Origin of the sequence: Sphingobacterium sp. UBA5996 (assembly GCF_002429765.1) — a bacterium.
GTDB lineage: Bacteria > Bacteroidota > Bacteroidia > Sphingobacteriales > Sphingobacteriaceae > Sphingobacterium.
This window is the reverse complement of record NZ_DJAS01000017.1, coordinates 1-57,671: the sequence shown is the minus strand read 5'-3', so window position 1 is coordinate 57,671 and position 57,671 is coordinate 1. Positions and strand designations below refer to the sequence as shown.

48 protein-coding genes and 3 tRNA genes (1 of these 51 running past the window's edge) are annotated in these 57,671 nt (G+C 41.5%); 22 read left to right on the top strand and 29 right to left on the bottom strand.

Annotation, left to right across the window (positions count from 1 at the left end):
• Together B3E00_RS13215 and B3E00_RS13210 are read left to right on the top strand one after the other, a co-directional pair.
• On the top strand, window positions 1–252 hold the 3' portion of the coding sequence (locus B3E00_RS13215) for a hypothetical protein (RefSeq protein WP_209577874.1). It extends 222 nt beyond the left edge of the window; only the last 252 of its 474 coding nucleotides appear in the window; its start codon lies beyond the left edge, outside the window; its stop codon occupies window positions 250–252.
• Window positions 253–262: 10 nt separating this feature from the next.
• Complete coding sequence (locus B3E00_RS13210; RefSeq protein ID WP_209577873.1) at window positions 263–1,285, top strand: WD40/YVTN/BNR-like repeat-containing protein; 1,023 nt, start codon at window positions 263–265, stop codon at window positions 1,283–1,285.
• Window positions 1,286–1,362: 77 nt separating this feature from the next.
• Here B3E00_RS13210 and B3E00_RS13205 read toward each other — a convergent pair whose 3' ends face one another.
• Both B3E00_RS13205 and glmM read right to left on the bottom strand, forming a co-directional pair.
• Complete coding sequence (locus tag B3E00_RS13205; protein ID WP_293938792.1) at window positions 1,363–3,438, bottom strand: Na+/H+ antiporter; 2,076 nt, start codon at window positions 3,436–3,438, stop codon at window positions 1,363–1,365.
• 88 nt (window positions 3,439–3,526) lie between these two features.
• The gene (gene glmM, locus B3E00_RS13200; RefSeq protein ID WP_209577871.1) at window positions 3,527–4,909 is read right to left on the bottom strand and encodes a phosphoglucosamine mutase; all 1,383 of its coding nucleotides are present in this window, start codon (window positions 4,907–4,909) and stop codon (window positions 3,527–3,529) included.
• A gap of 200 nt (window positions 4,910–5,109) precedes the next feature.
• Between glmM and B3E00_RS13195 the strand changes: the two genes are divergently transcribed.
• A complete protein-coding gene (locus tag B3E00_RS13195) occupies window positions 5,110–5,691 on the top strand; it encodes a phosphatase PAP2 family protein (RefSeq protein ID WP_209577870.1) in 582 nt (193 codons plus the stop codon).
• Window positions 5,691–6,500 carry a ZIP family metal transporter gene (locus B3E00_RS13190; protein WP_209577869.1) on the top strand — a complete coding sequence of 270 codons (810 nt, stop codon included), beginning with the start codon at window positions 5,691–5,693 and terminating at the stop codon, window positions 6,498–6,500. The genes B3E00_RS13195 and B3E00_RS13190 overlap by 1 nt, the downstream gene beginning before the upstream one ends.
• Window positions 6,501–6,505: 5 nt before the next feature.
• Here the strand turns inward: B3E00_RS13190 and B3E00_RS13185 are convergent, their stop codons facing one another.
• Window positions 6,506–6,955, bottom strand: coding sequence for a MarR family winged helix-turn-helix transcriptional regulator (locus B3E00_RS13185; RefSeq protein WP_209577868.1), 450 nt, complete (start codon window positions 6,953–6,955; stop codon window positions 6,506–6,508).
• A gap of 129 nt (window positions 6,956–7,084) precedes the next feature.
• Here B3E00_RS13185 and B3E00_RS13180 point away from each other — a divergent pair, with 129 nt between their 5' ends.
• The 4 genes from B3E00_RS13180 to B3E00_RS13165 all read left to right on the top strand — a co-directional run bounded on the left by B3E00_RS13180 (window position 7,085) and on the right by B3E00_RS13165 (window position 11,352).
• A complete protein-coding gene (locus B3E00_RS13180; RefSeq protein ID WP_209577867.1) occupies window positions 7,085–7,324 on the top strand; it encodes a FeoA family protein in 240 nt (79 codons plus the stop codon).
• Window positions 7,324–9,426, top strand: coding sequence for a ferrous iron transport protein B (gene feoB / locus B3E00_RS13175; RefSeq protein ID WP_293938790.1), 2,103 nt, complete (start codon window positions 7,324–7,326; stop codon window positions 9,424–9,426). The genes B3E00_RS13180 and feoB overlap by 1 nt, the downstream gene beginning before the upstream one ends.
• Window positions 9,427–9,433: 7 nt before the next feature.
• Entirely contained in the window at window positions 9,434–9,595 is a 162-nt protein-coding gene (locus B3E00_RS13170; RefSeq protein ID WP_209577865.1) for a FeoB-associated Cys-rich membrane protein, read from the top strand.
• A 338-nt stretch (window positions 9,596–9,933) separates the two neighbouring features.
• On the top strand, window positions 9,934–11,352 hold the full coding sequence (locus B3E00_RS13165; RefSeq protein WP_293938788.1) for an amino acid permease: 1,419 nt from the start codon (window positions 9,934–9,936) through the stop codon (window positions 11,350–11,352).
• 129 nt (window positions 11,353–11,481) lie between these two features.
• On the opposite strand, the gene B3E00_RS13160 is transcribed toward B3E00_RS13165, so the two are convergent.
• Both B3E00_RS13160 and mnmA read right to left on the bottom strand, forming a co-directional pair.
• A complete protein-coding gene (locus B3E00_RS13160) occupies window positions 11,482–12,546 on the bottom strand; it encodes a PA0069 family radical SAM protein (protein ID WP_293938786.1) in 1,065 nt (354 codons plus the stop codon).
• Between the two features lie 225 nt (window positions 12,547–12,771).
• On the bottom strand, window positions 12,772–13,863 hold the full coding sequence (mnmA, locus tag B3E00_RS13155) for a tRNA 2-thiouridine(34) synthase MnmA (protein ID WP_209577862.1): 1,092 nt from the start codon (window positions 13,861–13,863) through the stop codon (window positions 12,772–12,774).
• 187 nt (window positions 13,864–14,050) lie between these two features.
• On the opposite strand from mnmA, the gene B3E00_RS13150 reads away from it, so the two are divergent.
• A tRNA-Phe gene (locus tag B3E00_RS13150) sits at window positions 14,051–14,123 on the top strand.
• 42 nt (window positions 14,124–14,165) lie between these two features.
• Window positions 14,166–14,238, top strand: a tRNA-Phe gene (locus B3E00_RS13145).
• Window positions 14,239–14,365: 127 nt separating this feature from the next.
• Here the strand turns inward: B3E00_RS13145 and B3E00_RS13140 are convergent.
• The 7 genes from B3E00_RS13140 to fucP all read right to left on the bottom strand — a co-directional run bounded on the left by B3E00_RS13140 (window position 14,366) and on the right by fucP (window position 21,334).
• A complete protein-coding gene (locus B3E00_RS13140; RefSeq protein WP_209577861.1) occupies window positions 14,366–15,157 on the bottom strand; it encodes an SDR family oxidoreductase in 792 nt (263 codons plus the stop codon).
• 174 nt (window positions 15,158–15,331) lie between these two features.
• Entirely contained in the window at window positions 15,332–16,159 is an 828-nt protein-coding gene (locus B3E00_RS13135; protein WP_209577860.1) for an amidohydrolase family protein, read from the bottom strand.
• A 24-nt stretch (window positions 16,160–16,183) separates the two neighbouring features.
• On the bottom strand, window positions 16,184–17,041 hold the full coding sequence (locus tag B3E00_RS13130; protein ID WP_209577859.1) for a fumarylacetoacetate hydrolase family protein: 858 nt from the start codon (window positions 17,039–17,041) through the stop codon (window positions 16,184–16,186).
• 40 nt (window positions 17,042–17,081) lie between these two features.
• The gene (locus tag B3E00_RS13125) at window positions 17,082–17,846 is read right to left on the bottom strand and encodes an SDR family NAD(P)-dependent oxidoreductase (RefSeq protein WP_209577858.1); all 765 of its coding nucleotides are present in this window, start codon (window positions 17,844–17,846) and stop codon (window positions 17,082–17,084) included.
• 218 nt (window positions 17,847–18,064) lie between these two features.
• Window positions 18,065–19,726: a UxaA family hydrolase gene (locus tag B3E00_RS13120; RefSeq protein ID WP_293938783.1), complete on the bottom strand. Its 1,662-nt coding sequence runs from the start codon at window positions 19,724–19,726 to the stop codon at window positions 18,065–18,067.
• On the bottom strand, window positions 19,726–20,058 hold the full coding sequence (locus tag B3E00_RS13115) for an L-rhamnose mutarotase (protein ID WP_209577856.1): 333 nt from the start codon (window positions 20,056–20,058) through the stop codon (window positions 19,726–19,728). The genes B3E00_RS13120 and B3E00_RS13115 overlap by 1 nt, the downstream gene beginning before the upstream one ends.
• 10 nt (window positions 20,059–20,068) lie before the next feature.
• Window positions 20,069–21,334 carry an L-fucose:H+ symporter permease gene (gene fucP / locus B3E00_RS13110; RefSeq protein WP_209577855.1) on the bottom strand — a complete coding sequence of 422 codons (1,266 nt, stop codon included), beginning with the start codon at window positions 21,332–21,334 and terminating at the stop codon, window positions 20,069–20,071.
• 143 nt (window positions 21,335–21,477) lie between these two features.
• On the opposite strand from fucP, the gene B3E00_RS13105 reads away from it, so the two are divergent.
• Window positions 21,478–22,341, top strand: a complete 864-nt coding sequence (locus B3E00_RS13105; RefSeq protein WP_293938782.1) for an AraC family transcriptional regulator — start codon at window positions 21,478–21,480, stop codon at window positions 22,339–22,341.
• Here the strand turns inward: B3E00_RS13105 and B3E00_RS13100 are convergent.
• From B3E00_RS13100 to B3E00_RS13065, 8 genes are all read right to left on the bottom strand, one after another.
• On the bottom strand, window positions 22,330–23,301 hold the full coding sequence (locus tag B3E00_RS13100) for an NAD(P)H-quinone oxidoreductase (RefSeq protein WP_349681464.1): 972 nt from the start codon (window positions 23,299–23,301) through the stop codon (window positions 22,330–22,332). The genes B3E00_RS13105 and B3E00_RS13100 overlap by 12 nt on opposite strands.
• Window positions 23,298–25,970, bottom strand: coding sequence for a TonB-dependent receptor (locus tag B3E00_RS13095; protein ID WP_293938780.1), 2,673 nt, complete (start codon window positions 25,968–25,970; stop codon window positions 23,298–23,300). The genes B3E00_RS13100 and B3E00_RS13095 overlap by 4 nt, the downstream gene beginning before the upstream one ends.
• 224 nt (window positions 25,971–26,194) lie before the next feature.
• The gene (locus B3E00_RS13090; protein ID WP_209577852.1) at window positions 26,195–26,722 is read right to left on the bottom strand and encodes a ferritin; all 528 of its coding nucleotides are present in this window, start codon (window positions 26,720–26,722) and stop codon (window positions 26,195–26,197) included.
• Between the two features lie 325 nt (window positions 26,723–27,047).
• A complete protein-coding gene (locus tag B3E00_RS13085; protein WP_209577851.1) occupies window positions 27,048–27,422 on the bottom strand; it encodes a DUF6686 family protein in 375 nt (124 codons plus the stop codon).
• Window positions 27,423–27,598: 176 nt separating this feature from the next.
• Window positions 27,599–27,958 (bottom strand): ribosome hibernation-promoting factor, HPF/YfiA family, encoded by a 360-nt coding sequence (gene hpf, locus B3E00_RS13080; protein WP_209577850.1) that lies wholly within the window; start codon window positions 27,956–27,958, stop codon window positions 27,599–27,601.
• A gap of 14 nt (window positions 27,959–27,972) precedes the next feature.
• Window positions 27,973–28,854 (bottom strand): tyrosine-type recombinase/integrase, encoded by an 882-nt coding sequence (locus B3E00_RS13075; RefSeq protein WP_293938778.1) that lies wholly within the window; start codon window positions 28,852–28,854, stop codon window positions 27,973–27,975.
• 100 nt (window positions 28,855–28,954) lie between these two features.
• Window positions 28,955–29,149 (bottom strand): 30S ribosomal protein S21, encoded by a 195-nt coding sequence (gene rpsU, locus B3E00_RS13070; protein ID WP_209577848.1) that lies wholly within the window; start codon window positions 29,147–29,149, stop codon window positions 28,955–28,957.
• A 90-nt stretch (window positions 29,150–29,239) separates the two neighbouring features.
• Window positions 29,240–29,872 carry an HAD family hydrolase gene (locus B3E00_RS13065; protein WP_293882961.1) on the bottom strand — a complete coding sequence of 211 codons (633 nt, stop codon included), beginning with the start codon at window positions 29,870–29,872 and terminating at the stop codon, window positions 29,240–29,242.
• Window positions 29,873–29,961: 89 nt separating this feature from the next.
• Here B3E00_RS13065 and B3E00_RS13060 point away from each other — a divergent pair.
• Window positions 29,962–30,035: transfer RNA gene (locus tag B3E00_RS13060), tRNA-Ile, on the top strand.
• A gap of 79 nt (window positions 30,036–30,114) precedes the next feature.
• Here B3E00_RS13060 and B3E00_RS13055 read toward each other — a convergent pair.
• Together B3E00_RS13055 and B3E00_RS13050 are read right to left on the bottom strand one after the other, a co-directional pair.
• A complete protein-coding gene (locus tag B3E00_RS13055) occupies window positions 30,115–31,143 on the bottom strand; it encodes a pectinesterase family protein (protein WP_293938777.1) in 1,029 nt (342 codons plus the stop codon).
• Window positions 31,144–31,246: 103 nt separating this feature from the next.
• A complete protein-coding gene (locus tag B3E00_RS13050) occupies window positions 31,247–32,893 on the bottom strand; it encodes a glycoside hydrolase 43 family protein (protein ID WP_293938775.1) in 1,647 nt (548 codons plus the stop codon).
• A 441-nt stretch (window positions 32,894–33,334) separates the two neighbouring features.
• Between B3E00_RS13050 and B3E00_RS13045 the strand changes: the two genes are divergently transcribed.
• Genes B3E00_RS13045 through B3E00_RS13020 form a run of 6 tightly spaced genes read left to right on the top strand, consistent with a single transcriptional unit; the run spans window position 33,335 to window position 41,396 of the window.
• The gene (locus B3E00_RS13045) at window positions 33,335–33,859 is read left to right on the top strand and encodes an RNA polymerase sigma factor (RefSeq protein ID WP_209577845.1); all 525 of its coding nucleotides are present in this window, start codon (window positions 33,335–33,337) and stop codon (window positions 33,857–33,859) included.
• Between the two features lie 43 nt (window positions 33,860–33,902).
• Complete coding sequence (locus B3E00_RS13040; protein ID WP_293938773.1) at window positions 33,903–34,919, top strand: FecR family protein; 1,017 nt, start codon at window positions 33,903–33,905, stop codon at window positions 34,917–34,919.
• Entirely contained in the window at window positions 34,906–38,154 is a 3,249-nt protein-coding gene (locus B3E00_RS13035; protein ID WP_293938771.1) for a SusC/RagA family TonB-linked outer membrane protein, read from the top strand. The genes B3E00_RS13040 and B3E00_RS13035 overlap by 14 nt, the downstream gene beginning before the upstream one ends.
• A gap of 19 nt (window positions 38,155–38,173) precedes the next feature.
• Complete coding sequence (locus B3E00_RS13030; RefSeq protein ID WP_293888514.1) at window positions 38,174–39,553, top strand: RagB/SusD family nutrient uptake outer membrane protein; 1,380 nt, start codon at window positions 38,174–38,176, stop codon at window positions 39,551–39,553.
• A 42-nt stretch (window positions 39,554–39,595) separates the two neighbouring features.
• Window positions 39,596–40,249 carry a hypothetical protein gene (locus tag B3E00_RS13025; protein ID WP_293888512.1) on the top strand — a complete coding sequence of 218 codons (654 nt, stop codon included), beginning with the start codon at window positions 39,596–39,598 and terminating at the stop codon, window positions 40,247–40,249.
• A 7-nt stretch (window positions 40,250–40,256) separates the two neighbouring features.
• Window positions 40,257–41,396: a cytochrome-c peroxidase gene (locus B3E00_RS13020; RefSeq protein WP_293888510.1), complete on the top strand. Its 1,140-nt coding sequence runs from the start codon at window positions 40,257–40,259 to the stop codon at window positions 41,394–41,396.
• Window positions 41,397–41,453: 57 nt separating this feature from the next.
• Here B3E00_RS13020 and B3E00_RS13015 read toward each other — a convergent pair whose 3' ends face one another.
• The 5 genes from B3E00_RS13015 to B3E00_RS12995 form a co-directional block, all read right to left on the bottom strand.
• Window positions 41,454–45,098 (bottom strand): M1 family aminopeptidase, encoded by a 3,645-nt coding sequence (locus B3E00_RS13015; protein WP_293938769.1) that lies wholly within the window; start codon window positions 45,096–45,098, stop codon window positions 41,454–41,456.
• Window positions 45,091–45,975, bottom strand: a complete 885-nt coding sequence (locus B3E00_RS13010) for an ABC transporter ATP-binding protein (protein WP_293882988.1) — start codon at window positions 45,973–45,975, stop codon at window positions 45,091–45,093. The genes B3E00_RS13015 and B3E00_RS13010 overlap by 8 nt, the downstream gene beginning before the upstream one ends.
• A 171-nt stretch (window positions 45,976–46,146) precedes the next feature.
• Window positions 46,147–47,901 (bottom strand): DUF885 domain-containing protein, encoded by a 1,755-nt coding sequence (locus B3E00_RS13005; RefSeq protein ID WP_293882991.1) that lies wholly within the window; start codon window positions 47,899–47,901, stop codon window positions 46,147–46,149.
• A 40-nt stretch (window positions 47,902–47,941) separates the two neighbouring features.
• Window positions 47,942–48,463 (bottom strand): STM3941 family protein, encoded by a 522-nt coding sequence (locus tag B3E00_RS13000; protein WP_293938768.1) that lies wholly within the window; start codon window positions 48,461–48,463, stop codon window positions 47,942–47,944.
• 3 nt (window positions 48,464–48,466) lie between these two features.
• Complete coding sequence (locus tag B3E00_RS12995; RefSeq protein WP_209577835.1) at window positions 48,467–49,000, bottom strand: hypothetical protein; 534 nt, start codon at window positions 48,998–49,000, stop codon at window positions 48,467–48,469.
• 198 nt (window positions 49,001–49,198) lie between these two features.
• On the opposite strand from B3E00_RS12995, the gene B3E00_RS12990 reads away from it, so the two are divergent.
• A complete protein-coding gene (locus B3E00_RS12990; RefSeq protein ID WP_293888503.1) occupies window positions 49,199–50,017 on the top strand; it encodes a hypothetical protein in 819 nt (272 codons plus the stop codon).
• A gap of 140 nt (window positions 50,018–50,157) precedes the next feature.
• Window positions 50,158–51,246, top strand: coding sequence for a DUF6688 domain-containing protein (locus B3E00_RS12985; protein WP_293883001.1), 1,089 nt, complete (start codon window positions 50,158–50,160; stop codon window positions 51,244–51,246).
• A gap of 68 nt (window positions 51,247–51,314) precedes the next feature.
• On the opposite strand, the gene B3E00_RS12980 is transcribed toward B3E00_RS12985, so the two are convergent.
• Window positions 51,315–52,034 (bottom strand): outer membrane beta-barrel protein, encoded by a 720-nt coding sequence (locus B3E00_RS12980; RefSeq protein ID WP_293883003.1) that lies wholly within the window; start codon window positions 52,032–52,034, stop codon window positions 51,315–51,317.
• Between the two features lie 234 nt (window positions 52,035–52,268).
• Here B3E00_RS12980 and B3E00_RS12975 point away from each other — a divergent pair, with 234 nt between their 5' ends.
• Both B3E00_RS12975 and B3E00_RS12970 read left to right on the top strand, forming a co-directional pair.
• Window positions 52,269–52,583: a hypothetical protein gene (locus B3E00_RS12975; RefSeq protein WP_209577832.1), complete on the top strand. Its 315-nt coding sequence runs from the start codon at window positions 52,269–52,271 to the stop codon at window positions 52,581–52,583.
• A 125-nt stretch (window positions 52,584–52,708) separates the two neighbouring features.
• Entirely contained in the window at window positions 52,709–53,587 is an 879-nt protein-coding gene (locus tag B3E00_RS12970; RefSeq protein WP_293883006.1) for a pirin family protein, read from the top strand.
• Window positions 53,588–53,658: 71 nt separating this feature from the next.
• Here B3E00_RS12970 and B3E00_RS12965 read toward each other — a convergent pair whose 3' ends face one another.
• Window positions 53,659–57,525, bottom strand: coding sequence for a TIM-barrel domain-containing protein (locus B3E00_RS12965; RefSeq protein WP_293888501.1), 3,867 nt, complete (start codon window positions 57,523–57,525; stop codon window positions 53,659–53,661).
• Window positions 57,526–57,671 lie beyond the last annotated feature (146 nt).

Genomic DNA, 57,671 nt, shown 5'->3' with positions numbered 1-57,671 from the left:
CAGTTATCAACCTATTTCGGTTTGGCCCTTGCCGGCATTATCTTTACGACGATCCTGCTCCACACGAGCAAGTTTTTTGCCGGGTATGGTGGCGCACTGGGCACATCAGCCTGCATTGCTTTATTGGTCGTTTTAAGTATTCCTTATTTCAAATCACGCCGAAAAATGACCGTTGGCTTTCTGCAGCTCCGTAAAACAATCTTAAAAAAACAAAGGAAAGTATCGAAAAGACGAGTAGATTTGTTTAAATAAATATTTAAGCATGAAACCTTTATTTCTGGTCTTTATTATTCAAGCCTTCTGGCTAAAACCGCTAATTGCTCAACAGGCAAACCTTAGTTTGGTCAATCAGGAGCGCAACAGTAGCTACAGAGGGCTTAGTGTGGTCGATGATGAGACCGTATGGGTGAGCGGTAGCAATGGAACCGTTGGACTCAGCACCGATGCTGGAAAAAACTGGCAGTGGGTCAACCCAATTGGCTATGAAAAAACAGATTTTAGGGATATTGAAGCGTTTGATGAAAATGAAGCCATCGTTATTTCTGCGGGTTCACCAGCCATCATCTTACGTACCCGCGACGGCGGGCGAAGCTGGAAGGAGGTTTTCAGTGACAAGCGACCAGAAATATTTTATGACGGTATTGCATTTACATCAGCAGGTGTGGGTATTGCTTTCGGCGATGCCATTCAAGGTAAAATGCCGCTATTAAAAAGTGTCGATTTCGGAGAGTCATGGAAAGATATCACAGCAAATATGCCCTTTTCAATAACTGGTGGAGAAGCTGGTTTTGCTGCTAGCGGGACATCCATATACTGCAACAACACAGGAACATACTGGATTGCCACTGGGGGAACAGTTTCCAATATCTATCGCAGCGAAGACCAGGGAAATACATGGGTACGTTACAGCTGCCCTATCCTGCAGGGAAAAAATAGCACCGGCCCCTTTTCTATTGCTTTCTATTCATCAACGACTGGAATTGTCGTTGGCGGAGATTACAAAGACGACACAAACAAGGAGAAAAACAGCTTTCTGACCAAAGATGGTGGTAAAACTTGGTTTGCACCACACACAGCGCCCGCTGGATTTAAATCCGCTGTTGTTTACCGCTCCAAAAAACAACTCATCAGCACGGGTACTTCGGGCACAGACTTGTCGAATGACGGTGGTAAAAACTGGATAGCGATCGGAAAGGAAAGCTTCAATGCGGTTCAAAAAGCCAAAAAAGGCAGCGCCATATATCTGGCCGGAGATAAAGGAAAAATAGCGAAGTTAACATTGTAAGTTAACTTCGCTATTGCTCGCCACATCATGATCTTGCCCTTATCGGGCATAAGCCCGTGATATGGTATTAATACCGATTATTTACGCGACAAACGCGATTCTTCCAGATCTAGCGAATACTCCATTTCTCTAATGACATCGCTATCGTAAGCCTTACTTTCTTTGATCTTATACAATCCATCTCGACGTAAGGCCAGAAGTTCCAACATTATTTTATTATACAGTCCTCTCACTGCCGAAAGCTGTGCACGTGTATCTTCTTCTTTTGCACGCTCGGAAGCATTTACACTTCGGATGATTTGCTCTTTCACCCGGGCGATGGTCTCATACTCCAACATTTCCTGTGCATAGTGCTTATCCAAATAGGCAATAGATTCTTTACCAAGGCGTAAGCGGATCTCATCAATCTGCTCTTCCATGGAAACTTGCTCGTCGACATCTTCCATCTTTATCAGCTTAATTAAAAAGGGTAATGTTAGCCCCTGAAAGACAAGCGTCACCAAAATAACGACAAACGTAATAAACAAAATCAGATTACGGTGTGGGAAAGCTGTGCCATCATATAAAGTCAACGGAATCGCTAATGCTGATGCCAACGAAACCACCCCTCTCATTCCTGCCCAGCCAATAACCAAGGGCAGTTTCCATCCCGGGCTTTTTTCCTTTACCCGAATCCGCTTAAATAATATTCTAGGAACAAAAGCCGAAAGATAGACTGCAATCAATCGCAAAATAATGACGATCACGGCGATCGCCAGCGCATAATTAATGGCCTCCGCCATCGAATATTCGCCCAATCCATTAATGATAACGGGTAACTCAAGCCCAATCAAAATAAAGACGAATCCATTTAAGAGAAAACCTACCGTTGCCCATACTTCTTTCGTTTGAATACGGGTATGATAGTTGAGATAATCCCCTGCCCGAAAGGAGAGAAACAATCCACCACTTACCACAGCCAAAACGCCCGACCATTCAAAATGTTCTGCGACAATATACATTAAGTAGGGTGCGATGAGCGTAATAGGTGTTGATATGCTGGATGATTTCGCCACATACCTTAAGAAGACATAGAGGATGTGGCCGATCACCAGGCCAACCACAACGCCCATCACCGATAATACAAGAAATTGCGTCGCCGCATTGGTCATTACAAACTGGCCAGTAAGAATTGCAATCGATGCAAATCGAAACACAGTAAGTGAGGCAGCATCATTGACCAGGCTTTCTCCTTCCAATATCGCTATTCCTCGTTTCGGAATACTGATACCTTTCAATACTGAACTCGCCGCAACAGCATCGGGAGGCGAAATGATCCCGCCTAGCAAAAAGCCAAGTGCTAGGGTAAATCCGGGAATAATACTCACTGAAAAGTAGGCAATGGCCAAGGATGTGAAGAAAACCAGACCGAAGCCCATGATTAAAATAGACCTGCGCCACTTTAAAAAATTACCCCAATTGGTGTACCAGGCGGCTTCAAAAAGTAAAGGGGGCAAAAAGACCATAAACACAATATCAGGGTCCACACTAATGACTGGGACACCAGGAATCAAGGAAATCACGAGTCCACCAATCACTAATAAGATTGGATAAGAGACCTTTAAGCGTTGACTCAGCACAAACAACATGGCCATAAAGAAAAAGAGCAGCATCACCAATAAGAGATTGCTATGAATTTTATGGCCAGCCTTTCCGCCTATTCCAGCTTTCACATCCGAATAGGGCGCCAAAACTGACATACTGTATTGACGGATCTTCCACGCATTGTCCATCTTGCTCAGTACCCCTACACCGCGAAAAGACTTGGTATTAATCTTAAAAGATTCGTCAAACCAAGCAATGGTACTATCTGCATTGAAGCTGATATGCCTAGTGTCATACGTGTATGTCCATGCATTCTTGGGATTGAAATATTGATTGGCGAACTTTTCAGCATGTGCTTTATCCCATCTTTCATTCTGATCAGTCCCCATAATGATTCCATCGGAAGCAATCACATTCAAAAATGGGCCATACTTCACCTCACCTGAAGACTTGTGCCATTGCGCTAACACCCTATTGATTTCTTCTACAGTTTGCTGGGCGCTTGTTGGTAAGGCGAATAACACTACATTAAGAAAACAACATACACTTAAAATGATTTTTCTAATCATAAATTCTAAAACATCTTTCTATCTAGGCCTATTTTGTATTCGTCAACTTAGTCCTAAAACAAAAAGCTGCATCTGCAGCTTTTTGTTTTTATTTTATTATTTCTTCAATTTCACTGATAATCTTCTGCGCGATCTGCTCAGCAGCTTCGGGCGTCGGGCCCTCAGAATAGATGCGGATGATCGGTTCGGTATTCGATTTGCGTAAGTGCACCCATTCATTTTCGAAGTCTATTTTCAGTCCATCAATGGTGGAATGATCTTCATTTTTATATTTCTCCTGCATTTTCGCCAATAGATTGTCAATATCTAATTCGGGCGTCAGGGTAATCTTATTTTTGGACATAAAGTACTGCGGTAAAGAAGCTCGGTATTCTGATGCCTTTTTACCAAGTTTTGCCAAGTGCGTCAAGAAGATCGCTACACCGACCAGCGCATCACGTCCATAGTGAGATGCCGGATAAATTACGCCACCATTTCCCTCTCCGCCGATGACCGCATCGACTTCTTTCATCTTTGTAACCACATTGACTTCACCCACGGCCGCTGCATAATATTCACCTCCATGTGCTTTAGTGACATCACGCAGTGCACGTGTAGAAGATAAATTAGAAACGGTATTTCCTTTTTTATGCTGCAACAGGTAGTCTGCTACGGCCACTAGTGTATATTCTTCACCGAATAATTCGCCGTCTTCCATCATAAAGACCAATCGATCGACGTCCGGATCCACAGCAATCCCCAAATCAGCCTCGTTCTCGACCACTGCTGCAGACAAATCTGTGAGATGTTCTTTCAACGGTTCGGGGTTATGCGGAAATTGGCCGTTGGGTTCACAATGGATCTTATAAATGGTCTGTACCCCCAGCGCATCCAACAACGCAGGGATAAAGGTACCGCCATTGCTATTGACTGCATCTAAAGCGACTTTAAAATTAGCGGCTTTAATGGCTTCTTTATCGACATATTCCAAAGCCAAAACAGCGTCTACATGTTTCTGCATGTAGGAATAGTCTTTATGGAGCTGTCCTAATTCCCCCACTTCGGAAAAATCGAAGTCCAAAGACTCGCCAAGAGCCAATACTTCCTGTCCTTCGGCATCTGAAATGAATTCACCCTTCGCATTCAATAACTTTAGCGCATTCCATTGGCCAGGATTATGTGAAGCAGTCAAAATAATACCGCCAGCTGCCTTTTCCATCGGTACAGCAATTTCTACTGTTGGAGTCGTGGATAGACCCAGATCAACCACATCAACACCGATGCTCTGCAAGGTACCTATCACCAGATTACTGACCATCTCACCAGAAACACGCGCATCTCTACCGATGACAATTTTTTTGATACCGCTCTGCTTGACAATGATTTTGCCATAAGCTGCTGTAAACTTAACGATATCTATGGGGGTAAGTGCTTCTCCAGCACGCCCGCCTATCGTACCTCGTATCCCTGATATTGATTTAATTAAAGTCATTTCTTTTGAATTGATTAACGCGTAAATTTAGCACAATGGCAATAAAATATCGAATTAAAATTATAAATAATAAATATTTAACGTATATTTGTTGCAACAAAGTTGTTTTTAACAGAAACAGTTCTTTGCAATGAAATTATTTTTACTTTTGAAAAACGAGTTTTTAAAGTTTGGGAGTTTCATTGTCATCAGCAACATTTATGATTCAACAGTTAATACACATCGATCAAGAGATTTTTCTAGCCATCAATCAAGGCTTGAGTAACCCGGTGTTTGATTGGTTATTGCCTATATTGCGCAATCCATATACCTGGGCACCTTTGTATTTGTTTCTGGTTATATTTTTCATTAAAACCTACGGTAAAACAGGTATACTCATTGTTGCCGTGACCCTGGCCACCTTTGGAATTTCCGATGGTCTGTCTTCTCATTTGATCAAAAAAACTGTCAAACGTATTCGACCTTGCAACGATGTGGAGTTTAAGGAAAATATTAACATCCGGGTGCGCTGTGGCTCTGGCTTTAGCTTTACTTCTTCGCATGCTGCCAATCATTTTTCCCTAGCGTTCTTCTGGATTGTTCTTTTTCGGAGAAGGTGGAAACATGTGCTTTGGCTTTGTATTGCCTGGGCGACGTTAATTTCAGTCGCTCAAATTTATGTTGGCGTTCATTACCCTTTTGATATTCTCTGTGGTGCCGTTTTAGGTATCTTGGTTGGTTTGGCAACAGGTTATTTATTCAAACGATTTGTACCAAGCTTTTTTAAAACTGAACAAGTATAATGAATTCAATTTTATTGATTTTAATTTTATTCGTACCTGCATTTGCAAGTGGAATTGCCGTATTTTTTGTACAAAAGAAAGGGACTAATTTTCTTAAACTGATCCTTTCTTTCAGTGGAGCCTATTTATTCTCCATTACTGTACTTCACCTCATGCCCCATGTTTATCAGTCGACCAATACCTCACCCGAAGTATTGGGTATCTATGTCTTAGCTGGATTTCTTTTTCAGCTTTTTCTTGAACAGTTTTCCCAGGGGATCGAACATGGCCATATCCATGCGGACAATGACCACGACCATCATAACCATCGTTTTCCAATCGGTATTATGTTCAGTCTATGCCTTCATGCATTCCTCGAAGGTATGCCCTTGGCTGCGACGCACCAAACAGAGCTTGCACTGGGGATATCCATTCACCATATTCCAGCAGCATTTGCATTGGGAAGTATTTTACTCAGTACGCATGTAAAGAAAAATACCATCCTGATTACGCTCGCTTTATTTGCGGCAATGACCCCTTTTGGGTTTTTACTGAGTAAAGCTATCAGTGCAGGAGAAGTGGGCAATATCCAACAATATTTCGATAAAATCATGGCAGTAGTTATTGGTATTTTCTTACACATATCCACGACTATACTTTTTGAATCGGGCTCTATTGACCATCACAAATTCAATAAAAAGAAAATGATAGCTGTGATAGCAGGAGTTGCCATAGCACTGGGAAGCTTCTTATTTGTTGGAGATCACGACCATGGGCATGATCAGCATCATCAAACGCATGATCATGAACATCATGATCATGCGCATTAATTTTTTTAGCCACGAAGTTTATCTAGCAAGGCATTTAATGCAATAGCTTCTTCCTCGCTGATTCGGTTGGGCAAAATATCCATCATCAACATATCCTCATCAAGTCTTTTTAGAATTTCCAGGCCCTTGTTTGTGATAAAAAGATCCACAGCCCTTTTATCCGCTCCCGACTGACAGCGCGAAACCAGTTCTTTAGAAACCATACGGTCTATCATACGCGAGATATCTGGTGTAAAACTCAGCATTCTTGACCTAATGAGACTATTGGTTGCAGGCCTAGGATATCGTCCTCTTAATATACGCAGGACATTAAATTGTTTCAAAGTGATTCCTTCTTTAGCAGCTCGCTGTTCGAGCGCGTTGCTTATACAGTTATAGGTGTAGAGAATATTCACCGTACAACGATGCCATTCATTGCTGAATTTATTTACTTTGATTTCGTCCTCAATCTTCATTCTGGTTGATAATTAATCGTTTTATAGCATAAAGATAGCTGTTTTTTAGTAAATACATAACTATGACATTAGAATCATTCTAAATGGCGGAAATTCTGTATATTTGAGAAATTCAAAAAAAACAGGCAGATGCGTAATAGAACTAGCTTAGATAAGCTAAAAAAAGGGGAAAAGGCGGTAATTATTGATTTTGAATCACACGATATTCCAGCTAAATTTTTCGAATTGGGCTTTATACCCGGTACTGAGGTCGAGGTAAAACATATTGCTCCGCTAGATGGGCCAATATGCCTAAATATCCGTGCGAATAACGCCCTTATTGCTATCCGCAAATCAGAAGCTAAAGTCATCCTTATTGATCAGAAATAATGAATAACCCGATTATTGCACTTTTGGGGAATCCAAATGTGGGTAAAACATCTCTATTTAACCGGATTACAAAATTAAATCAGAAAGTAGGAAATTATCCTGGAATTACGGTCGAGAAACGTGAGGGGCAAGTAAAAGCCAACAGTAAAACGTATCGTATCATTGATTTACCCGGAACCTATACTTTGTTTCCAAGTTCGATGGACGAAGAGGTTGTTTTCAACACTTTAGTCAATAAAGATAGTAGTTTCAGACCAAACCTTGTCGTTGTCGTTGCCGAACCCACCAATCTAAAACGGTCGATCATCCTTTATCAGCAAGCTCGCGAGCTTGGCCTACCGGCTATCTTTGTCATCAATATGATCGACGAAGCCAGGGAAAAAGGTATTACCATAGATGTTCAAAAACTTGAGCATTTGTTAAATACCAAGGTCTACCAAACCAATGCACGTACAGGGCAAGGTGTAGATCAGTTAATCAAAAACTTTGATGCTATTCCACCAATGTATATCAGTACGTTTAGCCTACCAAAGGAAGCGGATGCTGCATTGGAAGAAACGAAACGTCTCTTCCCGTTAGAGACTGAATACCATACCTGGCAATATTTAGCTAAGGGCGAAGTATCGTTTTTGTCGAAGGAAAAGAATCAGGCTATTCAGCAAATCCGCGAGAAATATCAATTAAGGGCTGATAAACTACAGAAAGAGGAGGCCATATTACGCAGCAAATCATTAGATAATAGCCTTGGAGAAATCTATGTAAAAGATGAGGCTTCAAATAAGAATAAAACAAATGCGATTGATAGCATTCTGCTTCACCCGATTTTTGGTTATGTGATCTTTTTTGGAATCTTATTTCTTATTTTCCAAGCAATTTACACGTGGTCTGGACCTGCGATGGATTTTATAGACGGTCTTTTTGGCGATCTTGCGGCCTATACACAGTCGGCACTTCCTGCGGGACCATTGACAGACTTGTTGAGTAACGGTATTATTAAGGGAATCGGCGGGATCGTCATCTTCATTCCGCAGATCGTCATCTTGTATGTCTTTATTTCGATTATGGAAGAAACGGGCTATATGAGCCGTGTCGTTTTTCTGATGGACCGCTGGCTTCGTCCCTTCGGGTTGAGTGGAAAATCAGTCATTCCATTGATTTCCGGAGTTGCCTGCGCTGTTCCTGCAGTGATGTCTGCACGTAACATCGAAAATAGCAAAGAGAGATTAGTGACTATTCTAGTGACACCTTTTATGACCTGTTCTGCACGTCTGCCTATTTATATTGTGCTGATCGGACTGGTGATACCAGATACGCGATTAGGTGGATTTCAAATTCAAGGGATTGTATTGTTTGTCATGTATCTCCTCGGGATATTTGCAGTCCTGCTATCTGCTATTATCCTTACCAAAGTGATTAAATCGAAGCACAAATCATTTCTCATCTTTGAACTTCCCACTTATAAGACTCCGGATTGGAAAAACGTTGCCTTAAATGTATGGGAAAAAGCGTCCAGTTTTGTCTTTGGTGCTGGTAAAATCATTTTGGCGATTTCCATTATACTATGGGCATTGGGCAGCTTTGGACCGAATGACAAATTTAGCCGGGCAGAAGAATATGTAACAAAGAATAACCCGAATTTACCCGAAGCAGATTTAGAACATGAAGTTTCATCTTATCGACTGGAGCACTCTTTCCTGGGCTATCTTGGCATGGCTATTGAACCTGTAGTTGAACCATTGGGGTACGATTGGAAGATGGGCATCGGTCTAATTTCTTCTTTTGCTGCACGTGAAGTATTTGTTGGCACAATGGCTACGGTATATAGTCTCGGAGATGAAGTGGATATCGAAGATGAAGCGTCTAAAACAACGGTATTAGGCAAAATGAAAAGTGAAATTAACCGAAATACCGGTTTACCCGCTTACAATTTGGCGTCAGGTGTATCCTTACTATTGTTTTACGCATTCGCTATGCAATGTATGAGTACGATCGCGGCGGTAAAAAGGGAAACAGGATCTTGGAAATGGACTTTAATACAACTTGGTTTTATGACGGGCGTAGCCTACCTCAGTGCATTAATCGCTTATCAACTTTTAAAATAAAAGAGCTATGGATAATGTAACCGTACAATATATCATCGTGGGAATTCTCGTTTTGGCGGCTATATGGTATGTCGTTAAAAATGTCCGAAAATCATTAAAGGGCAAGTCGAGCTGTTCCAAAGGTTGCGGATGTGACTGCAGTGCTGAAAAAGCTTCAAAAGCAAATTAATTTGTCCTTTTAAGTAGCATTTGCAAATAAGATTTCGTTATTAGTTAGAGTGGCCAAAAATCACACTAGCTACTATAAAGTAAAGCGCCGTTTTTTTTAAGAAAATTACGGCGCTTGCTGTTTCTTAGCAATAATGTGCACAAATACCTAAGTGTTTTATTAACTTTATGCGCTTAGGACAAAATATGGGCTGAGGAGCCAAGTTATTCAAACGCAATTTCGCTCGACAGTATTCATTTTGGACAACCTGATTCTGGCTGAACGCTACCGCTATGGTTGGAGGCTTTCCGAACCAAGAACCAGATCAAAACAGATTAGTTACCGTATTAACCATTCATATGGAGAAACAGAACAATAAGGAAGAGTTAAAGAGAGGTCTTCAAAATAGACACATTCAATTGATTGCCCTCGGCGGTGCAATCGGAACTGGCTTATTTTTAGGCATTGGAAAAGCAGCTACATTGGCCGGACCCGCCGTTATCCTTGGTTATGCATTTGCTGGGATTATTGCTTTTTTTATAATGCGACAATTGGGCGAGATGGTGGTCGAGGAACCTGTTTCAGGAAGCTTTAGCTACTTCGCCAATAAATACTGGGGCTCTTTTGCCGGTTATGCTTCGGGCTGGAACTATTGGGTCCTTTATATTTTGGTAAGCATGGCCGAACTGACCGCAATAGGTGTTTATGTACAGTTTTGGTGGCCCGAAATACCGTTATGGGCATCAAGCCTATTTTTCTTCTTTGCGATCAACGCCCTGAATCTGGCTTCCGTAAAAATATATGGGGAGACGGAATTTTGGTTTTCCATTATTAAAGTAGTCGCCATTATTGCAATGATTGTTTTTGGTGTTTACCTGCTTCTAAGCGGTACGGGAGGTGAGCAGGCAAGCTTCAGCAACCTGACTTCACATGGCGGTTTCTTCCCCAAAGGCTGGTTTAGCGAAACAACGGACGGCAATTTTGAAGGACTCCTTTCTGCCATGGCCTTGATTATGTTTTCTTTTGGCGGACTGGAATTGGTTGGTATCACCGCCGCTGAAGCCGAAAATCCGGAAAAAAATATCCCGAAAGCAACCAACCAAGTGATCTATCGGATTCTGATCTTTTATGTCGGCGCTTTGATCATTCTTTTCTCTTTGACGCCATGGACAAACATCACCGCCGATACAAGTCCCTTTGTACTGGTGTTTGACAAACTCAATGGATTCGAATTTGCCCTCTTTGGAAAGACTTTTTATTTCACTAAAATTATCGCAAATGCGTTAAATCTTATTGTCCTTACAGCAGCATTGTCTGTCTATAACAGTAGTGTGTATAGCAACAGTAGAATGTTGTATGGATTGGCAGAACAGGGTAATGCTCCTCGTTTTCTATCAAAACTCAACAAAAACCATGCTCCTATCAATGCGATTTTGGTTTCGGCATTGTTTGCAGCGGTCTGTGTATTTGTCAACTATGTCGCACCAAAAAATGCCTTGGAGATTTTGATGTCACTGGTGGTGTCTTCACTGATTATCAACTGGGTCATGATTTCGATTACACATTTGTACTTTAGAAAAAATAAACTCGACGCGCATTTACGAACCAAATTCCCATCTTTTCTATATCCATTGAGTAATTACATCTGTTTAATCTTTTTAATTGCAGTGCTCGGCATTATGTGGCTAACGGGGATGAAACTACCGGTAGAACTGATTCCTGCTTGGCTTATATTACTTTATGTGAGTTATGTATTAATCAAAAGAAAGAGATCTTAGTTCACTGAACTTCGATCTTATCAATAAAAAAAGCCTGATTCATTGCATGAATCAGGCTTTTTTTTGCTAAAATTTAATGTAGATATTCCTTCTCGAGAATAGCAAATTCATAATTGCCGCTCCAACCATCTAAAACAATCCCAGCTGCGCGCCTGCATCTGGTAAGCGAAAAAGATCCCTTCTTAAGGATGGAAGCGTCCCATTATTCATATATTTCTTGACGGAAAGCTTGAATAAATGCTGTAAGCTTTCGGCCATATGGCCATCCCCTTTTATCCTCCGTCCAAAATCGGTATCATTAATTTTTCCACCATGACAGGCTTCAATCCAATGTAATACCTTTTCAGCTCGGTCAGGATAGTTCTGATAGAGCCAGTCCTTAAAGATACCGCCGATCTGTCCATTGAGCCTCACGATGGTATAAGAGGCTGTTATTGCCCCCGCATCTGCTCCCGCACGAATCAAATCTGAAATCTCATCACTATTGATCCCCGGAACGATGGGCGCCATCATTAGCATGACGGGTACACCTATCCCTGTCAATCCCTCGATCAGTTTCAACCGGGCCGATGCCGTAGCCGTACGTGGTTCCATTTTCTGGCGTACCTCCTCCCGCAACGAATTGATGGTCACGGCAACGGAAACCAGATTTAGTGCCGCAAGTTCGCGCAAGAGATCAAAATCCCGTCGCATCAGTACATTTTTACTGATGATAGAAACAGGATGCTGGTATTTAACCATCAATTCTAAGATCGATCGAGTGATGCCCAATTTTCGTTCGATAGGTTGATAACAATCTGTATTCCCAGAAAGCATAATCAAATCAGGCTGATAGCTCGCTTTCCTGAATTCCTGTTCGAGCAGCTGCGCCGCATTATGCTTTACCAAGATCTTCCGTTCAAAATCCAGTCCTGCACTGAACCCCCAATACTCGTGTGAATTGCGCGCGTAGCAATAAATACAGCCATGCTCACAGCCCTGATAAGGATTAATAGACCTTTCGAAACGCAGGTCAGGACTATTGGATTTGGATATAATCGATTTCGGATGTGTCGAAATAAACTGCGTTTTTGCAGTACCCAAAAATTCCTCATCCAGCCCCTCGACATGCTCCTGCACATATTGGTTCACAAAAAACTTGTTATTGGGATTAATCTGTGCCCCTCTACCCTTGAAATATTCCGACGAATTCATAGGTTAAAATTACTAATTATTTTAGTAAAAACAAAACAGGTAATAATTATATTAACTTTTAACCTTAAGGTGTAAAGCTAAAAATTGCTATTAAATAGGTCGATCAAACTCGTCTACTCTATAGTAAATTTAAATGGATAGTATATAGAATGAATAAAAAATCCCTATACTGTATCTACAGCATAGGGATTAAAACTCTTCTTCTGAATCTCGTACGGATGCCTGTTATTTCATTAAGAAACCACCACCGAGTAGATCATTCCCTTCATAGAAAACGGCAGATTGCCCTGGAGCAATACCTTTTACATTATGCACAAAGTCGATACGGACTTTATCATCTTCTTGCGAAATGGTCGACAAAGCACCTGAATCTTTATAACGCACTTTTGAGATAGCTTCCATCGGTTGATCCAGTCCTGCATATTTGACAAAGTTTACATTACGAACGTAAGCGTGTGACTTTTCAAGTTCATGTTCTTCACCCAAGACCACCGTATTACTTTCCGGAAGGATCTCAATCACAAACATGGGTTTACCCAAAGCAATACCTAAGCCTTTACGTTGACCGATGGTGAAATAAGGGTAACCAATATGTTTGCCGACTACAGTACCATCAGAAAGAATAAAATTACCAGGACCGATCTGTTGATCCAAGGTAGGTACTTTGTGTCTCAGAAACGCACGGTAATCGTTGTCGGGAACGAAACAGATTTCATAACTCTCTGACTTATTGGCCAGTTCCTTTTGTCCCATATCTAAGGCCATTTGGCGAATCTCTTTTTTCGTGAAAGATCCTAAAGGGAACTGCGTCCGCGCAAGGTTTTCTTGTGAAACGCCCCATAAAACGTAGGATTGATCTTTATTCTCATCCTTACCTTTGGAGATCACATAGCGGCCATTGTCGTGCATGCGAATATTTGCGTAGTGTCCTGTAGCGATAAATTCACAGTCCAATTTGTCGGCACGTTTCATTAAAGCCTCCCACTTGATATGGGTATTACACAATACACATGGGTTCGGCGTGCGACCAGCAATATATTCTTCAACAAAATTATCAATTACAAAGTCCCCAAACTCATCGCGTATATCCAATATATAATGCGGGAAACCATAGTTTACGGCTAATGTACGAGCGTCATTGATACTATCAAGGCTACAACATCCGGTCTCTTTAGACGAACCACCTGCGGATGCATAATCCCACGTCTTCATCGTGATACCGATAACCTCATATCCTTGTTCGTGGAGCATAACAGAAGCAACGGAGCTATCTACCCCCCCACTCATTGCAACTAAAACTCTTCCTCTTTTACTCATCTCTATTTATTGAAGTGCAAAGATACAGCTTATTCCTTTTTCTGTATGTTAGTTTCTTGTAATTTTATCTCAATCAAAATCAACATGTTCGAAAAAAGTACGAAAATAATCTGCATAAAAGTTTTAGAATTCAAATTATCAGACTATATTTGCATCGCAATAGGGGAACAAACCCATAGCAAAAAGCGGTGCCATAGCTCAGCTGGTAGAGCAAAGGACTGAAAATCCTTGTGTCCCTGGTTCGAACCCAGGTGGCACCACGCTTCAATCTGATGATCACAGATTTAAATAAAAGGTCAACTGGTGCCATAGCTCAGCTGGTAGAGCAAAGGACTGAAAATCCTTGTGTCCCTGGTTCGAACCCAGGTGGCACCACAAAAAAAGCCTGTTCAAATGAACAGGCTTTTTTTGTTTTAATAATACACTACTGCATAAATTTTGGAAATTGAACGAAAGTCTCACTTATGCTAAAGTCCAATTTCCAACATCCAATCGCTGTTTACTACGATTCAGCGATAATCGAACGGTCTAGATGCACATATCCACCATCGACATGAATCAACTGTCCTGTTGTATGGCTTGACTTATCGGAAAGCAGAAAGACTGTTGTATCGGCAATTTCCGCAGCTGTTGTCATCCGATGCCCTAACGGAATGCGATCCGTTATTTTTTTCAATGTCTCTTCTGGATTTGCTAAAGTTTGGATCCAGGTATCGTATTGGGGTGTTGCGCATTCTGCTACGATAATAGCATTTACACGAATCGAATAAGGCAACAATTCTACGGCCCATTCCCGTGTAAGCGCATTACGTCCGCCATTAGATGCCGCATAAGCTGAGGTATTCCCCTGCCCTGTTTCGCCAGTTTTGGAAGAAATATTCACGATACTGCCTTTCGATGCTTTCAATGCATCCAAAGCATGATGGGCCATTAGGTAATAGTGAATTAAGTTTTTGTGTAGAGAAGCAACAAATTTCTCGTAATTTCCAGAAGCTAGTCCAACACCGTCATTCTGTCCGGCATTGTTCACCAAACCATCAATGCGACCGTATACTTCCAATGTCTTTTGGACCGCTCTTTCACAATCTTCGGGCCTAGACAACTCTGCTTCAATACAGAGTGCCTCAATACCAAACTGTTGGATTTCTGCCTTTACTTTTTCATTATCGGCCTGTTTACGGCCAACAATGACCGGAATAGCCTGTTCTTTAGCCAAAGCATGGACTACTGCGCGTCCGATGCCTTTTGCTCCACCGGTAACAATAATAACTTTATCTTTTAAATGAAGATCCATAATACTTTTATTGAATGGTTTGTTTCATTGATTGTGGTTAACAACAATGAACATGTTTCACTGGTTATTGATTAATTTATATTAAAGTCATTATGCCTATTATCTAGCTTCATGACCAACAAAAGCTTCAACATGCTATTTTTTGTTTTCATAACATGCTGAAGCTTTTCTTTTTTAAAGATTATACACCCGTATAGCGTTCTCTGCCCAAAAGGCATTCTTTTCTGCAGTTGTAAATTGCCCTAATTTATTTTCGACGATGGCAATACTCTCTTCGTAAGATGCCGCTAGGAGGCATACCGGCCAATCTGACCCGTACATGATACGTTTCTTCCCAAAACATAAAAATATGTGTTCCACATATTGTTTGAAATCATCCAGCTTCCACCCCTCCCAATCGGCCTCTGTAGCTAGTCCCGAAACTTTGCATACCACATTCGGAAAAGCGGCAAGTGCATCAATAAATACTGCCCACTCATCAAATTCCTTTGATTTGATGGGAGGCTTTGCAATATGATCCAACACAAACTGAAGTTCTGGATTTTGTCTTACACAAGCCAGCGTTGACGCGTAATGACGTGGGCGAATAAGCAGATCATATGTGTAACCGTAGTCCGCCAAAGCTTTCAGCCCATTTAAAACTGCCGGACGAATGAGAAAATCGGGATCCGCTTCCCCTTCAACAACATGACGAAATCCTTTGATGATTGCAGTCGACTGATACGCGTCCAATTGTTGGCGGATATCTTGAGCCTGAAGATCTATCCAGCCCACAACCCCTTTTATAAAAGAGTACTCGTGTGCCAATTGAACCAAATAAGCGGTTTCCTCGTCAGATTCTTGCGCCTGAACAGCAATACTTCCTCCAAATCCATTCCGCTCCAGCAAGAACTGAATATCTAAAGGGGTAAAATCACGTTTTATAACTTGCATTTCTTCTGTAATCCAACTATATCTAATTGGATCGAATTTCCAGAAATGCTGATGGGTATCTATACGCATAATGAAAAGAAAACTTGTGAGCAATTAGTTTTTTGAATAGGCGACAACAGTCTGACGGGATTCACCAAGACCATCGGCTCCTAATTCGATCACATCGCCAGGCTTCAAATAAATAGGGGGATTAAACCCTAAACCTACTCCCGCAGGTGTGCCGGTTGATATAACGTCGCCAGGCAACAGGGTCATAAATTTAGACACATACGATACAACATGTGCTACCGAAAAGATCAGATCCTTCGTATTTCCATCTTGATAGGTTTTTCCGTTTACCTTTAACCATAGACGTACGTTGTTGATATCTTTGATCTCCTCTTTTGTCGCCATAAAAGGTCCCATAGGTGCAAAAGTATCACATCCTTTTCCTTTATCCCATGTACCACCGCGTTCCAGCTGATATTCACGCTCAGAAACATCGTTGTGCAATACATAACCGGCTACATAGTCCAACGCTTCACCTTCTTCTACATACGATGCTTTCTTACCTATGACAATACAAAATTCGACTTCCCAATCGGTCTTTAATGAGTCTTTTGGAATCATTACGTCGTCATATGGACCAATCAACGATGTGGTCGATTTCATGAAGATGATTGGTTCGGCCGGAATAGGAGCATTTGTTTCCTTGGCATGATCTAAATAATTTAATCCAATACAAACAATTTTGGATGGGCGGGCAAATGGTGCTCCTATACGTTCGCTCTGGGGAACTTCAATTAACTTACCATCATTTGCTTTTACAAATTCTTCTAAACGGGCTATACCATTCTCTGCAAAGAATTGTTCATCATAGTCACCACCAAATGCGCTTACATCGTAATTTACGCCATCGATCTGAACACCGATATTCTCTTTGCCTTGAGCTCCAAAACGTATTAATTTCATGTTTATAGTATTGAGATAATAGATATTTATTTTTAGCTTATTAATTATTCAATTTAATAAAACCACCATCAATCGGGTAGTCATTTCCGGTAATAAAGGCTGCATCATCACTGCACAAGAAAAGGGCTAATTTCGCAATTTCTTCCGGTTGTGCCATACGGCCTATTGGCTGGCTTGCCGATAACTTTTCAAACATCTCGTCCTCTTTGCCTGGATAATTTTTTGCAATAAATCCATCCACAAACGGTGTATGTACACGCGCTGGCGAAATACTATTGCAACGAATCCCATAGGCCATGTAATCTCGAGCAACAGACATCGACATCGCATGGATAGCGCCCTTGCTCATCGAATACGCGAAACGGTCGGTGATACCCACCCATGCAGCAATTGAAGCGAGATTAAGGATTGCTCCTGAACCTTGCGCTTTCATCAAAGGCACCACAGCAGACAATGCATTATAAGCGCCTTTGACATTCACGTTAAAAACACGGTCAAAATCTTCTGATTGACAATTTTCTAAATTACCAACATGAGCAATGCCAGCATTATTTACTAAAATATCAATTTTTCCGATATTTTGTGCTATAGAAGTAATTTCTTGCTGATCAGTCACATTGCACCGATGAAGCACAGCTTGTCCTCCCGAAGCCAAGATCTCGGTAACTACAGCCTTGCCCCCGTCTTCATTTAAATCCAAAATATGAACTTTTGCTCCTTCTGCAGCAAATTGCAAACTGATCGCACGGCCTATCCCACTACCACCCCCTGTGATAACAGCTACTTTTTGTTCTAATTTTCCCATTTTCTATTTACTTATTAGCGTCAACCCCAAATTTCCTTAATCTGTCGATGCAGCAAATTTCTCGCGTTGACTTTTCTTTTTATGACTATTCAATCGTTTTACTTTCCAATAAAGGCATGTACTTTTTCACCTGACTTTTTCATTTATCGGCAAGTACTTCCTTTACCGATTTTTCCCAACATCAGGTGCTTCCGCGCAAGCCCTGTGGTATTTTATCGCTACAAAGAAACACCTCGACGCCAAGGGATGAAATCATCTTGCCCCAACAACACGGCCTTTGGCTGTATTCTGCCAGAAGCAACTTCAATCACATAATCCAAAATGCGGTGTGCGGCTTCCTCAATAGTTTCTGTTCCTTCGATGATCGTACCACAGTTTAGATCCAGTATATCCGGCATTTTCTCAAAAGTCTTAGTATTGGTCGAAAGCTTTACTACTGGAGCGATTGGGTTTCCTGTCGGTGTACCCAGCCCTGTTGTAAACAGGACAATATTGGCGCCAGCTGCCACCTCTGCAGTGGTACTTTCTACATCATTACCAGGAGTACATAATAGGTTTAATCCCGGGCGGTTAGCGAGTTCAGGATAATCGACCACCGCCATAACAGGTGATGTTCCTCCTTTTTTTGCAGCTCCGGCAGACTTAATGGCATCAGTTATCAAACCGTCACGGATATTGCCTGGCGAAGGATTCATATAGAAACCTGAGCCGTCCGCTTCGGCTTTTGCATTATATATACGCATCAACGACATAAAACGATCTGCTGTAGGCTCATCGATACAACGATCACTCAACTCTTGTTCTACACCACATAACTCTGGAAATTCCGCCAAAATCACAGAACCGCCTAAAGTCACCAAAATATCCGACACAAAACCTAGTGCTGGATTGGCAGAGATGCCCGAAAAGCCATCTGAGCCGCCGCATTCCAAGCCGATACACAATTTGTCCAGCGGAGCAGGTCTGCGTTCATTTTGATCGGCTTGCATCATCCCTGCAAAAGTTGCTTTGATCGCCTTTTGCATAAGTTCCCTTTCGGTTCCCTCTTTCTGCTGCTCGAAAATATATAAAGGCCGATCGAAACCAGGACTTCGTTTTTCGATCTCCGCCTTCAAAATTGACGCCTGCGCATGCTGACATCCTAAACTCAACACGGTTGCCCCTGCCACATTTGGATGCGTGATATAGCCAGCCAAAAGGCCACATAGCGCATCCGAATCCATACGCGTTCCACCGCATCCCATCTCGTGATTTAAAAACTTGATTCCGTCAACATTTTTGAACAGACGGTCGTGCTCTCCCCCACTCGAATTCGCCAGTAGCTCGTGGTTAAGAATGTCGTTAATATCCACACCAGACTTATAGCGCTCAATCAAATCCTCTACCTCGGAAACATAATTATTTGCTTTTACTTTATAGCCGAGTTTCTCCTCAAAAGCAGTTTTTAAAGTCATTACATTCCTGTTTTCACAGAACACTAACGGAATAACCAACCAGTAATTTGCCGTCCCCACAGTACCATTGGAACGGTAAAAACCATTAAAAGTTTTATCCTTAAAGGCCGAAACATCAGGTTTTGTCCAAGAAGTCTTCCGGTTACCCATTCTAAAATCTTCCGAAGCATGACGCAAGTTTTCAGTGGTAATAAGTTCACCTGCAGTTAAAGGGGTATTCAATTTTCCAACTAACACTCCGTACATCAATACTTCAGCATCTTGCTCCATGGGCTGGATGGTAAATTTATGTTTGGCAGCAACAGCTTGCTTTAATGGAAATTCTTTACCATTAAAAACAATCGTTGTTCCCTCGTCCAAGTCTTGTAAAGCGACGAGGACATTATCCATTGGATGGATCTGTAAATAGCGCTGTATAGCCATCATTATACTAATTCAAAAATTTTAGTCATCATTACCCATTTCTCCCCTGGCTTTGTCCCCGGAATTGCAGCCTGATATTTCCACATCAGCTGCTCCCATTCCTGCACCTTTTCATTGGCTTCATCCATAGCTGCTTTTCGCTCAAATGAAAAATCGTCGCCCACTTCCATATTCATAAACAATCTATTTTCAAAACGATAGATTTCCATCTGCAGAACGCCGGCATCCAGAATAGAACGTTTTATTTCTGGCCATACCTCACGGTGATAATCCTCATACTCCCGGATCAATTGCGGATCATTCACGAGATCCAATGCCATAACATATCTTTTCATTTTAACTAATTTAATGTGATTTTAGACTTTCAGTTTCCACAATACTGACCCTTCTATTTTGAAAGGCAAACAACAGAACAACAATAAAACAAACCAAAGGCACAAAATAACCATATTGGAAATTTCCTGTTTTATCAGAGATAAAACCCAAAATTGGAGGTAACAAAGCACCGCCCACAATTGACATGACGATCAGACTGGAAGCCGACTTCGTATCTGCTCCGATCCCCTGTACACCAAACGCAAAAATCGTTGGGAACATAATTGACATAAAGAAAGCGATACCAATTAGCGCATATAAGGTTTGAATGCCTGATCCGAAGATGACGAATAGGGATAAAAGGATGGCGATAAAGGAATAAATAATCAGCAGTTTGGAAGCGGATACAAAACGCATAAAAAATGTACCTATAAATCGTCCTAGCATAAAAGCCAGTCCGGCAAATCCGGCGTAGTCAGCCCCCTCTTTACCCGATATGCCGGCAACTTCCGTAGCAAACAATACCAGAAAACTTAAAACACAAACCTGGGCTCCGACATAAAAGAACTGAGCCACCACTGCCCATCGAACATTTGTGTGACGAAAAGCATGAAAAAAACCTGCCTTACCTTCTTCTTCCGCATCTTTGATATCAGGCAATTTTGTAAAGAAAAACAAGGCTGCGATCAATAAAATCAATATACCCAATACCACATAAGGCAATTTTACAGAAGCTGTTTCGGACTGGATATAAGCCATTTTTGCCTGTTCAGCCAATTGTGCCAGTTCCTCCTGCGATTTAGGCTCATGAGATAAAATAAATTTCCCACCAAAGATCGGAGCCACAAAGGCTGCCAGACCGTTAAAGGACTGTGCAAAATTAAGTCGCTGCGCCGATGAAGCCGGATCCCCCAATATAGCAACGTAAGGATTGGCAGCGGTTTCCAGAATCGTAAGACCACAGGCCACAACAAATAAGGCTCCTAAAAAGAAAACATAACTGATCGTGTTGGCAGCAGGTACAAAAAGAAAACAGCCAATCGCAAAAAAGATCAATCCGATCAAAATGCCAGCTTTATAGCCGTATCGTTTCATAATAATACCTGCAGGAATGGCCATCACAAAATAAGCGATGAATACGGCAGAATCGACCAATGAAGCTTGAAAGTGCGTTAAACTAAACGCATTTCTCAAATGCGGAATTAAGATTGGATCTAGGTTATGAATAAATCCCCAAAAAAAGAATAAGGATGTCACCAAAATCAAGGCAAATGTGTAACTCTTTTTATTCGTCATATCTTTCAAATGGTTATAAGTAGTTATTTATGTAAAATAAGCTTAAAAATCCTAGACAACATTCAAGTATATTATCAAATTATTAAGCTATATTACCATAGCCAAACTCAAATTGGTAACTTTACAGCATATATTTCACAATTATGAAAGCACAGCTGCTTCATTTAAACAGTAACCCTGAGCATTCATTCAATGCCAGAAGAGACAATACCCCGCAATACCACAACCTTTGGCATTATCACGAAGAACTGGAATTGATTTATTTTGCTAAAGGCTCGGGTACTCAATTTATTGGCGATAGCGTTAGGCGTTTTGAATCGGGCGACATCACACTGGTGGGTTCAAATTTACCTCATTACTGGCTGTTTGATGCCATTTATCTGCAGCAGGAAAAAGCAGAATGCGCAGATATCCGTGTACTTCATTTCAAAGAGAACTTCTGGGGAAATGATTTTATCAATTTACCTGAAAATAAAGCCATCAAAGAGCTTATTCGCGTATCCAAGAGAGGCATTTCATTAGCAGCGCATAGCCGATTAAAAACTATGCAATTAATTGATGCTATTTTGACGACAACCGGCACACCACGTATTATTCATTTACTGGAGATCTTAACGTGCATTTCGGCCGAAGAAAAACATGATTTATTGACCAGCGCCACTTTTACCATCCAACTGCAAGATCAGGATGCCAACCGTATGCAGGTTGCGATGCACTTTATAGGTGAAAATTACCGCGACCAAATACGGCTGCATGACCTTGCTTCGCTAACGGGTATGACACCAAATTCATTCTGTCGCTTTTTCAAGTCACAGACCGGAAAAACACTCTTTCAATTTCTGATCGAAATGCGCGTGAAGACAGCCTGCAATTTATTAATAGAAAACAAACAGACGGTGAAGCAAATCTGTTTTGAAGCCGGTTTTCAAAACTTCTCCAGCTTTCACAAGTACTTCAAAACCGTAACCGGCACTACTCCCCTCAACTTTCAGCGATCAAAAGCTTAAGACGATCTTACCCAATAAGCTTGAGTCTTCCATCAGCCTATGAGCCTCAGGGGCCATAGCAAAAGGAAGCACTTGGTATATAGAGGGTTTAAAATGTCCAGCACTGAGCTTGGGCCATACCTGAGACCAGATCTCGTCACGTAGTATTTGCTTAAATTCGCGGTCTCGCGAACGCAGTGTACTTCCGGTTAAAAGGATGCGTTTTTGCATCAATTGCAGCAAATTCAATTCAACTTTTGCGTTTTCCATCGCGTTAATATACACCAGTCGGCCATCGGGGTTCAAGAGACGGATATTTTTCTCAAAATATGAGCCACCAATGCTGTCTAAAATAACATCCACGCCCAGCCCCTCGAGCAGCTGCTCGAAATCTTCTGTTTTATAATTTATAGTTTTGACGGCTCCCAATGATGCGCAAAAACTGGCTTTCTCGGGTGAGCTGACTGTCGTATATACTTCCGCACCAAACAAGGACGCGAGCTGAATTGCTGTACTACCAATCCCACCAGCACCACCATGTACCAAAAAGTGCTCACCTGTCTGCAATTTCCCCCGTCGGAAAACATCGTCCCATACCGTAAAAACGGTTTCTGGAAGTGAGGCTGCCTCGGCAAAGTCCAGATGATCTGGAATAGGCAAACAATGCCCTTGATAGACTTTGGCATAGGTGGCATAGCCTCCGCCCGCTACGAGTGCACAGACGCGATCGCCGATATTCCAGTCGGTGACATCCTTTCCTTTCTCAACGACAATACCAGCAATCTCCAAGCCAGGTATCCGAGGATTTACTCCGGCTGGCGCAGGATAACTCCCTTTACGTTGGAACACATCAGGTCTATTGACTCCTGCCGCTTTTACTTCCACTAAAACTTCGTATTGTCCGGGCTGCGGCATTTCCTCATCGCTAACTTGCAAAACTTCCGGCCCACCGGGTGCAGTAATAATAACAGCTTTCATCATGATTTTTTAGGGTATTTTTGTAATCTTATATTAAGGGAAAGCATAAAATAACGCGCCAGTCGATTATTACGGACATCCAAAATGTCATTTCCTAAGACGACACGCGAAATCCCGGTATTCTGGTTCATTAAATCGAATCCCTGAAAACGCAGCATACCGAGGTTATTCCGTCCAAAAGTATATTCCATATACGCATTGATTATCGTCGGGCTAATATTGTTCCACGAGCTTGAATATCCTGCGTTAAACTTTTGAGAAAGCTCAAGTCCCATCGTAAAATGTGTACCCAAATATGCTTTAGATCCCAGTCCAACAATACCCGAATGCACGGTGATATTATCTTGCACAGGCCAATCAAATGTCGCCCTGTTCAAGGAATAGTTACCATTTAATTCGGCTTCGAAGATATCACTCCAGGTATAGCGAAACTGAATCGCTTGAGTAAACAAGAAGTGTCCACCAAAGCTCTTCTTATCGTTTACATACGAGATATTGTTATAATAATCGGCATTTCCGTTCAAGCTCATCTGCAGGTTATCGGACAACAACGAGGCTGTAAACAGGTAATAACTCTTAACATCATAATATCCTTCTGTGTTGCGATAGGTCGTTTTTTGTATGGTCGAATTGGGATCAATTGTACGGTTGGCAACAATCTTATCATTCACCAGATTAAGAGCAAGACTAGCTTCTAAGTACTGACCACTGCGTGTAATTGATTTCCGGTATTTTGAAACAAAACTATGTGCAAATTCCGATTTTAGATCTTTATTTCCGACCACAATATTTTGTGTGTTGGTATTGTCCACCACAGGTTGTATTTGATAGAAACTAGGTTGATTATTACGCCCATAATAATCCATCGAAAGGTCCTCCTCTTTGCTGAATTTCCATTTCAGTCCGGCAGAAGGTACAAGGTTCACATTGGAATAGGAGGTTTTTATCAGCTTGTCTGTTGAACTTCCTGTCAGTTCCGAAGGCTGAACCGCAAAGCCGAAACTCACTTTCACTTTGTCACTCAGATCTTGCCGATAAACCATACCGACTTTATTGCTTGCAAAAGCATAGTCGTACTTCAAACTCAGCGAATCCACCAAGAGAGGTCCATTGTCAAAGTTGTTGTCAAAAGTGGAACGTCTAGCATCAATCTTGGTATAGTCAAAATCGTAATTGATTTCCAAAGTCCCTCCTAAATCAACGGGTTCGACCAGGGACAGGCGACTTTGGATATTTTTATTTTCACTGCTGGAACGGACGCCTTGATTGAGATACGTCTCCGTTATTCTGGGCAAATTTGAGCTACTATCGATTGCTTTATTAAAGTCGCGGACTTCCTCGTCTTTATCCAACGAATTAAAGTCAGTATGCAACGTATAAAGCACTTTCCGCCCCGGTTTGGTAAAACTTCTGACATAAAAAAGATCTAAAGCTGCCGCCGGACTTTCCGTGCTACTGCCCGCATCATAGTTACCCGTACTACTCAATAAATTATTTTGTATCCTCCTATCTTTCAACGAATTGCTTGTAGCATTGGTATAAGATAATTTGGGCGATATTTTAAGCTGATCTTTTGGAGACAGCTTGATATCAAAGTCCCAGTCCATTTTGTGTGTACGATCAATCGATTTTATGCTGTAGTTTTCAGAATTGCTGATCAAATTATTCCCCCCTTTCCCATATCCGTATATGGACTGCAACAAAGAATTTCCCTGGATGTAATTATTCCGCTGCGTAAAAGAATATTTACCACTGGCGGTCACATTTTTAGAAAGCGGACTGGAAAAACTGCCTCCTACGGATCCGATTTTATTCAGTCCATCTGTAGGGTCTGCAAAGTCGGCAAGTTCGCCCATTTCCCGCTCCCGCTCTCCACCATTGGGGGAACCAAAAGAAAAGAGGTTTGTGTTGGTATTGTTTACTGATGTGATAATAGAATATTCTCTTCCATCATTAAAGCGGTTCAGCCCAGCACTACCCAGATAACGATCGGCCGAACCACCGCCCAATGTGGCCTGTCCAAAAGTAATTTTCTTCTTATCATCTTTGAGGACGATATTGAGGATCTTTTCAGATTCAGCACTTTTAATTCCTTTTGCTGTAGCCTCATCCCCATAGAAATCGATCACCTGAACACTTTTTACAAAATCTGCGGGTAGATTGCGTGTTGCTGTGAGCACATCGCCGCCAAAGAATTTTTTTCCATCGACCTTAACGGAGGATATAGGTTTGCCAAAGGCATAGACAGAACCATCCCTTGAAACCTGAACATTTGGCAACGCTTTGAGAGCCTCCTCCAACAGCGCGCGGTGATCGAATTGGAAGGCATCCAGATTAAATTGAACGGTATCCTGCTTATAGACGATAGGTTTATATTTCAGTACAACAACCTCTTTCAGCAGGGATACATGGGGGAACATCGTTAATTTTCCGACATCCAATGTCGCTGTTGTACTATTGTACAAGGGATAGCTACGTTCCAATATACTTAGGCCCAGCTGACTACAACTGATACGAATATCATTACCTTGCACACGGCTGAAATGAAAATAACCTGTATTGGACGTTGATGAGAACAAGGTATCGCGAGAGCTTGTCAGATGGACACTCACACCGTTTAACGGTTTTCCTGCTGTATCTACAACAATACCATACACCTCTTTTTTTGACACCTGCCCTAAGGCGCTTTTAGGTAAAAAAAACAAGTTCGTTATAGCTAAAAAAAGTACTAACCGGATAATATTCCCGTCCCTTAGTTCCATCAAACAGACTTTGCGATAATACAATTCAATATAAGAATTCTTAAGCTATTAACGTAAAAAGTTGTGATTTTGTATATAAAAAAACGAGCTGTCGGATAAACAGCTCGCTTTTTTATACCTATTTTTAAAAATTACTATTCACCTGGAAAACTAACTTTAAGAAGGTGTTTGTCAATTTCCCAACGGCCAGTACCTTCTTCACCGATTACATCGAATAATTCAAGAATGCGTCTTGCTACATACTCTTCTTCCACCTGCTCTGCCAAGAACCATTGAACAAAATTAAAAGTAACATAATCTTTTTCTTTCGCACATCTATCAGCGATGTTATTGAATTGTTCAGTAACAAACATTTCCTGCTCCAGTGTTTGTTCAAACACGCCACGGAACGACTCAAAATCTTGAGGAATACCGATCACCTCCGGAGAAATTGCACGTCCACCACGATTGTTGATATAATTGAAAAGCTTCAACATGTGTTCACGCTCTTCGTTGGATTGCTTTGCAAAAAATTCTGAAGCGTTTTCCAAACCTTGATCATCACACCAAGATGACATAGCCAAATATAATGCAGAAGAGTGAGCTTCAACTTTAATTTGCGCATTCAATATATTTTCGATCTCTTCTTTCAAAGAAGATTTTAATTTCAATAAATCTTTCATATTTACCTTAAGTTTAAATTCTAAAACATGCACAGGTGAAACACATCCTCACCTGATTGTATCACAAAGATACAGCAGAACTTTAAAATTTGTATCAAGAATATGTAATACGAATTCAGTCTAAATTAGGCCAGGCGAGCACAACTTGTTTAGAATCAATACAATTACAAATACGGCTCATCAATACTTTCGATAAGCGATCAATTAAAACGATTGGAGACATTATTGTTGAAAATAGTCTATGGCAACAAAAGAGAAAGGACAGCAGTATGAACTGCTTGTTTAAAATAAAAATTGACTTAATACGATTCGTCTGATGTATTGACTACGCAAAAACTGCAAATGGCGAAACCTGAAGACACGTTCTGATTACGCTATTCAGCTCGATCATAAATTTAGCTCCGTCTAATAATTCACGTAACTGAAGCACATCTTCTACCGCTAAGATGAAGCATCTTTCCGTACGGAAGGGCATGATGATTTCGAAATCCGACGAACGGGTAGTGTCATGAAGCATATGTTCGACATCAATGGCATCTATACGTTTTTTGAACATTAAAAAATCAGATACCGAGAAAGAAGTAGTCTCCTTATTATATTCCAACCAGAAACAATTTTTGCGGCTACATTGATAGACTTTACCTGTTGTAGTTGAAAAAACTTCCTCCACCTGTGCTAACGGACAAACCAATTCTGACATTTTTATTTCGCTTATCATTTAAATCGATCAAAAATAAATATTATTTATAATCAATCCAAGTAAAACTGTAGATTATTTTGATTTAATATAAATAAGCCTTTTAATCCTTCATTATCCATAAAAAAAGAGGCCAGTTGATACTGACCTCTTACATGAATAACTTTATTTTATCGTTTTTAATCGTATTCTTCTTCCTCTTCTTCCTCCACTACAAGAACGTCATTACGACTATTAATTACGGTATTTTTTGTTTTTGTTTTATGCTTATTTATCTGTCTACGAAGAGATTCCACGGCAATATCTGTTGCCTCTTCAAAACTTTTTGCCTGCCCCTTTGCAAATAGCTGACTTCCTGGGATATTCAATTTAATTTCCGAAATTTTGTTTGCCTCATCATCGACATTTTCCAATCGCAGATAGCATTCGCCACCAATAATGGAATCCAAAAACTGCTCCAATTTTCCTGTTTTCTTTTTAATAAAATCGATTAGCTTTTGATCAGCAGTAAATCGAATAGATTGCACAGTAATGTTCATTTTTCCTCCTTTTTTTAAGCTTTTGGATGAGCTTGTTTATAAATTGACTTCAATCGTTCTGCTGAGTTATGCGTGTATACTTGTGTTGCCGCAAGTCCTGCATGCCCCAGCAGCTCTTTAATTGCATTTAAATCTGCCCCATTATCCAATAGGGCTGTTGCGAACGTATGCCTCAAAATATGAGGACTTCGCTTACCTTGTGTGGAAATCAGTGTCAACTGCCGATGTACGATATCGTAGATCAGCTTGGCGTATGCCGGCTTCCCCTCTTTAGTAACGATCAGTAAGCTATTATTAGTATCAACAAATTGTGTCGCTTTTTGTTGTAAATAGTTTTTCAATTCTTTCAATAAAAGATTATTGATCGGAACGAGGCGTTCTTTGTTCCTTTTACCTAATATAAGAATGTTTTTATTAAAAAAATCAATATCCTGTTCTTTAATTTTCAACAATTCCGCTAATCGGATGCCTGTACCAAACAATAATTCCATCACCATATAATCACGGCAGGATTCAAATCCATCCTGCTCCTGCTCCATCTGATCCAATAAGCGCACCAATTTTTCCTTTTCGACAACTACCGGTAATTTTTTAGGAGTTTTTAACGCTTTGATAAGTGTCATGGGATTTTTGGCAATACATTCCTCACGTTGCAAAAATTTAAAATATGTTCGCAATGCAGACATGCTTCGGTTTACGGAGCTGGCATTCTTTCCAGATTCCACCATTTGCGCAAAATAATGCCGCAAATCACGGTACACGATATCCTGCACCATCAGTCCTTCCCGACCCAAAAAAGAATGAAACAGATCCAGCTCATGCTTATAAGCGACAACTGTGTGTTCTGAATATCTTTTTTCAATTTGCAAAAACCGAATAAACTCCTTTTCCAACATTTTTCCCTTGCTATATGGCTTAAATTACAAACTTAAAAGCACAAAAAAAAGGGAAAAGCATTGCTTTTCCCTTTATATTTTGAAATTATCAACGAATCAACTAGTTAGCTAGATCTTGATTCAAAGATTGTTTGTAAATCGCTTTTTTCACTTGAATGCGACGAGTTACAGATCTCTTTTCGTAAGCTTGACGTGAACGCAACTCTCTTAAAACTCCAGTTTTTTCGAATTTCTTTTTGAAACGTTTCAATGCTCTATCTAAAGATTCTCCTTCTTTTACATTTACGATAATCATGCGTTATATATACCTCCTTTCGCCGCTTTTAAATTTAAAGTGGGACAAAGGTAAGCTATTATTTTTAAAAAGGGAAACAAAATTATTTTTTTATATCAATTTGAATTCTTCCAGTAAAATTTGCAGGGGTTTCTCTTTGGTACACAATGCCGTATGCCATCCCAACTGATTAGCTGTTGCCAAGTGCTGCGGACTATCATCGATGAACAAAGTTTCTGCAGGGTCCAATTGTTGTTCTGTCATAACCAACTCAAAAATCTCCGCATCAGGTTTACGCATTCCCACCAAATGAGAGTAATAGGTCTTTTCAAAAAAAACTTCATTGTCTGCAACGCCATATTTCTGCTGGATATCATTCATACAATAGGCATAGTGAATAGCATTGTTATTGCTTAATAAGAAGGTCCGATATCGGTCTTTCAACTGAAGTAAAATTTCATGATTACCTTGTGGCACACCAATCAGCAGGCTATTCCAGGCAGCGTCTATCTCGTCGTCCGCCAATGCCGAATTTTGGGTCAATTCTCTTATTCCATCCCGAAATTGAGCCGAATCAATTTTTCCTTTATCAAAATTATCAAAAAGTGCACTTTGACCATGATGTCCAAATACAGCATCTACATTCCCTATACCTAACTGAGTAAAAGCATCTTTCAATTTCACAAAGTCGATCATAAAGATCACATTCCCATAATCAAGAACAATATTTTTAATTTTTTCCATCGAATTATTTTGAAATATCGATACAAATATCGATAATTGCATCGTCAAAAGTGCACAACAGCTGTTTAAATTGACAAAATTACAGACCTGCTCCTATAGCTCAGTCGGTTAGAGTAGAAGACTCATAATCTTTTGGTCCCTGGTTCGAGCCCAGGTGGGAGCACAAAGCAAAAAAGCGGATTTTCTAGCTAGAAAATCCGCTTTTTTGCTTTATCACACCGACCGCCTTTTTGGTGCAACAGCTACGGCGTGATCATCTTTTTAACGTTCCAATCGCCCAGTACACGATCCAGCTTATATATATCCCGTTTTTTTTCCGGAAGCTGATGTGACCATTCCACACGCTTGGAAAGATTCAATGCCCCGGCTCCTTTCGATCCCAATTCGGCGTAAAACACGGTTTTATGCTTATCTGGAAACAAGCTATCCCCCTTCCATTCATTCCACCCTTCAGGAACAATATGAGCTCCCAAAGTACAATCTACCAACACCGTATTGGCGTAGGGACGCCATGGTCTGCCGAGAAATACTTTATCGACAGCTGCATCTGCAGCGACAAAATCACACTGCTCAAAGACATAACCGTACTTTTGCCCCTGAGGTGTAGCAGCAGCTGTGACATACGAATTTCGCAGGGATAGAATCCGGCATTGCTGAAAAAATGCAATGCCCGGCCCGAAAATAAAATCTGTTGTTCCGCTGATACTGCAATCGAAAAAATAGCTCCTTGCACCGCTTTTACCCAGATATAAAGTATCCTGAAAACCCAAAAGACGGCAGTTGACCAATGCTATCTGGTCACCTTCCAGATGAAGTGCCACCGCCTGCCCCACTGGACCAGCTGCATTTTCGATCGTTAAATCCTTGATGAGCACCCTACTCCCACGAACCAATAAGGTATAACTACTGAATGTCCCAAGCGTAAGATCCCCTCGCTCATCTGGACAGTCAACCTGCTTACCCGCATAATCATTAAAAACAATCTTGGTATGGATAGCATCCTCACCTATAAGCTCAATATTTTCGATATACGTTGGGATCACTATTTTTTCATGATAAATTCCTTTCCTGATCCAAATCCGAACGGCCTGTTCACCGCGAAAAGCACGAACTGAATTTATTGCAGCTTGTATACTTGTAAAATCACCCTTTCCCTGTTGATCTACTGTAATCAATTCGGGAGGAGCAGCCCGCCCCCCTAGCGCGGTGAACAGTATACCCAACAGTAGGCCGACAGGCAGCATCTTAAATACATTTATTTTTCTCTTCATGAGTGTGTTTTTAGCATAAACCCTATTGCTGAGCTTATTATATTATCATACAATTTTAACTACCCTAAACGGTCAATAAGACTAAAGTAGGATAGCAGCATCCTTATTTTTCTATTCTAAACCAGTCTACATCAGCATAACCACTATCATTGCTGTGCTTTTCTCTACTTGCATAGAGGCCTAATGCTGCACCAACCCACTTCCCTGGCTTAGCCTCAAATTGACCTCCAACGGGTATATAACTTTTGCCATCCAAACTATATGACCATTGACAGGAATTTCCATCTTTGACTACTACACGGATATACACAAAGTCATCCGGCAAAGAAGAAACGGACTGCACATTTTCCGCATGACCAGCATAGGCCCCTGAACAACGACCAGAGTAAAGTTGAAATTGACCTTTATCTTTACGTATAAAAAGCTGGGAATAATCTTCACCGACCACCACCAGTCCTGCTTTTTCACCAAGTTCCTTCTCATTGGGACGCAGTCGTATTTTTGCTGTCGCACTGAAATTTTCTGCAGGAAACTTTTGCGTCATAATATAAGGCGCCGACATTAGGTTTTTACTTCCTTGAGGCTCTTGTTGGCTATAGAGCCGGAGCTTACCCTCATGTGATGGCATAAGCCAAGTGCCATCCGGATTAGCCTGCCATTGCCACTGCAATCCTAAATGAGGAGACTCAAACTCGTCAGATTCCCGAGGATTGACCGGAGCAGAGACCTGCTTTCCGACGTTAGGTTTTCTATAGGTCGTCACGGGGGTACCTATGCCATTTCCATCGCTATCCTCGCCAATGATGGGCCAATTCTCTTTCCAGAACATCGGCTGAAGATGCACCACACGTCCTAGGGCTTCTTTATCCTGAAAGTGGAAAAACCAGTCCTCCCCAGAAGGAGTATCTACCCAAGCACCCTGATGCGGACCATTAACTGCCGAATTGTTCTGCGCCATAACCACCTTACGCTCATAGGGCCCATAAATATTTTTCGAACGCAAAACCAATTGCCAGCCCGTGGAAACCCCACCCGCTGGTGCAAACAAAAAATAGTATCCATTCCTCTTATATACTTTGGGTCCCTCAATTGTAGGGTCCAATTCATGCCCATCATAAACAATTATACCGCGATCCAATACACGAGTTCCGTCAGCGCTCATCGTTGCTATTGCCAGAACACTTTTCAAGCCTGCACGGCTCCCCGCATAGGCATAAGCTAAATAAGCACGACCATCTTCATCCCAAAACGGGCAGGGATCGATCAATCCCTTTCCTGGGAAAACCAACGTTGGTGCTGACCATGTCCCCCGGATATCCTTTGTTTTTATTTGATAAATTCCAAAATCCGGATCGGGATAATAGATATAAAACTCGCCATTGTGGTATCGAATTGAAGGTGCCCATACTCCTCCGCCATGTTGCACGCTACGGAATACTGCTTCGGGCACTAGCCGCTGCAGCGCATGACCTACAATCGTCCAGTTGATCATATCTCTGGAATGTAGAATGGGAAGGCCTGGACTGTGATGAAAACTGGAGGCAACCATATAATAATCTTCCCCTACACGGATCGCGTCCGGATCGGAATAATCGGCATGGATAATAGGATTTTTAAATTTTCCATTTCCAAGATCCGGACGCCACACCTCAGAAGTGTAATTCTGTCCGAATGCTAATAAATAGCTAGTCAAGGTCATATAGGCGATCAGGCAACTCGTTCCAATCGTTTTATTTTCAATGCTTATCATAAAATTCGAGCATAAAATATTCATTTAAATTCTTAAGCGCATTTCTATAACCAGCATGCTATGAAATGACGCCTTAGGTTTATCTGCTACTTTTTAAAAATTGGTTACCAGTTAAAAATAGCTTTTTACGAATGTATTCTACTATTTTTTCTACGCAAACGATCTCAAAAGAACCATCGAAACCGACCATTCAATCTGCTTAACTAGCAATCGTCTTTGAACGCACCAACCGCCAATCATACGCTATTGACCTTTAAGGCTTTTGCTGCAACTTTTTAACAATAGTCAAAATTTAATCGACGGGAAGAATGAGAAATACGTTTGATCTAAGCCACGTGATATCCACAGCAAGAAGCGAATAGATCCATTCAAGCGCGATCCAAACAGTAATCTTATTTGTAATTATTCTAAATAAAAATGTAGATTTGCGCCATTCACACCATGAGACAACATTGGATAGCTACATTGAAAGGGTCGAGTGAGGCCTTTGAATCCTTATATGACTTAGTATACAGAGAGCTTTTTGCCTATGGCATGATGCTGGGATATTCGCGTGAAGCCGTAAAAGATGGTATACAACATCTATTTTTAGAATTATGGGAAAAACGTGACCGCCTGCCTCCTGTCGATAATATCAAATCATATTTGATGACATGGTTGCGCCGTATTCTGAATGACCGTCGGTTATTGGATGAAAAATTGGCGATAACAAATTATCGGTCCAATGACAATGCTCCTTCACACGAGACGGTCCTCATACAACAGGAATCCATTCGCGAAGCGAGTACCCGTTTAATTCAAGCTTTGGAATCCCTCACCCCGAAACAAAGACAGGTAATTGATCTCAGGTTTTTTCAAAACAAGTCTTATGAACAAATTGCATCTGAAACTGGAAATAGTCAACGAACAATCTATAACCTTGTTTATGAAGCCATTAAGGTTTTAAAGAAAAAAAATGAAAAATAATCCGGTAAAAATCTGGATTTCTCTCCTCTACACTCATATATACATGAAAAAAATTTACAACGACAGCGTTGATTTAGTAACCGATGAGCGTTTTGTGTCTTATCACAATGGAAACGCAAAACGAGCGGAAATTCATTTTTGGACGACATGGATTGCAGAAAATCCAGATAAATTACATCTTGTTACTGAAGCAAGGACCATATTGGATGCCCTAAACGTGCATATCAGCGAAGGGGAATTGCAAGTTGAAAAAGATAAACTATTTGCAAAGCTGGAAAGCAAAGCACCTGTAAAAACACATCGGCTAGGAGGAAAATGGCGATGGATTGCTGCAGCTTCTATCCTGCTCATCGGTGCATTTTCATTTCATCAGATTTTTCTTAAAGGCACGACTCAACCTACGCTCGCCTTACATCCTACCTCTACTGAAGAATGGCTTCATGTCGCCGCCCAAAATGGCAGAATGATCAAGGTTAACCTCAGTGATGGAAGCCAGATTACGCTGATGGGTGGAAGTACACTACACTATCCAAAACATTTCAGTAAGGATACCATGTGTGTTCTACTGAACGGTGATGCACGCTTTAATATTTCAAAAAACGCAGGCCGTACATTTGCAGTAAAAACGGATAATGCCTTAGTGACGGTCTTGGGTACACAATTTTTGGTGGAGCAAGTCGATTCAAAAAACACCCGTGTAAGTTTGTTTTCCGGAAAGATTAAACTGACCAACCGCAACAATAAAAAACAAATTCTGCTCAATCCTGGGCAACAGGGGTATGTCACCACTACGAATATCCATCTCGATAAATTTGCGCCCACACAGATCAATAATTTTCCGGAAGGTATTTTACATTTTCAAAATGCTTCTTTCGCTGAAGTCTCCCGAAAAATGACGCAATATTATGGCATCCACCTCTCCCTCCGCAAACCCGATGCGCGATGGAGGTATACCGGGCATTTTGAGAAGCTGCCTGTTGAGGCTGCACTCGCCGCGATTTGTTTTTCAAAAGAATTGTCATCAAAAAAAATAGCAAAAGATACGTATGTGCTTTATTAAAGAAACAGTAAGACGAACCTTCTTATTGAACACCATTTTCCTACTATCCGCTGGGGCCGCTTCCGCACAAAGCACGCCCGGGCAAGGGACCTTGGAAACTGCTTTTCAATTATTGACCCAGCAGCACGCCGTACATTTTTCATACGACGCTTCCATCGGACTGCATCGCCGTGTTCCTCTTCCCACGGCCAAAGAGAACATAGACACGTATTTGTCTAGGCTAGCATCGACACATCAGCTGCGCTTTCAGCGAATCAAACGCTCTAACGTTATTGCCGTCAGCAAGGCAGCTAAGCCCATATTGCTCAACGGTGTAGTGACTGATGCAAAAAAAGGCTTGCCATTGGCCGGAGCGACGCTAATACTTAGGAAAGAAAACAAAACCTATCGCACTGATAGTTTAGGACGATATCGCATACTGACCGCAGCTGAAAATCGCGGCCAGGAAATTGGAATACGTTACTTGGGCTATCAAAATTACGACATTAAGGTAGATACCGCATATCAGCGGATCAAACTGGTTCCATTAGATCAACAACTTGAGGAAGTATTTGTCAGCAGCACCTACGAAGCACCGAAACTACGCGAAGAGATGATTGGAAGTGTGTATACGATCAGCGCCAAGGATTTGCAAGCCGACCGGCCATTAGAAAGCGTAGATAAAATGCTGGAAGGACTAGTTCCGGGATTATATGTCGAACCCAGCACTTCCCTAGGCACCCCTGTTAAGCTTCATATTCGCGGGCAGGGAACACTGACAAACCTAACAAGCAATACCGGACGATCGACCTCTTCGCAGCCGCTGTACGTTGTTGATGGTGTTGTTGTACAAGAACAGGAAATAGGCGACGCCAATTCACTATTCACAGGGGAGACCTTGCTGAATCCGATCGCAGGAATCAACCCATTGGATATTGAATCCATTTCAGTACTTAAGGATGCTGCCGCAACAGCAATCTATGGCGCAAACGCGGCAAATGGTGTTATTTTGATCACGACCAAATCTGGTCGCAGTGGCAAGGCACAGCTAACAGCCTCTTACAATACCGGGGTCTCCACGTTTATCAACCAAATGAAATTACTCTCCGGACTGCAATACTACGAATTACTGCGAGAATTTTATATAAATACGGGCTCAACGGCAACTGATGCCTCAAAAAAGGCAGGTAGCAACACCATCGATACCGACTGGTTTGGACTGACGTCACGTAATGCACGTTATGATAATATCAATCTATCTCTTTCGGGCGGGAAAGGTAAAGATACATATTATCTTTCCATGGGCTACCGTAATCAGCAAAACGCCAGTCCTGGAAATGGTTTGAAGCAATACACAAGCTCTTTACGTTATTATAATCAGTTTAGCGACAGGCTTCAAATGACCACCACCATATCGCCGGCACTGATGCGGCGGGAAGGTCTCGACCAATTCGCCAATGCCGCTTATATGCCGCCCAATATACCCCCCTATCAGGAAGATGGAAGTTACAGCACCTTCTTAGGCCTCGTCAATCCAGTCGCAGCATTAGCCGAAAATACGGATAAAGCGTTGGCTTTTACAGGGACCGCACGGATCGAACTGCAATATGCACTTTTACCTTTTCTAAGCTTGCGCGGAGCGATAGGCGGAAATATGCTGCAGTCCAAGCAGGAAACTTTTCTTTCGGGTATCGCTGGCGCCTCCATTGCCAAAGATGGGCGTCTGCGCATCAATGACCGAACGACATACAGCTGGACTTCCATGCTACAGCTTACCTACAGTCCAAAATGGCGAAGTGGACACCGCTTTGTCGGAATTGCGGGGATGGAGCTAAAAGATCAATACAGCAATTTACTCGTTGGGCAGGGTAGCGGATTTACCTACGACCGCGTCATCGCAATCGGGCTCGCAAGCACCAAGACGTCATCTTCGTCGAAAATCTCGGACGCGACCGTATCCAACTATGTCCAGATGAACTACGACTATGACAAGCGATTTTATGCTTCTCTCAGTGGCCGTGCAGATCAGTCGTCTATGTTTGGTGGCGACAAACAGGTGGCGCTGAATGGAGCGCTTGGATTGGGATGGAATATCAGCAATGAAAAATTTATGCAAGCCATTCAGGCAATAGACTTTTTGCGTTTACGCGGTAGCTTCGGAACGACAGGCAATTCGCGGATTGGATCCTATGCGTCGAGAGGTTTATACAAATTCAACAATGTGACCTATGGCGGACAGATAAGTGCAAGCCCATCTTCTTCTGCGGCGGAAAATCCAGACTTAGGCTGGGAAACGAATATCAAGTTCAATGTTGGCGTTGACCTGAATGCTTTCAATAGGTTACGTGTGGCACTGGATTTATACCGAAACAATATCCGCAATCTGATCGCAAATATCAGTGTGCCACTGGAAACAGGTTATGGTGGTATGCCGCTCAATTCAGGAAACATGTACAATCAAGGACTGGATTTGAGCGTTGCCTACCAATGGTTAAAACAGTCCAAGGTCACATGGAACAGTATGCTTATCGGTGGCTGGAATAAAAACAAGGTGACTTCGTTTAATAATCCATTGATTGAGCTGTATGCTGCAAACTCCTCAGATAACATAGGTGCAGGCCAGCGGGTAGGATACAGCGCTACATCATTGTGGGGGATCAGATGGGCCGGCGTAAATCCCAATACCGGGGAGGAAGGTTTCTACACCCCCAATGGTGATGTGGTCAACAGAACCGAAATACGGGCTTTGGGGCAGAGCGCCTACCAATTGCTGGGGAATGCGATGCCCGATTTTCAGGGTAGTCTTATTAACAATTTGGGATGGAAGGGATTTCAGCTTACGCTCAATTTACAATATAATCTTGGCGGCAACAAGTTTGTAGCCACAACCTATTTACGGGATGGAAATAGTCTGTCAAACTCCAATATGTCGGTCAATTTACTGGATCGATGGCAGCAGGTGGGCGATATCACGGCAATTCCAAAGCTAAACTCCAGCTCACCACTTAATAACTCTTCCCGTTATTTGTACAGCATGACCTATATCAAGCTAAGTAACGCTTCCTTAAGCTATCGTCTGGCCGATCGTTTAATGAAACGGATGGGTATAGGACAGACAGCATTGAGCTTCAATGTGACCAATGTATTCTATTGGTTCAAAGACAAAAGTCCGGCGGGCAGAAACGGCATCCGCGAATACCGATTTATCTATCCTGAGACACGTAATTTTTCGATTGGTTTACGAACCACACTTTAATCTTTCAATAATTCCAGTTATGAACATAAAGACACTAAGTGTTGCTTTCCTTTTGGCCTGGAGCACAATGAGCTGCTCAAAATTCTTAGATAAAGAACCGGAAAACGAGGTTTCGGTAGACCTTATTTTCTCCGATATGCAGGGCGCAAAATCAGCCCTTGCAGGGGTGTACAACAACCTATTTCAGTCGGACTACTACAATGGTGTACGCATGGTTTATCCCGATCTACTCGGTGGCAATTTGACATTTGCCGCAGCGGGTAGAACAACGCTGTTAGATGTCTATTCATTTGAGACTGATGCAGACAATGATTCGATGAACAAGCTATACAGCTATCAGTACACGTTGCTCAATGCCATCAATAATATCATCAAACGCGTCCCGGCAATAACCAATATCAGTACACTTGAACGCAACCATATCATGGCGCAGGCGTATGGCTTGCGGGCATTGGTTCATTTTGATCTCGTACAGTTCTATGCGCAGCCCTATCTTTATACAAAGGATGCTTCGCATATGGGTATCATACTTGCCAAAAGCACAATTCTCCCTAAAGATGCACAAATAGCACGTTCTACGGTGGCAGAAGTATACCAACATATCGAAAGTGATCTGAATCTGGCTGATTCGTTATTTGCCAATAGCAAAACCGTATTTGAGGGCAATACCAAAATATACATGAACCTACAGGCAAGTAAAGCGCTTCAGGCAAGGCTGGCCCTCAATCGCAACGATTGGCAAAAGGCTTATGCCTTCAGCGCCGAACTGCTCAAAGCAAACTATTCCCTTTATAACCATGCTGAGTACATCGACAGCTGGAAACAGGCCAATACCAAAGAATCTATTCTTGAGCTGGCCGTTCCGAGCAATTATTCCGGCAACTCAATCGGTAGTTACTATGTCAAGGAGGCCAGTAATTCCTATTATCAGTTTAGGCCAAGTCAGGATCTCCTCGGACTGTTTGGCCAAGATGATGTAAGAGCAGCCGGTGGGATATTTAAATATCCAACACTACAAACGGCAGTAACTAGTGTCAAGTTGATCCGCCTCTCGGAAATGTACTTGATTCACGCGGAGGCAGCAGCTGAACTAGGCTATACCGATGAGGCTGTTTTGAGTTTGAATGCCATCCGACTCCGCGGTAATCCGAAGCTCGGAGCTTACGTTTTCAACACAAAAGATCTGTTGATCAATGAGATCCTCGACGAACGTCGCCGTGAGCTTTGTCTTGAAGGACTTTTATACCTTGATTTGATGCGCAGGGGGCTATCTGTTAAGCGCAATGACTGTACAGGGACAAACTGTAACGTCACTTTTCCAAATGATCATATGGTATTGCCCATCCCAAAGCAGTCGGTGCTTTCCAATAAGCGCATGATACAGAATCCTGGCTATTAATATTAATCAGCAACACTAAAATACAAATTAATAAAATACGACATGAACAGTTTAAAAGCAATCCTTAAGTTATCCAAATTCGTCACTATCTGCAGTATCCTATTTTTCACCATCTCCTGTAGTAAAGATAGTAATGTGGCTCCAGAGCCCGAATATGTTCCTAAGCCGGACAACAATGCTATAGCTACCTTTACCAGTACAGATCCTTATTTTGAACTATACATCTACCGCTTTGATGACGCCACAGAAACCTGGGGAAAACGTATTCGGGCACATTATCCTACAGTGTCCACAACGGACACCACCTATATGGGATTTACGAATCCCTATGTAACAGATAGTGGCGTCAATCTTTTCCAGATGGTCACACTATATAGCGATAAGATCGGTACGACAAACATTAAAACGGCAGGTATCAATGTGGACCAGGTATTGCAATTCTTACCAGATCAGCATAACGACCAGCTCGGCAAAGTGACTGTAAAGGAGCAACAGGTAAAAATCTACAAGAAAACCGAATCTGCCACAGAACGGAAAGATATGGAATTTTTCGAAATCGGTATCAGTGGTGCGGGGACGTATGATTTAAAACAAGGCTTAATCGACCTGGAGGTGAATTTTAACGAAACAGCGATCGGTGGATCCAATAAAGTATCCCGTAAATACAAATTAAGCACCAAAGCGTTAGAATTGTAAACAACAAATGATACGAAGATTACTTGTATTTGGTTCATTGGGCGTCATCCTGATCTTACTGTCTTTTGTGCAGGATCAGGATATTCCTGATATTGCCTTATGGCGCAAATTATATTCCTCCGGCGATAGCAAGCGATGGCCGAAACCACATCTGGATGATGATGTAAAGGCAAATTTTGTCGATATTGGCACCTTGCCCAATGTTCAATATCCTGCCGATAATGCGTTTAGCAAGGAAAAGTCGGCGCTGGGAAAAATATTGTTTTTCGATCCCAGGCTTTCGGCAACAAAACAGTTGGCCTGTGTGAGCTGTCATGATCCGCAACTGGGCTGGGGCGATGGCAAGAGTCTGGCCCATGGACATAGTCGACGGGTAGGAAAACGAAATGCCATGACCCTCTACAATGTCGGTTACTACCGCTCCTTCTTCTGGGACGGACGGTCATCTTCCTTGGAAGCGCAGGTATTATTTCCGCTGACCGACAGTGTGGAGATGAACACCGACCACCAAGTAGCTGTGCGCCATATTCAGGAGATCGCTGGTTATGCACCGTTGTTCCAATCGGCCTTTGGAGACAGCACGGTCAGTATCTTGCGTATTCAACAGGCGATTGCAACTTTTGAAAGGGGCATTCGTAGTTATAACAGCAAGTTTGACCGCTTTGTTCAGGGAAATAAGAATGCTATGACGGATGAAGAGGTATGGGGGCTGCATCTTTTTCGGACAAAAGCACGCTGTATCAACTGTCACAATACGCCTTTATTTTCAGATAATCAGTTTCACAACGATGGACAGACGTTATATGGTACCAAGCAGCAGGATTTCGGCCATTACCATATTAGCGGTAAACAGGAAGACATAGGCGCATTCCGGACGCCTTCATTGCGGGAGATTACGCTAACTGGCCCCTGGATGCACCACGGTAATTTTCCAACGCTGTTAGATGTCGTACAGCTCTATAATCTCGGTAATCCCGAACCAATACAACGCAGCGTTACGATAGACCCAAAAACAAGGCCTATACATTCGGCAAAGCTGAAAAAGCTAAACCTTACGAATGAAGAGATTAACGCTGTGCTTAAATTTCTGGGAGCGATCAGTGGTAGTACGCAACAACGTATGATGACTCCAAAATTGCCCGAATAAAAAAATCCTCATCTTGCGATGAGGATTTTCATATCCTTTTCTATTTGACAACCTTTTCTATAGCTCTTTCCTGTTGTCATCGGATTCAATATCAATCAGTTTATTGTAAGGATCTATGCCTACCTGTTCGGGCTTTTGATCAACAACTAGCGTCAGGGTATTATTGATCCGATCAATTCTATGCTTTTTGAGATAAAGTTCCTGCCGGTTGTTTCCACCTTTACCTTTTTTACTGGAGAAAATACCAACTTCAATATAATCTGCAAGAGGCAAAGACTTTATTGTCAGCCGATCTGATTTTTTAAATGACAGCGCCTGCCCCCCTGCGTCGATATAGCTCTTTTTCCCATTGCCATCCACGCGATATTTAGAAACTTCAAACTGAATATCAACCTGATATTTGCCATTTTTAAGTTTCTTGGCGCTCACTTTGTCAACTTTATTGTTATACAAAGTAATCGTTTCAAACATATCCTTGATCAGGTAACGCAGTGAGTCTGGAGTTACCTGCCTAAAGCTATCCACAAACTCGGTTGAGGTTGTGTATGGCGGATTTTGGAAAGCTGTGCGTTGCAAATAAGCTCGCGCAGTACGATTAAAAACATCCTCTCCCAGGTAATCGCTCAACGCATAAAGCACCAAAGACCCTTTTTGGTAATGGATGTACATTTGATTTTCATTGTACATCAATGGCTTCTCGCCTAGTTTTTCGGCACTTCGCCCCTGCAAATAGCCGTCGAGTGCATCTTTAAGAAACTTACGCATCTGCCCTTTGCCATATCTTTTTTCCAAAACCTTGAGCGATGAATATTCAGACATACTTTCGGACAATAAGGTCGCGCCTTGCACATTAGCCCCTACCACCTGATGGGCCCACCATTGATGGGCTATCTCATGTGCTGTTACTGCATAAGGATAATCAACTGCATCATCCTTCTTCTCATCAACATCGGCAATAAAACCGATTGCCTCAGAAAAAGGAATGGTATTGGCAAAAGACTGCGCAAACGTTCCAGCGGTACGCGGAAATTCAATAATACGCAATTGCCGATGTGGATAGGCACTATATTCTTTCGTATAGTAAGCCAGAGAGGCTTTACTAGAAGCCATCATACGATCGAGGTTGTAGATATGCCCTTTGTGGTAGTAAATTTCGAGGTTAACACCATTCCACTCGTCTTTTTTGACTTCATACTGCGCCGAATTAAAAGCAAAAAAGTTGAGGATCTCTGAATCCATTTTATACTGATAATACTTGCGGCCATCTTTTTCCCATTCCTTCGTCAGATATCCCGGGGCAATAGCCAACTGATCTTTAGCGGTGCTTACGGTAGCTTCGAAACGGATCCAATCCGCATCGTTGGAGATATAATTATCTTGCAGTGCTCTTCGATCACTCTGCGGGGCCATCCGATTTCGAAACGGTAGACCATACTTCTTGCGCACATCATTATCCACCAGCTCGCCCCGGTCCAGATAGCCTATATTCGGAAAAAGCATATTATTGATAAAAGTACCATTTCCTTTCACTGGTGACTTTTCATTTATCCAGGTATTGGCTGGACTTTCCGTACTAAATTTCAACACAATGGAATCTCCCGGAGCCATGGGCTTATCGAGCTTATAAATATTAAAATTATATATATCGTCGGCAGAAAGCAGCTTATTTGGCACATTGAAAGAAAATTGATAATCGTAATCATTATAATTGACAAAAATAGAATCGATAGCGATATTGGTCTTATTTTTCAGTACATACGCTGCTGTTGCTTTAAAACTACGCGTATCCGGAAAAATATCGAGATTAAACTTAATATCCACGACGCGTGGCTGCGGGCGATATTGATATTTCTTATATTTCTTTTCCCATTCGACGGCCTGTTTTTCATGATCCAAACTTGTATAATAGGGGTTTTTGACGTGGTTTTCGTAGTATATTGCACTGCCGATACCAACAAAACCTAAGAAAGCGATCAACACTATCGCACCTGCCGTCGGGCTCCAGTTGGCCCTAAGAATAGCCCAACGCTCCCTAAAGCCCGAAAAACTACCTCTCCGCCACAATAATAGTGCGAGCGTAGCAAAAACAACCGCGAAGAGCAGCCAATAGATCCGATACGTTAAAAAGGGAAGTACATAACCAAACCCGTCCATATCGGAGTAGTCAAGATCTGGCCCCTGATTAAACTGATAGATTTCCTGTTCAACTCCGACCATAGACAAAAATGGCAATCCAATAAATAAGGTCAGCAGTACAAAAAATCCAGCCAGGTAGTTTTTGAAAACCGTATGGACAAACAATGAAATAAAAAGCCATACCACATTGGACAGCATACCATAGACCATCAAATGCAGCACATATTGTTTGATTTCAAAATTGTAATAACGATGGTAAACCTGAAAAGCCATACAGGTTAAGATCACGACGCCCAACAGGGTCAACTGCATCAGCAGGACGGCAATAATTTTAGATCCCATAAAAGCCCAGTTGGGAGCTGCTGTGGTGTCCAGTAGTCCCCCCATCCGCGTAATGGTTCCACGGTGGACTAAAAGCCCCATAAAAAGAAAAGTCAGGATCAGCAGGAAAAACTTAAACGTACTCCCCGGGATCATCAGCATTTTCCAGGTAACGGGATAAGTCGACGTTCCAAATATCGAGCCAATGGTGCTTGCCATCAAGATAATGAACAAAACCCCTACTAAAGTCAATATTAAAAATACCGGATTTTTGACGATATAGCGATAGTCATATCGCGCCATTGTCCATGTCGTTTTCAAATAATGAAATGTCGAAAAATCATAGCTGACCTTAGGCAAATTGATCCGGAAGATACTGTCAAAGTTATTCTTTGTCAACCGAGCTCCTTTTTTTGACGATTTAAAGGAAATCGAATGTTGCGAAAATGAAAATAACATGTAAAACCCACCAATGAATAATGCTGCTACAGCGAGCCAAATGAGGCGGTTATAAATAACTGCTCCGGTAAAAGGCAGATTGTTGACATTCTTCTCATCTGGCGACCAGTACTGAGTATAATACGAGATGGCACTATCGCCAAACGGATCGATCAATGCACCGACAAAACGATTGTCCATGTTGTTTGCCAGACTTTGAACAAGCACCTGAAGAATAATAAGGATCAGCACGGCAACAAAACCAACGTATACGTTTCTTGTCAATGTTACGAGTACGAAGATAATGGCACTAAAAATAACCAGATTGGGAATAACCTGTACGATATAAGTCTGTAGATAAGCCCAAATATCAATCGGCCCCAACAAAGATTGATTGATGCCGGGTACAAATTGTGCCACAACAATACCAAGGGTTGACGCCAATACAATAACCAATACCACGGCTACCGACCCAAAGAATTTGCCCAACAGGTAATCCGTTTTTGAAAAGGGGTAACTGAACAGTATCGTATGCACCTGATACTGAAAATCACGATAGACACAGGCTCCAACAATGGAAGGAATCAAAAAATAAATAATTGTTGACATCCCATTGACCATACCATTAATTGCCCAAGGTGAGTTTCGGATGGTGTTGGATGAAGTGGTCGCCGTTACACCGTCAAAGATGCCCAGCGATGAAAGCATGATAAACAGCGAGAGTGCAAAGAACAGCGCCATGTAGATATAGACGGCCGAACTTTTAAACCAGCGCGTAAATTCAAAATTAAAGATAGCTTTAAACATGGCGTTGATCATTTTTTAGCGCAACAAAATAGACATCCTCCAATTGACCTTGGGCATTCACAAATGACTCATCCGGACGCTCATCACTGTGCACCCGAATGTTGAGCGTATTGTCCTGATTGTAATTGGTCGAAATGACGTTAAACTTCTGAGTATACTCGTCCAATTGATCTCTACTGATGATACGCACCCAGATCTTGCCCTCCAATTGGTCGATCGATTCTTTCGGAGTACCTCTCAAAAGGATCTTACCACCATTTAGAATAGCTAACTCATGACATAATTCCCGTACATCATCGACAATATGGGTAGAAAAAATAACCGTATGATCTGTACCTATTTCCCGTAGGACATTCAAAAAGCGATGTCTTTCCGCTGGGTCAAGTCCCGCGGTTGGCTCATCAACGATAATTAATTTTGGATCATTCAGCAACAACTGTGCAATACCAAAACGTTGTTTCATGCCCCCCGAGTAACCGCTTACACTTTTATTGCGCACGTCCCAAAGATTGGTCACTTCAAGAACGCGATTGATAATAGCATTGCGGTCCGCTTTGGATTTGATTCCTTTAAGTTTCGCAAAGTATTGCAGCAGATCGGAAGCGGAGAGGTTGGGATAAACACCAAATTCCTGAGGCAGGTAACCCAAAACTTTCCTCAAATCCAGCTGATTTTTCAACACATCGATATCGCCGAAAGTGATACGGCCACTGTCGGGTTTCTGAAGCGTAGCGATCGTCCGCATTAAAGAAGACTTACCCGCACCATTCGGGCCCAGCAAACCAAACATTCCGGGTCTGATTTCCAAGTCTACATTGTCTAACGCTTTGACCCCATTCGAATAGGTCTTACTAAGGGTTTCTATGGATAAATTCATAATTAATTTTAACTGTTAATAGTAGGTTAGTATACCAAAACAATGATATGTTACATGAATATAGTAAAAGTTAAAAACAAACGAAAAGGAAAGACCAAAATACCCACACCCACCCTGCCTGTAAACAACTGAGCCACTCCGGGGGAGTGGCTCAGTCATTGGTCGCGATGGCTATTTTAGCATCATCTCGCGGATATACTTCACTGGCGAATTTCCAAAACTCAGGAACGTCTCATGGAACTTTTTCAAATTAAACTGTTTCCCTTCTTTTTGCTTAACAGCCTCTCGAAGTTCATAGATTTCTTTATACCCAGTATAATAAGAAGTCAGCTGAACACTGCTTACCGACACACGTTTCCATTTACCCGCTGCTTCGGCCTGTTGTTGGAAGGCTTCATCCACCAACAGATGCATAGCGTCTTTCTCGCTCATATTCTTCACATGTACGCTGTAGTCCAATATGGCATTGCAAACTGCACGCAGATGCCATTTATACCACATCAACCACATTTCGGGCGCATTGTCACCGTAACCGTTTTCCAGCATCATCTGCTCGGTATACACTGCCCAACCTTCAATCATAGCACCATTTCCTAAAATACTCTTGATGAGACTTGGCGATTGGTTGGCATACACCAATTGGGTGTAATGCCCCGGAATAGCTTCGTGGATATTGAGTATCTGCAGGATGTAATGGTTATATTCTCTCAGATAACTCTCCTTAGCCTCTTTCGTCCAGCCACTTAGACTACCGACATTATAATAAGTGTTACCTCCTTTATCATATGGCCCCGGCGCACTGATTGATGCGCCCGCGACACCAGCCATATAGGCGGGCTCTTTGCGCACCACGAGCGGTTTACTCTCGTCGATATATAGTAAATCTTTCTGTTTGACAAAAGCGACCAATTTAGGTATCTGCGCTTCGATAGCCGACTGAAAGTCTTCTGCTTTGACATGATTTACCGAAAGGGTATCGATCATTTTTCGGATGACAGCCAAACTATCTGCAGGCACAGCTGATTTCCCAAAATACTTTGGCCAAAGTTCCTTGCTGATTTTATACATTTCGCCATGCAAATAAGTTTTCCTTGCAAGCGCAGCCTGATAAACCTGTTCGGCAGTGGATCCAGACTGTATATCAAAATCGAATTTTTTGTCGTAAAGCGCTTTTCCCAATCTAAAACTCCGTGGCGACGGATTAGGCGTCACTTTTAAAAACTGTACATACCCGTTTATCGCCGCAACAGCTTGCTGGGATGCCTTCCCAATGGCTTCTTTTTCCGCAATTGATAGATCTGATTTTTTCAGTGAATCCAGTAAGTCGCTTTCAAAAACAGATAATCCGCCCAAATTCTGTTGAATGCCCAAATCGGTCAATACCTGAGCTGGATTTTTAAGCTGTTTCTTTGCAGCCTCATAATAGGCCGGAATTTTTATTAAACGCTGTTGAATGGCTTTAAGCCGCGTCGATAACGGTGCATAACGCTCTGCGAGCATAAAAGCGATTGTCCCTCCAACGTTGTAAGACGACGGGTTCCATTCATAGGCACGCTCTTGCTCTATCGACCAAATATTTGATTCAAGATAATTTTTAATCAAATGATAATCTGTCTGTTGCGATAAATTCAAAGAACTCAAATCAAAGCTTTTTAGGCTGTCCAACTGGTTCTTTGAAAATTCTAGCCGTCGCTTTCTGGCATTCGCATCTGGTATGGTTAATAGAGAATCATACTGATGAAAACCAACTTGGGTAGCCCATTCTGGATTTTCTTTCCAAAGCTGCAGAATAAAACGGTCTTCATACGATTTAAAATTTTCATTCGTAGCGGTATCAGCAACAGTTTGACTGTTATGAGCTCCTGATCCACAGGAAGCCATCAGCCCCAGTCCAGCGATAGCAAGGGTATATATTTTAAGTTTCATTGGAGTAATTTGGCTAAAATTAACAAAAAAAAACGAGCCATTACTTTTGCTTGTCCCAATAAGATAAAAACAGTTGATGCAGTTCTGAAGGCTTCAGATCAATGGTTGACGCCGAATACATGATATTTAATTCCTGAGCAGATTCCTGATAGGCCATCTTCCATAGTAGTGATGGTAGTCTATCTTTATACATACCTGAATTTTTTAGGGTAACAATGATCATGGTATCCCCACCCACTTTCTCTAAATCAATAGACTTTACATCTTGCCAATTCCCTTGACCAAAAGCTTTTGCCAATGGCGTAGTTTTTCCGAAAAAATATTTTTCACTAAGAACAATCTGGGCTGATTTATCCCGAAGACTCAGCAAGTTTACAATCAACAAGATGAGAAGTACCAACAATACTCCTGCAGAAAAGATCGTGGGCTTAGCTTTAAAAACTCCATCAAACAATCCAATACTATAAAGTAATATGATTAAGAGTAGCAAACAAAATGCTGCTGAAATTAGCAGCATTTGTGTTGTTTTTCGCTTATTTCTGTAAAGATGTGTTTCCTTCATGAGTTAGTTTCCCCAATTCACGTTTAGGTTGTGCTTTTCTGCGTAAGCTTTCCCTAAGGTATATACATTGTCGAAAGCACTATTGATTTCGGGCATGTCATTCTTCTCAATCTTTTGGAGTAAAGCCTGCTTTTCTTCAGCCGAACCTTTACGATCACATAACTTTGCATAGGCCGTATATTCATTTTTATAAACGGGCAGGACTTTCTCGAATAATGCAATAGACTGTTCTTTCAATGCTTTCGCTTCCGCATCGGAAACATTCAGCTCTTTGATATCCTTTAAAGCCTTTTCGACAACCTGAATCTTAATCTCAACTGACTTTTGAGCTTCATCGCCCACTTTCTTACTGGAAGGCATGTCCGCAAATTCCACAGTCTCCTGCTCGAGGCTTTTGCCGTAGCGCTCAGGCGCAAAATCCGCAATAAGATTGGTATTTAAAACAACTTTTCCGAAAAACTTATCCGGACTGGGAGATTGACAAGCCGTAAAAAACATGCTCGACAACATAAGAATAATAACTAGTAACTGCTTCATATATACATATTGTTTGTTCCCAAAATAATTAATAATTATGAAACAGGCAAAATATGTAGTCCTCTGACTGTCGCATACACTTTCAACCAGTTGCCCCTTTTCAATGATAAAAGAAGAGATATGAACGATAAGTATTGTACAAAATGTTAATTTTTAATACCTTAGCAATTAACATACAAGAGATTAAAAAAAGTCATTATGGGCTATGATATTAGTTACCACCCGATCTCAGAAAAACAAATAGAAACGTGGTATTTTGATTTACTCCAAAATCCCGAAAAGCTTGAGGAAATATCCACATTTCATCAGCTCGAAGACTTCTATAAAACCAAGTACCAAGACACTTTAAATGCGGGCCGTGAAACCGGAAAAAATGATTATTTTGACAAGACCCACGGTTTTTTTATAGCGGTGGTACAAGGTTTTTTCGAAAAGTACTTTTATGTTCGCGGCGGAGCTTTGTCCTTCTCCCAAAATGAACATTTGTCTGTCTATTACAAAAGATGGGAAGAATTTATACAACCAGAATTCCTAACCAATACGATCGAAAATAGGCTTGTTGAAAACTATTGCTCGGGTGTCTTTATTCCAGCAGAGAAAACCGCTCAATTATGGATAGACTATCATCATAACCCAGCCATCAGGGCTGAATTAGATACACTTTTTTCAGAGAACCGGATTTCAATTTTTCTCGATGCATTGCAATATGCCAAGGAGCGAAATCTCGGCGTTTTGGAAGCAACCGAAGTCGTAGAACCACAACCTTTTGACCTGAATGAATCGAAAAGTTACTCCAACCTGTTTAACTGTGACAAAGCAGGTCTACTCTTATATCAGGCTACAGCTTTAAAACAGATTCAGGATATAGCACAACGCAGCGGACTTCCTGAAAATGAGGCTTTGCCAAATGTCAAGACTGATACGATACATGTGCAGCCGGAGAAGCCTGAAACGACCGAAAACTTTCCAAACAGTAAAAAAAGAAATTTCTGGAACAGGTTATTTGGAAAAGATTAAACCAGCTATTTTGCGCTCAATAATAACACTGTTTTCAACACTTATGATGATTTCTGGCATATACGTGTATCACGTCGAATCTGAATCCAGCACACTGATTTGACTATATTCTTCTTCGCATTATAACTGCTCATTCTATTATGATTTTAATTCTTCTTTTCATTATAATCACGCTTTTCGGAATTTTATATCTGCTGCGCGCGCTCGTGAAAAAACAACAGCGGGATGTATCCTTTGTTGAATATACCGTTGTCACTGCTTACCTTTTAGCGCTGCTGCTTGCGGGGATTGGTTTTGTATTCCATTCGAGCCAATATAACCAACCCGTGGACCCTGTGGATGGAGACTGCTATATTCCCTTCGGCGGCAAACACATCTTATCGCTGTTTATCTATTTCGTTGCATTCAATATTTCAGCAGCTACCATCTGGATAAAAGGGCGAAGAATTCCACCCATACCTCTCGTTATGATGCTGGTGATGTTATTGATAGGCAGCGTAATGAGTGTATTTGTACTTATTCAGGTCAGTCACCACGATACATCCACACTGGATATGTATGTTGGCAATGAAGGAACTTTATACTTTATTTTTACACCAATTTGCAGCTTAATTATCGGTGTCGGATTAATCCGTAGAGTCATCGTAGAAGAAAAGGGTTACGCCATGAACAGAACTTACACCAATCCCACCCTCAACAAGATCAATACCTTACTTTCTTCCAAGCTGAATTATCCCTTATGGGCTATTGTATTACTTGTTCCGGTCTTTCTGATACTGACCCTCATCCTCATCTTATTGGGGCAGGATCACGATTCCATGGCGAAAGTTTTCACGGAGACAACTACTTGGGCATTTTCACAAAAAATGCATCCTCCCATTTTGGATCATAAAGGACATTATTTATGCACAGTCGCCGCGAAAGGTAATCCTGCCCTTGTAAAACCGTTGAGATTAGGCAAAAGGCACGGCAATACCATTATCGTCAATAGACAGCTTCAGATTGCCAATGCGTTTGAAGAAATTTTGAGTGATCTATCACCTTCGATACACCGGTTTGTGCGGTATTGCTATGATAAATATGGTTTCAACATCTCCATCAAAATCAATTCAACCGGTGCATCAAATATGACTTATATTTTAATGAAACCCTTAGAATATATATTTCTATTTTTCTTATATATGCTTTATATCGAACCCGAGAAGAAAATTGCCAAACAATACAACTAATATCTTCGCGCCCCGATCTGTTATTTACGAAAATGACCTATAATCGAAAGCAAACGTGGGAGTAAGCTTTATTCATTTTTAAATATCGGTCTTAGTAACTGATATTGTAGGCCCAATCGGAATACATTTAGTCGTGCCGCACCAAGGTCGCTACCCAGCATCTGTCCGGTATAATCCTTCAATCCCCATGAATAACCGGCAAACACGGTATAGCGGTCATAATTTACGTTAAATTGTAAACGTGGCCGCAGATCCATATCAATTACTTTACCTCTGTCACGATCAAATGTTGTTTTATTTCCCTGTTTATCCTCAATACTACCTTTTTCCTTGATGCTCAATACTTTGGCAATATCCATCCCCAGCTGAATATCCATCGTCATGGGTTCAAAAAAGACGCGATAACCGACAAACGGATTAAAATTGATAAACTGTTGATTAAGTTGGGTTTGACCACGGCTTCCATTCATAAATTCGCTTCCCTCCAAATCAATCTTTGTCTGCAATCTTTCGTAGGCGCCTTCTAGACCTAATATCAAATTGTTGGCAAAAATATAACGGTAGTCTAAAGCCCCACCTATGTTTATTCCATATTTTTTTCCATAGGGATTACTGGTATAAAAGTCCTGCTGCGTGGATCCAATCAACGTGCTCTTGGCCTCACTCCCTTCTCCCGTAAAGTTGGATACCCCAGAAGTAACCCCCACACGTAGTTCGTGCGTTTGCGAAAAAGCTATAAAATGAGTTACACCGGCAAAAAGCCCGACAAGTAAAAGTCTCTTCATCATAAACTAAATAATAATTAAAATCGCTAAAAAATTATATACATCCGATTACTAAAAGTAAGAAATTTTATGTGATTGTACTTATTTCACCCCTTTCTTTTTCTGTTGACATATTGCGTATTGATCCAAATCGTTCAACGGCGCCCCTTCATGATGAAAACATGCAGAGAGTATATCGCTGTATTTATTAAACTACATCAATGGAAATGAATCAGTTCATGTTTACTTTTGTTCATTATGAAGACCTTAACATTTCTCCTATTTGGCAAAAATGAAGAAATTTTGCTTACGCTAAAAAGAATCATTGAGAGCACTCCTATGTGGAACGCAACATTACTGCAAGAGTTGGATAGTTGTAAAAAGCAGCTAATTAATCATCCTGTAGATGTATTATTATTAAGCTCGGGGCTCTCGCTGCAGGAAGAACAAGAAATAACGGATTATCTTTCGCAACTCCCTTATTCCATCGGCCTGATTACCCATTATGGTGGCGGCAGCGGGATTTTGAAAAATGAAATTTATACGCTGTTTCCAGACTTACTGCCAGGTTAATGCAACTTTGAGCAGCGCAATATGAGAACGATACAACTGGAAACCGCTAAAATGTTTCTTTATTGAACTAGATCAATGGCGATCGGCTACTAAAAGGCTAATTTTGGATACTAAATAAAATGATCATGAACAAACAGAACTTTATAAAAAAGGGACTTTTAGGTTCCGGAATATTTACATCGAAAGAATCTTCAGCTGATATCTTGAAAAATGATATCGACGAGATAAGCCCCCTTGAAACTTTGAATGTGGAAGATACAAACTATCCATCAGACAAATTGGAAAACCACAGTGTCCTCCATAAAGCAACTACTCGCGGGCATGCGGATCATGGCTGGTTACAAAGCAATCATACGTTTAGTTTCGCCAATTATCACAATCCTGAACGCATGCATTTTGGTGTATTGAGGGTACTCAATGACGATACAGTCGCTGCGGGAAGAGGTTTCGGTAAACATCCCCACGATAATATGGAAATTATCAGCATCCCATTGGAAGGCGACCTGGAACATGAGGACAGCATGGGCAATAAAGCGATTATACGAAAGGGAGATATTCAGGTTATGAGTGCAGGCACTGGCATCATACACAGCGAGTATAATAAAAACACCGATCAGGCAGTCAAATTTCTACAGATTTGGATATACCCTAATCAACGGAATGTGAGTCCGCGATACGATCAAATTACCTTGGATGGTATGCAAAGACAGAATAAATTTCAACAGATTCTCTCGCCAGATCCAGACGATCAAGGGGTATGGATTCATCAGAATGCCTGGTTTTCGATGGGCCATTTTGACCAGGACGTTCAAGTAAAATACCACGTCAAACAGGCCGGTAATGGTGTCTATATTTTTGTGATAAAAGGCAGCGTTAGCGTTGAAGGGCAGGCATTAGAAACCAGAGATGGTTTTGGAATATGGGATGTATCAGAAATCAACATGAAAGTAACCTCGCCGGATACCGAAATCCTGTTGATGGATATCAGTATGGTATTGGACTAACGCAGGGAGCAGATAGCAATGAACAAAACTGGGAGCTTCATAGGCGCCCAGCTTCGTTCATTTGTTGGCTTTTAGAAAGTGACAGCATTTAGCTTTTTATCCACCAAAACACCATCCTTCGCCTGGAGGTTGAAGATGATATTGCGCCTCGCTTTTAATCTAATCTTAAATAAAACCTCCGATCCATTTAAGACCTCTTTGTTGCCTAGATTTACAAAAGTAGGATACAACACCTTACTGCCGTTGGTATGGAGACGATCGTTCGTATAATTGTTCATCTCTTTTAGATGCAAAGGCTCGATACCGACATATTCAAAATCTCCCTGATTATAAGGGAGGGCAAAACTAAGTGCATTGACTGCGTTGAGCTGTTCTCCACGTACACTGATTTCAACTATTTCGCCTAACTTTAAACTCGTTTTTGATGGAACCAATTTCAGTTTACCAGCGACTTTCTCCCCTTTGGCAGGCTTTGCCCCCCCTTCGATGACGACAGCAACGTTGGAAATATCATAAGCATCAATCAGTTTATTTTTATTGACATCACCGTTGCTAACATACCCCTCGAAATCTCCATCTCCAAAGCGCAAGCCCATATAATTAATATAAGATGTTAAATCATTGTGGTCGATCAATCGGTCATTATTGATATCACCCGGTAGGTAGCTTGATGATCCTGGCACTTTAAACACATACAATTCTCTGCCAGAACCAAATCCACCCACAGCTTCAGAAATTGAAAGTTTGATAAATCGTGCGACCGGATGTGATCCAAACGCAAAACGTTTCATTTCGCCATCACGTTTCCAGTCAAAGCTGCCTGCTTCAGTCCAGGTCACCTTGTCATTGCTATAGAAAACTTTTCCTTTCAAAATTATACCATTCCCGCCGTCAGTCCTTGGAAGATACTCAAACTTATCCAATTGATTGACAGATTTTAAATCTAAGGTCATATCAAAAGGAACTGCTGTCTGCCCCCATTTCGTATGCCACATATCTCCCTCATCGTAATTGAACAATTTATGGATACCGTTCCCACCTTGGTTATCAACAGACGTCTCTGCTTTGATGCCATCAATAGCAAACTCCAAGGGGTTAGCTTTTGTTTTTGCCGAAAATGTACTCCAATCTGAAAATCCAGATTTATTGACTGCCCTGATTTTAAACTGATAATCCGTTTGAGCTGCTAGTCCATCAAAAAGCAGTTGCGTGTCCTGGATGGTCGAATAGATCAAGTCATTGCATTCAATTTCATAATAATCAGCATTCACAACCTTTCCCCAAGTTGGATTTAAGGTATACGCTTGCGTATTCTGATCGGTGATTACAGCCTTAGGCGATTCTAAAGCACCTGTTTGGGTTAGATACCTGTCGGCAGGTGCATACGTATAGCCTTCCAATTTGACTTCAACTGCAGTTGATGAGACATCCTGTTTGGCTAGTCGTACCAACAACATCGGATTTTTAACCAATGGTATTTTCTCGAATTCAGATCCCTGGGTTGCAAACTGGTTCAAATTTGGATGTGGATCGTAGAAATAGACATTTTCAGAAGAATTAAATACATCTAAACTGTTTACTTCTTTGAGTTTTATATTTTTTCCATTGATCTTTACTTTCAACGCCTTGGGTGCTTTACTGACGTTAAAACGAATTTCGGTAGACTTCATCATTTCAAAGCCATCAAATTCACCCTCCGTTGGCGCAATTGTAAATAACACGCTATTGCCTGCAAGGTGAGACGTTAGTGTTGTTTGAACACCCTTTCCATAACGATATGCTTCAGTCTTTCCGTCGTCGTCATATTCAACAAAGCTGGAATTTCCGTAGGGATAAACCTCATAGATACGTTGATCTGTTTTGATTTCCTGCACGTTATTGTTCGGATGGGTTACCGGAATAATAGCACCATTTTTAACAAAAACGGGCAGTTTCCAAATGGGAGCGTCAAAATTATTGATGATACGCCCACCTGCATACTTCTCACCGGTAAAATAGTCTATCCATTCACCATCTGGCAGGTAGATACCATTGCGGATATCATTTCCGTTATCATCAACATGAGTTTCCTGATAAATTGGTGCTACAAGAAAACTAGGACCATATAAGTATTGATATTGAGTAGCTTTGCCGAGCGTAAAGCTGTTTGCCTGCTCCAAAAATATGGCACGAATGATGGGCAGTCCATCGATAGCTTGTCTGGCGACGCTATAACTATAGGGAACCAATTGTGACTTTAATTTGAGATACAAACGGTTGATCGACGTAGCGGGCTCACCTAAAGCATGTGGGTATTTCTCATTTGAACCCCAACCATCCATATTCAGTTCCATCGGCGTCCAGGTTTTCCACTGGAAATCACGAATATTAACTTTAAAATTTTTCCCACCAAAGATTCCGTCCATATCGGAGGTAATATTAGGCTGGCCTGAAAGCCCAGACCCGATGTAAGTAGGTATATGGAATCGAATGTACTCCCATACACCGCCCGTTTGGTCACCCGACCAGATAGTAGCATAGCGTTGTGTGCCTGCCCAGCCATCCAATGAAATAATAAATGGACGCGCATTGTTTCCATAATAAGGCATGGTATGCCCGACGTCAGCGACTCCATTGAGGCCAAAAGAATATCCGGGGCCAACCCAGGCAACATCCGTTTTTAGAACCCTGACACCCGCATCCCGCACTTCTTTTACGATATCCCGTTGCAGTAATGCACTTATACTATCTTTGGGATGGAGATCTGACTGTGTCCATAAACCGATTTCGACACCATTTTTACGTGCATAATCGCCAAATTCCTTCAAATTACCGATATTTCCATCTAAGGTTTCCGTTTGTCCATAACCAGCACCATAACCGTCATTCGGAAGGATCCAACCCAAAGGCATATCATGTACCTTATAGCGGTCGATCACGGCGCGTGCTGAAAATTGATAATTGTTTTTCTCCCCGTTCAGGGATTCTTTGATTCCGCCGTTGTCCTTTTGGCTTTCTTTATAACGCTTGCCATCTTCAAATAAAATCCCTTGCTCATCTTCCTTCCAGAAATCGCGATTATAGGCGTTAAGATGGCCTTCATATAATCCAAATTTCGGTAGAAGGATCGGCTTACCCGTCAATTGATAGAAATCATTCAGCAAAGATTTAGCGCCATCATTCACCATAAAAAAGACATCTAAATAGTCGGTATCATGTGTTAATTTTACCGTGCCTTTTGTTTTGGCTCCAAATGTATAATTTCCCTTTTTGAACGTATGCCACATCAAGCCATAACCTTTTGTAGACCAGTAAAAAGGCGTTGGGGAAGCTACACCACCATCTGTCCAGCTATTCTGGTTTTCAATGGCGATTGTGTTCCCCTTATGAGAAAAGCGTCCATTCTGTACACCACCTCCAAAGAAATATTCGTCTGCCTGTTCTTTCAATTCGAGACTGACTTGATGCTGATCAAAATTGATTGGCTTTAAGCTTTCAACGACTACCCTATTGTTTTTACGATTGAGGATACTAAACTGTGAAGTCTGCTTATCCATTGAAAAAAGGATATCTTTGGTGGAGATGCTTACCTTATTTCCTTCATCCTTGACCTCCAGTCCAGTGACAGTTTTGCGGGGCTGCTCTACGAGAATTTTTGCGGCGGGTTTTGCTTCAGGATCACGGATAATACCCCCATGAATATCTTGGAACATTCTAAAAATATGATCGCCATAGAAATCTAAAGTCAACCGTTGATTATTATCGTATACAATCTCTACTGTCGTTGGGTTAATTTTTTGAACGGTGCTAATCTTAGCCGTAGGATCAGCGCGATCTGTACTCAAATAATGGATTGTATTCGTTCGGGCTTCAAGCCTATTGGATTGAAAAATAAAAGGTGAAGCCAATCCTATTAGTAAACTGACCTGTGCTTTTGCGCGCCAAAAAGATATCTTCATGCGTATGATTTATAATGCATTAAATTAACTTAACAATAATACAATAGTAAATCGAAGTAAAAAAGCGATTATGAAATGCAAACGATTGTCCAATAATAATGTTGCGAGAAGGAGGAAATGTTGACAAACGAAAGAAGCCCTTGACT

Coding starts and splice junctions, on each gene's coding strand:
- B3E00_RS12995 (WP_209577835.1), bottom strand. CDS start 49,000: ATGAAGCAGTTACTAGTTATTATTCTTATGTTGTCGAGCATGTTTTTT.
- B3E00_RS13140 (WP_209577861.1), bottom strand. CDS start 15,157: ATGGATCTTCATTTAAAAGATAAAGTTATTATTGTTACCGGTGGAGCA.
- B3E00_RS13210 (WP_209577873.1), top strand. CDS start 263: ATGAAACCTTTATTTCTGGTCTTTATTATTCAAGCCTTCTGGCTAAAA.
- B3E00_RS13065 (WP_293882961.1), bottom strand. CDS start 29,872: ATGGAAAAAATTAAAAATATTGTTCTTGATTATGGGAATGTGATCTTT.
- B3E00_RS13050 (WP_293938775.1), bottom strand. CDS start 32,893: ATGATAAGCATTGAAAATAAAACGATTGGAACGAGTTGCCTGATCGCC.
- B3E00_RS13100 (WP_349681464.1), bottom strand. CDS start 23,301: ATGATGAAAGCTGTTATTATTACTGCACCCGGTGGGCCGGAAGTTTTG.
- B3E00_RS12980 (WP_293883003.1), bottom strand. CDS start 52,034: ATGATGAAGAGACTTTTACTTGTCGGGCTTTTTGCCGGTGTAACTCAT.
- B3E00_RS13160 (WP_293938786.1), bottom strand. CDS start 12,546: ATGAATTCGTCGGAATATTTCAAGGGTAGAGGGGCACAGATTAATCCC.
- B3E00_RS13025 (WP_293888512.1), top strand. CDS start 39,596: ATGAACAGTTTAAAAGCAATCCTTAAGTTATCCAAATTCGTCACTATC.
- B3E00_RS13115 (WP_209577856.1), bottom strand. CDS start 20,058: ATGAAAAGATATGTTATGGCATTGGATCTCGTGAATGATCCGCAATTG.
- B3E00_RS13000 (WP_293938768.1), bottom strand. CDS start 48,463: ATGAAGGAAACACATCTTTACAGAAATAAGCGAAAAACAACACAAATG.
- B3E00_RS13035 (WP_293938771.1), top strand. CDS start 34,906: ATGTGCTTTATTAAAGAAACAGTAAGACGAACCTTCTTATTGAACACC.
- B3E00_RS13105 (WP_293938782.1), top strand. CDS start 21,478: ATGAAAGCACAGCTGCTTCATTTAAACAGTAACCCTGAGCATTCATTC.
- B3E00_RS13190 (WP_209577869.1), top strand. CDS start 5,691: ATGAATTCAATTTTATTGATTTTAATTTTATTCGTACCTGCATTTGCA.
- hpf (WP_209577850.1), bottom strand. CDS start 27,958: ATGAACATTACTGTGCAATCTATTCGATTTACTGCTGATCAAAAGCTA.
- B3E00_RS13135 (WP_209577860.1), bottom strand. CDS start 16,159: ATGCGTATAGATACCCATCAGCATTTCTGGAAATTCGATCCAATTAGA.
- B3E00_RS13085 (WP_209577851.1), bottom strand. CDS start 27,422: ATGTCAGAATTGGTTTGTCCGTTAGCACAGGTGGAGGAAGTTTTTTCA.
- B3E00_RS13165 (WP_293938788.1), top strand. CDS start 9,934: ATGGAGAAACAGAACAATAAGGAAGAGTTAAAGAGAGGTCTTCAAAAT.
- glmM (WP_209577871.1), bottom strand. CDS start 4,909: ATGACTTTAATTAAATCAATATCAGGGATACGAGGTACGATAGGCGGG.
- feoB (WP_293938790.1), top strand. CDS start 7,324: ATGAATAACCCGATTATTGCACTTTTGGGGAATCCAAATGTGGGTAAA.
- B3E00_RS13180 (WP_209577867.1), top strand. CDS start 7,085: ATGCGTAATAGAACTAGCTTAGATAAGCTAAAAAAAGGGGAAAAGGCG.
- B3E00_RS13030 (WP_293888514.1), top strand. CDS start 38,174: ATGAACATAAAGACACTAAGTGTTGCTTTCCTTTTGGCCTGGAGCACA.
- B3E00_RS13195 (WP_209577870.1), top strand. CDS start 5,110: ATGATTCAACAGTTAATACACATCGATCAAGAGATTTTTCTAGCCATC.
- fucP (WP_209577855.1), bottom strand. CDS start 21,334: ATGACGAATAAAAAGAGTTACACATTTGCCTTGATTTTGGTGACATCC.
- B3E00_RS13130 (WP_209577859.1), bottom strand. CDS start 17,041: ATGAAATTAATACGTTTTGGAGCTCAAGGCAAAGAGAATATCGGTGTT.
- B3E00_RS13185 (WP_209577868.1), bottom strand. CDS start 6,955: ATGAAGATTGAGGACGAAATCAAAGTAAATAAATTCAGCAATGAATGG.
- B3E00_RS12990 (WP_293888503.1), top strand. CDS start 49,199: ATGGGCTATGATATTAGTTACCACCCGATCTCAGAAAAACAAATAGAA.
- B3E00_RS13010 (WP_293882988.1), bottom strand. CDS start 45,975: ATGAATTTATCCATAGAAACCCTTAGTAAGACCTATTCGAATGGGGTC.
- B3E00_RS13090 (WP_209577852.1), bottom strand. CDS start 26,722: ATGAAAGATTTATTGAAATTAAAATCTTCTTTGAAAGAAGAGATCGAA.
- B3E00_RS13125 (WP_209577858.1), bottom strand. CDS start 17,846: ATGGGAAAATTAGAACAAAAAGTAGCTGTTATCACAGGGGGTGGTAGT.
- B3E00_RS13120 (WP_293938783.1), bottom strand. CDS start 19,726: ATGATGGCTATACAGCGCTATTTACAGATCCATCCAATGGATAATGTC.
- B3E00_RS12965 (WP_293888501.1), bottom strand. CDS start 57,525: ATGAAGATATCTTTTTGGCGCGCAAAAGCACAGGTCAGTTTACTAATA.
- B3E00_RS12970 (WP_293883006.1), top strand. CDS start 52,709: ATGAACAAACAGAACTTTATAAAAAAGGGACTTTTAGGTTCCGGAATA.
- B3E00_RS13005 (WP_293882991.1), bottom strand. CDS start 47,901: ATGAAACTTAAAATATATACCCTTGCTATCGCTGGACTGGGGCTGATG.
- B3E00_RS13015 (WP_293938769.1), bottom strand. CDS start 45,098: ATGTTTAAAGCTATCTTTAATTTTGAATTTACGCGCTGGTTTAAAAGT.
- B3E00_RS12985 (WP_293883001.1), top strand. CDS start 50,158: ATGATTTTAATTCTTCTTTTCATTATAATCACGCTTTTCGGAATTTTA.
- B3E00_RS13045 (WP_209577845.1), top strand. CDS start 33,335: ATGAGACAACATTGGATAGCTACATTGAAAGGGTCGAGTGAGGCCTTT.
- B3E00_RS13055 (WP_293938777.1), bottom strand. CDS start 31,143: ATGAAGAGAAAAATAAATGTATTTAAGATGCTGCCTGTCGGCCTACTG.
- B3E00_RS12975 (WP_209577832.1), top strand. CDS start 52,269: ATGAAGACCTTAACATTTCTCCTATTTGGCAAAAATGAAGAAATTTTG.
- B3E00_RS13040 (WP_293938773.1), top strand. CDS start 33,903: ATGAAAAAAATTTACAACGACAGCGTTGATTTAGTAACCGATGAGCGT.
- B3E00_RS13075 (WP_293938778.1), bottom strand. CDS start 28,854: ATGTTGGAAAAGGAGTTTATTCGGTTTTTGCAAATTGAAAAAAGATAT.
- B3E00_RS13205 (WP_293938792.1), bottom strand. CDS start 3,438: ATGATTAGAAAAATCATTTTAAGTGTATGTTGTTTTCTTAATGTAGTG.
- rpsU (WP_209577848.1), bottom strand. CDS start 29,149: ATGATTATCGTAAATGTAAAAGAAGGAGAATCTTTAGATAGAGCATTG.
- mnmA (WP_209577862.1), bottom strand. CDS start 13,863: ATGAGTAAAAGAGGAAGAGTTTTAGTTGCAATGAGTGGGGGGGTAGAT.
- B3E00_RS13020 (WP_293888510.1), top strand. CDS start 40,257: ATGATACGAAGATTACTTGTATTTGGTTCATTGGGCGTCATCCTGATC.
- B3E00_RS13170 (WP_209577865.1), top strand. CDS start 9,434: ATGGATAATGTAACCGTACAATATATCATCGTGGGAATTCTCGTTTTG.